Source organism: Pantoea sp. PSNIH1, from assembly GCF_007680655.1.
GTDB classification, from domain to species: domain Bacteria; phylum Pseudomonadota; class Gammaproteobacteria; order Enterobacterales; family Enterobacteriaceae; genus Pantoea; species Pantoea eucrina.
The window spans coordinates 56,821-114,491 of the sequence record NZ_VEIP01000003.1 but is presented as its reverse complement, the minus strand read 5'-3'; the positions used below and the strand labels follow the sequence as shown (position 1 = coordinate 114,491).

Annotated in this window: 51 protein-coding genes and 1 other RNA gene (2 of these 52 only partly in view); 19 read left to right on the top strand and 33 right to left on the bottom strand. The window is 54.7% G+C overall.

Translation table 11 applies throughout. The annotated features are described in order from the left end of the window. From tssF to FS690_RS10050, 24 genes are all read right to left on the bottom strand, one after another. Positions 1-721, bottom strand: partial view of a type VI secretion system baseplate subunit TssF gene (gene tssF / locus FS690_RS10165; RefSeq protein WP_145339566.1) — the start only. It extends 1,028 nt beyond the left edge of the window; only the first 721 of its 1,749 coding nucleotides appear in the window; it begins with the start codon at positions 719-721; its stop codon lies off the left edge, out of view. A gap of 17 nt (positions 722-738) precedes the next feature. Continuing rightward, positions 739-1,056 carry a hypothetical protein gene (locus FS690_RS10160; protein WP_145339564.1) on the bottom strand — a complete coding sequence of 106 codons (318 nt, stop codon included), beginning with the start codon at positions 1,054-1,056 and terminating at the stop codon, positions 739-741. Positions 1,057-1,103: 47 nt separating this feature from the next. Further along, complete coding sequence (tssA, locus tag FS690_RS10155) at positions 1,104-2,687, bottom strand: type VI secretion system protein TssA (protein WP_186368986.1); 1,584 nt, start codon at positions 2,685-2,687, stop codon at positions 1,104-1,106. Next, positions 2,684-6,091 carry an ImcF-related family protein gene (locus FS690_RS10150; RefSeq protein WP_370512305.1) on the bottom strand — a complete coding sequence of 1,136 codons (3,408 nt, stop codon included), beginning with the start codon at positions 6,089-6,091 and terminating at the stop codon, positions 2,684-2,686. Before FS690_RS10150 ends, tssA begins: the two co-directional genes overlap by 4 nt. Continuing rightward, positions 6,069-7,208, bottom strand: a complete 1,140-nt coding sequence (locus FS690_RS10145) for a hypothetical protein (RefSeq protein WP_145339560.1) — start codon at positions 7,206-7,208, stop codon at positions 6,069-6,071. Before FS690_RS10145 ends, FS690_RS10150 begins: the two co-directional genes overlap by 23 nt. A 5-nt stretch (positions 7,209-7,213) precedes the next feature. Beyond that, entirely contained in the window at positions 7,214-7,468 is a 255-nt protein-coding gene (locus tag FS690_RS10140) for a PAAR domain-containing protein (RefSeq protein WP_094111000.1), read from the bottom strand. A gap of 419 nt (positions 7,469-7,887) precedes the next feature. Beyond that, positions 7,888-8,985, bottom strand: coding sequence for a T6SS immunity protein Tli4 family protein (locus tag FS690_RS10135; RefSeq protein ID WP_145339558.1), 1,098 nt, complete (start codon positions 8,983-8,985; stop codon positions 7,888-7,890). Beyond that, positions 8,982-9,785 (bottom strand): hypothetical protein, encoded by an 804-nt coding sequence (locus FS690_RS10130; protein ID WP_145339556.1) that lies wholly within the window; start codon positions 9,783-9,785, stop codon positions 8,982-8,984. Before FS690_RS10130 ends, FS690_RS10135 begins: the two co-directional genes overlap by 4 nt. An 836-nt stretch (positions 9,786-10,621) precedes the next feature. Next, positions 10,622-11,647 (bottom strand): hypothetical protein, encoded by a 1,026-nt coding sequence (locus FS690_RS10125; RefSeq protein ID WP_255471484.1) that lies wholly within the window; start codon positions 11,645-11,647, stop codon positions 10,622-10,624. Positions 11,648-11,785: 138 nt separating this feature from the next. Beyond that, positions 11,786-12,052: a PAAR domain-containing protein gene (locus FS690_RS10120; protein ID WP_145339552.1), complete on the bottom strand. Its 267-nt coding sequence runs from the start codon at positions 12,050-12,052 to the stop codon at positions 11,786-11,788. A 25-nt stretch (positions 12,053-12,077) separates the two neighbouring features. Next, complete coding sequence (locus FS690_RS10115) at positions 12,078-12,848, bottom strand: hypothetical protein (RefSeq protein WP_145339550.1); 771 nt, start codon at positions 12,846-12,848, stop codon at positions 12,078-12,080. Next, the gene (locus FS690_RS10110; protein WP_145339548.1) at positions 12,841-14,862 is read right to left on the bottom strand and encodes a lipase family protein; all 2,022 of its coding nucleotides are present in this window, start codon (positions 14,860-14,862) and stop codon (positions 12,841-12,843) included. The genes FS690_RS10115 and FS690_RS10110 overlap by 8 nt, the downstream gene beginning before the upstream one ends. Positions 14,863-14,864: 2 nt before the next feature. Continuing rightward, positions 14,865-17,399 (bottom strand): type VI secretion system Vgr family protein, encoded by a 2,535-nt coding sequence (locus tag FS690_RS10105; RefSeq protein ID WP_145339546.1) that lies wholly within the window; start codon positions 17,397-17,399, stop codon positions 14,865-14,867. A 184-nt stretch (positions 17,400-17,583) separates the two neighbouring features. After that, a complete protein-coding gene (locus FS690_RS10100; protein ID WP_145339544.1) occupies positions 17,584-17,811 on the bottom strand; it encodes a hypothetical protein in 228 nt (75 codons plus the stop codon). Further along, positions 17,808-18,449 (bottom strand): hypothetical protein, encoded by a 642-nt coding sequence (locus FS690_RS10095; protein WP_145339542.1) that lies wholly within the window; start codon positions 18,447-18,449, stop codon positions 17,808-17,810. The genes FS690_RS10100 and FS690_RS10095 overlap by 4 nt, the downstream gene beginning before the upstream one ends. Before the next feature lie 5 nt (positions 18,450-18,454). Further along, complete coding sequence (gene tssH, locus FS690_RS10090; RefSeq protein ID WP_145339540.1) at positions 18,455-21,058, bottom strand: type VI secretion system ATPase TssH; 2,604 nt, start codon at positions 21,056-21,058, stop codon at positions 18,455-18,457. 135 nt (positions 21,059-21,193) lie between these two features. Then, on the bottom strand, positions 21,194-21,502 hold the full coding sequence (locus tag FS690_RS10085; RefSeq protein ID WP_039380466.1) for a hypothetical protein: 309 nt from the start codon (positions 21,500-21,502) through the stop codon (positions 21,194-21,196). A gap of 54 nt (positions 21,503-21,556) precedes the next feature. Continuing rightward, a complete protein-coding gene (locus FS690_RS10080) occupies positions 21,557-22,048 on the bottom strand; it encodes an Hcp family type VI secretion system effector (RefSeq protein ID WP_039380468.1) in 492 nt (163 codons plus the stop codon). Positions 22,049-22,067: 19 nt separating this feature from the next. Further along, positions 22,068-23,714 carry an OmpA family protein gene (locus FS690_RS10075; RefSeq protein ID WP_186368985.1) on the bottom strand — a complete coding sequence of 549 codons (1,647 nt, stop codon included), beginning with the start codon at positions 23,712-23,714 and terminating at the stop codon, positions 22,068-22,070. After that, entirely contained in the window at positions 23,714-24,364 is a 651-nt protein-coding gene (tssL, locus tag FS690_RS10070; protein ID WP_071669200.1) for a type VI secretion system protein TssL, short form, read from the bottom strand. Before tssL ends, FS690_RS10075 begins: the two co-directional genes overlap by 1 nt. Next, the gene (gene tssK / locus FS690_RS10065; RefSeq protein WP_145339536.1) at positions 24,361-25,698 is read right to left on the bottom strand and encodes a type VI secretion system baseplate subunit TssK; all 1,338 of its coding nucleotides are present in this window, start codon (positions 25,696-25,698) and stop codon (positions 24,361-24,363) included. The genes tssL and tssK overlap by 4 nt, the downstream gene beginning before the upstream one ends. A 14-nt stretch (positions 25,699-25,712) precedes the next feature. Continuing rightward, positions 25,713-27,254 (bottom strand): type VI secretion system contractile sheath large subunit, encoded by a 1,542-nt coding sequence (gene tssC, locus FS690_RS10060; RefSeq protein WP_186368984.1) that lies wholly within the window; start codon positions 27,252-27,254, stop codon positions 25,713-25,715. Positions 27,255-27,292: 38 nt separating this feature from the next. Then, positions 27,293-27,790, bottom strand: coding sequence for a type VI secretion system contractile sheath small subunit (gene tssB / locus FS690_RS10055; RefSeq protein WP_104085399.1), 498 nt, complete (start codon positions 27,788-27,790; stop codon positions 27,293-27,295). A 332-nt stretch (positions 27,791-28,122) separates the two neighbouring features. Then, positions 28,123-28,827 (bottom strand): MgtC/SapB family protein, encoded by a 705-nt coding sequence (locus tag FS690_RS10050; RefSeq protein WP_108569935.1) that lies wholly within the window; start codon positions 28,825-28,827, stop codon positions 28,123-28,125. 413 nt (positions 28,828-29,240) lie between these two features. On the opposite strand from FS690_RS10050, the gene ddlA reads away from it, so the two are divergent. Further along, the gene (gene ddlA, locus FS690_RS10045) at positions 29,241-30,335 is read left to right on the top strand and encodes a D-alanine--D-alanine ligase (RefSeq protein WP_104085398.1); all 1,095 of its coding nucleotides are present in this window, start codon (positions 29,241-29,243) and stop codon (positions 30,333-30,335) included. A gap of 7 nt (positions 30,336-30,342) precedes the next feature. On the opposite strand, the gene FS690_RS10040 is transcribed toward ddlA, so the two are convergent. Beyond that, a complete protein-coding gene (locus tag FS690_RS10040) occupies positions 30,343-31,761 on the bottom strand; it encodes a GGDEF domain-containing protein (RefSeq protein WP_094111012.1) in 1,419 nt (472 codons plus the stop codon). Between the two features lie 220 nt (positions 31,762-31,981). Beyond that, positions 31,982-33,457 carry a SulP family inorganic anion transporter gene (locus tag FS690_RS10035; protein ID WP_145339534.1) on the bottom strand — a complete coding sequence of 492 codons (1,476 nt, stop codon included), beginning with the start codon at positions 33,455-33,457 and terminating at the stop codon, positions 31,982-31,984. A gap of 931 nt (positions 33,458-34,388) precedes the next feature. On the opposite strand from FS690_RS10035, the gene FS690_RS10030 reads away from it, so the two are divergent. Next, complete coding sequence (locus FS690_RS10030; protein WP_039380486.1) at positions 34,389-35,102, top strand: polyphenol oxidase family protein; 714 nt, start codon at positions 34,389-34,391, stop codon at positions 35,100-35,102. 143 nt (positions 35,103-35,245) lie between these two features. On the opposite strand, the gene idnO is transcribed toward FS690_RS10030, so the two are convergent. The 3 genes from idnO to FS690_RS10015 all read right to left on the bottom strand — a co-directional run bounded on the left by idnO (position 35,246) and on the right by FS690_RS10015 (position 37,909). Further along, positions 35,246-36,010 (bottom strand): gluconate 5-dehydrogenase, encoded by a 765-nt coding sequence (gene idnO, locus FS690_RS10025; RefSeq protein WP_039380488.1) that lies wholly within the window; start codon positions 36,008-36,010, stop codon positions 35,246-35,248. Positions 36,011-36,019: 9 nt separating this feature from the next. Further along, entirely contained in the window at positions 36,020-37,051 is a 1,032-nt protein-coding gene (idnD, locus tag FS690_RS10020) for an L-idonate 5-dehydrogenase (RefSeq protein WP_113655524.1), read from the bottom strand. A gap of 159 nt (positions 37,052-37,210) precedes the next feature. Then, complete coding sequence (locus FS690_RS10015; RefSeq protein WP_039380492.1) at positions 37,211-37,909, bottom strand: response regulator transcription factor; 699 nt, start codon at positions 37,907-37,909, stop codon at positions 37,211-37,213. 696 nt (positions 37,910-38,605) lie between these two features. Here FS690_RS10015 and FS690_RS10010 point away from each other — a divergent pair. Beyond that, positions 38,606-40,603 (top strand): NADPH-dependent 2,4-dienoyl-CoA reductase, encoded by a 1,998-nt coding sequence (locus tag FS690_RS10010; RefSeq protein WP_145339532.1) that lies wholly within the window; start codon positions 38,606-38,608, stop codon positions 40,601-40,603. On the opposite strand, the gene rlmG is transcribed toward FS690_RS10010, so the two are convergent. Beyond that, positions 40,604-41,722, bottom strand: a complete 1,119-nt coding sequence (gene rlmG, locus FS690_RS10005; RefSeq protein ID WP_145339530.1) for a 23S rRNA (guanine(1835)-N(2))-methyltransferase RlmG — start codon at positions 41,720-41,722, stop codon at positions 40,604-40,606. It lies immediately after the preceding gene. An 82-nt stretch (positions 41,723-41,804) separates the two neighbouring features. On the opposite strand from rlmG, the gene FS690_RS10000 reads away from it, so the two are divergent. Next, positions 41,805-42,305, top strand: a complete 501-nt coding sequence (locus tag FS690_RS10000) for a M48 family metallopeptidase (protein ID WP_145339528.1) — start codon at positions 41,805-41,807, stop codon at positions 42,303-42,305. Here FS690_RS10000 and FS690_RS09995 read toward each other — a convergent pair. Next, positions 42,302-43,990 carry a chloride channel protein gene (locus tag FS690_RS09995; protein WP_145339525.1) on the bottom strand — a complete coding sequence of 563 codons (1,689 nt, stop codon included), beginning with the start codon at positions 43,988-43,990 and terminating at the stop codon, positions 42,302-42,304. The genes FS690_RS10000 and FS690_RS09995 overlap by 4 nt on opposite strands. A gap of 137 nt (positions 43,991-44,127) precedes the next feature. Here FS690_RS09995 and FS690_RS09990 point away from each other — a divergent pair, with 137 nt between their 5' ends. The 11 genes from FS690_RS09990 (at position 44,128) to FS690_RS09940 (ending at position 52,641) form a co-directional block, all read left to right on the top strand. Further along, positions 44,128-45,114, top strand: coding sequence for a Gfo/Idh/MocA family protein (locus tag FS690_RS09990; protein ID WP_039380502.1), 987 nt, complete (start codon positions 44,128-44,130; stop codon positions 45,112-45,114). A gap of 256 nt (positions 45,115-45,370) precedes the next feature. Continuing rightward, the gene (locus FS690_RS09985; RefSeq protein WP_039385651.1) at positions 45,371-46,339 is read left to right on the top strand and encodes a TerC family protein; all 969 of its coding nucleotides are present in this window, start codon (positions 45,371-45,373) and stop codon (positions 46,337-46,339) included. A gap of 229 nt (positions 46,340-46,568) precedes the next feature. After that, positions 46,569-47,804 (top strand): serine/threonine transporter SstT, encoded by a 1,236-nt coding sequence (gene sstT, locus FS690_RS09980; protein ID WP_039380504.1) that lies wholly within the window; start codon positions 46,569-46,571, stop codon positions 47,802-47,804. A 558-nt stretch (positions 47,805-48,362) separates the two neighbouring features. Next, positions 48,363-49,037 (top strand): DedA family protein, encoded by a 675-nt coding sequence (locus FS690_RS09975; RefSeq protein ID WP_039380506.1) that lies wholly within the window; start codon positions 48,363-48,365, stop codon positions 49,035-49,037. After that, on the top strand, positions 49,037-49,405 hold the full coding sequence (gene mzrA, locus FS690_RS09970; protein ID WP_094111020.1) for an EnvZ/OmpR regulon moderator MzrA: 369 nt from the start codon (positions 49,037-49,039) through the stop codon (positions 49,403-49,405). Before FS690_RS09975 ends, mzrA begins: the two co-directional genes overlap by 1 nt. Before the next feature lie 171 nt (positions 49,406-49,576). Beyond that, a complete protein-coding gene (locus FS690_RS09965; RefSeq protein WP_139239686.1) occupies positions 49,577-49,948 on the top strand; it encodes a DUF1090 domain-containing protein in 372 nt (123 codons plus the stop codon). A gap of 35 nt (positions 49,949-49,983) precedes the next feature. Further along, entirely contained in the window at positions 49,984-50,289 is a 306-nt protein-coding gene (locus FS690_RS09960) for a YqjD family protein (RefSeq protein WP_039380513.1), read from the top strand. Between the two features lies 1 nt (position 50,290). Then, on the top strand, positions 50,291-50,689 hold the full coding sequence (locus tag FS690_RS09955; RefSeq protein WP_039380515.1) for a phage holin family protein: 399 nt from the start codon (positions 50,291-50,293) through the stop codon (positions 50,687-50,689). Then, positions 50,686-50,973, top strand: coding sequence for a YqjK-like family protein (locus tag FS690_RS09950; protein ID WP_039380518.1), 288 nt, complete (start codon positions 50,686-50,688; stop codon positions 50,971-50,973). The genes FS690_RS09955 and FS690_RS09950 overlap by 4 nt, the downstream gene beginning before the upstream one ends. 203 nt (positions 50,974-51,176) lie before the next feature. Next, positions 51,177-51,587 (top strand): DoxX family protein, encoded by a 411-nt coding sequence (locus tag FS690_RS09945; protein WP_039380520.1) that lies wholly within the window; start codon positions 51,177-51,179, stop codon positions 51,585-51,587. A 79-nt stretch (positions 51,588-51,666) separates the two neighbouring features. After that, positions 51,667-52,641 carry a glutathione S-transferase family protein gene (locus FS690_RS09940; protein ID WP_104085393.1) on the top strand — a complete coding sequence of 325 codons (975 nt, stop codon included), beginning with the start codon at positions 51,667-51,669 and terminating at the stop codon, positions 52,639-52,641. A 271-nt stretch (positions 52,642-52,912) separates the two neighbouring features. On the opposite strand, the gene rnpB is transcribed toward FS690_RS09940, so the two are convergent. Both rnpB and rsmI read right to left on the bottom strand, forming a co-directional pair. Continuing rightward, positions 52,913-53,289, bottom strand: an RNA gene (gene rnpB, locus FS690_RS09935) — RNase P RNA component class A. 33 nt (positions 53,290-53,322) lie between these two features. Further along, positions 53,323-54,186, bottom strand: coding sequence for a 16S rRNA (cytidine(1402)-2'-O)-methyltransferase (gene rsmI, locus FS690_RS09930; protein ID WP_039380525.1), 864 nt, complete (start codon positions 54,184-54,186; stop codon positions 53,323-53,325). Positions 54,187-54,248: 62 nt separating this feature from the next. Here rsmI and FS690_RS09925 point away from each other — a divergent pair, with 62 nt between their 5' ends. The 4 genes in view from FS690_RS09925 to dolP are tightly spaced (at most 14 nt apart) and all read left to right on the top strand, a layout consistent with a single transcriptional unit that may run on beyond the window. Further along, entirely contained in the window at positions 54,249-56,279 is a 2,031-nt protein-coding gene (locus FS690_RS09925) for a penicillin-binding protein activator (protein ID WP_104085392.1), read from the top strand. Next, on the top strand, positions 56,237-56,632 hold the full coding sequence (locus FS690_RS09920) for a YraN family protein (RefSeq protein ID WP_071669191.1): 396 nt from the start codon (positions 56,237-56,239) through the stop codon (positions 56,630-56,632). Before FS690_RS09925 ends, FS690_RS09920 begins: the two co-directional genes overlap by 43 nt. A gap of 14 nt (positions 56,633-56,646) precedes the next feature. Beyond that, positions 56,647-57,234 (top strand): DnaA initiator-associating protein DiaA, encoded by a 588-nt coding sequence (gene diaA / locus FS690_RS09915; RefSeq protein WP_039380533.1) that lies wholly within the window; start codon positions 56,647-56,649, stop codon positions 57,232-57,234. Between the two features lie 14 nt (positions 57,235-57,248). Beyond that, on the top strand, positions 57,249-57,671 hold the 5' portion of the coding sequence (gene dolP / locus FS690_RS09910; RefSeq protein WP_039380536.1) for a division/outer membrane stress-associated lipid-binding lipoprotein. Its footprint extends 150 nt past the window's final position; only the first 423 of its 573 coding nucleotides appear in the window; its start codon is at positions 57,249-57,251; its stop codon lies off the right edge, out of view.

Here is a 57,671-nt window from a genome sequence, read left to right as displayed (position 1 = left end):
GATAGCCGCTGAAAGCGCTCTCCCCCTTTGGCCAGAGCCGGTCATCCTCGTCAAATCCGCCGGGGCTGAACCAGCCGTCAAAGGCGCTGCGCTCCGGCTGCCCCGCCACGCGAATGTACAGCGCCGCCTGGCAGCGGGTCAGCCTCTGATGCAGTGCCGTCGCCACGGGCAGATCTTCTCCCAGCCACAGGCTCAGCTGGCGCAGGTCACACTGGCTCCAGTCCGCCTGCCCGCTGCTGGTCAGGCGCAGGCGCAGCACAGAGCGCCCATCCGGCTCAGTGCCCATAGCAACCCTGGTGACCGCCAGCGGGTTAAGCGTGACCCGCTTCGTGGTGCGATAGCGACACACGGTATTTTTAGGCCCCACGGGACGGGAAAAGATCTCCAGTCCTGCAGGCGCCGTCTCTGCCATCTTCATTTTCGGCAGGTCCGGCGTCAGCGCCACTACTGCGAGCGATGGAATGGTGCGCAGATAGTGCGGCCAGAGCATGCTGACCAGGCCTTCGGTCAGCTCCGGCAGGTCATCATCGATCTTCTGACGCAACCGTCCTACCGAAAAGGCAAACCCCTCCAGCAGGCGCTCCACAAAGGGATCCGGCGTGCCGGCACGATCCAGGTTGAGCATGGCGGCGCGGTCAGGGTGAGTTTCGGCAAACTCTTTTGCGGCGTCGCGCAGATAGCGCATTTCAATATCGTAATAGCGCAGCGTTAAGTCTTTCATATCCTGACGAGCCTCTCTTATTTGAACGCACCCATACCAGTCATAAACCGGAGAAACGTCAGCGATATCGGGAAGGAAATAATGTCCGCTGCAGCCGCAACCGGGGTAAGAACCACATTAGTCAGAATATTACCGGCATGAATATTGATGACCTGTTTATCGGTCCACAATTCAATTTCGTACTGACTGGCAGTTTTACTCAGCTGAGCGCCTTTTAAATTGACGAGCTCTGCGTGATTGATGACGCCTTTTATTTCTTCCCTGCTGACAAACGTATTATCAAAATAATGAAAGCCTGTCGGCTGCATATTCTGTATTTCTGTTAATGTCATCATTCCTTTGAACCATTTATATTTAAATTAAAGAAAGAGGTCAGACCGCATTAAGAAAAGAGTACTGACGCTCGCGCCGCATCGATAGTCACCAGCCCGGCCAGCAGCTGTTCCATGTCAGACTGCAGGCGGGCTTTATCTTTTTCACTCCGGCCTGCGCGGGCACGCAGTAACTTCAGCCGGCGGGACTTGACTTCAAATAACAGCGCTGGCTCCCACTCCGCCAGCGTCATACTCTCTGCGCCAGCATCGAGCGCGCCCAGCAGCTGCAGTGCCAGTTCCTGCCGACCAGACTGCTCAGCAATCCGTGCCATCAGCAGGCGAAGGAGCCACTGCTGGCGCGGAGAGTGGATACCGGGCCGCTGCTGCAGCCAGGTCAGCGCAGCGGCAATGCCCTCTCTGTCTGCCAGCTCAGTCGCCTCGCTCTCCAGCAACAGCACCTCATCTTCCGGCATGCTCGCCGCAGCGGCGGGATCGGGTCCGAACGCACTCTCCGTTATCATGACCTGCTGCCGGATCCAGCCCAGCGTCACCTCATCCGCAAACGGCATGCCGTCGCTGAAGGCCAGCGTTTCCAGGCCGCGCAGGCGGGAGAGCAGCCCTTTCAGATCGTCCTGAACAATAGCGGCAAATTCCGCATGCCCCAGTCTCAGCTGCGCCTGGTGCTGATACCACTGCAGATCAAGCCAGAAGTGGTTTGTTCCCCGACTGAACAGACTGTCCGCCTGCTCAGCCAGCTCGGCCCAGCTCTGCTGGAGCCAGAGGCGTTTAAGCAGCGCGCGCTGGTCAGATTTTGGTGGCGTCACACAACTGTTGCCGTTACCTGACAGCAGCGGCAGCTGACTGAGCGTGTCATGGCGGAGGGTTTTCATCAGCCGGTGTGCGGCCAGCGCGCCATTTGGCTGCTCGCGCAGATAAGCTGCCAGCGTTCGCGCCTGTTCCATCAGCTCCCGCCCGGAGCTGATGGCAGCCAGCGCTGGCGCAGCTGAGGCTGAAGACGCGTCTGCTTGCAGGCTGTCTGCTGCCGTCAGCGGCACTATCGCATCAGGACCGCCGGCGTTAAGCAGCCGGGACTCCAGCGCGCTGTAAAGCGCTGCGCAATGAATGCCGCCCTGTGCCCGGCAGATGTCATCAATAGCCAGCAGCGCCGCCACGGTGCGCTGCGCCGTCGCGGTCGTCACCTCCGGATAGAGCGTCAGCGTATCCAGCACGCGCGCGCCGGATATAAAATTCAGCGCCGCCTCGCGACTGCGCGTCCGCTGCGGATGCAGGTTGTCACCAAAGCGCTGCAGCAGGCCCGCCAGTAAGGCAAGTCCCTCAGCAAACCCCGCTTCGCCATCCTGCTGCAGGCGGGCCACGCAGTACCAGACCGCTACGCGGATATCTTTCGCTTCCGAAGTCAGTATCTGCTCCGCCAGCGAACAGATCAGTGCCATATCCGTGCCGGACAGGCGGTTCATCTCCTCCTGCATCCGCTGAAACGTATCAGTATAGGTCGGGTCTTCACCGGCAGGATGGCTGGTGCTTACAGGCTGCAGCCAGTGCTCCCATAAGAGAATATGCTCAGCAGCCTGCGCGCGGAGCGGTTCCGCATCCATGCCGCAGGCGCTAATCAGAGATTGCAGGGGCATCACTCCTCCTCAATGAATTCAGCGTTACCAGGCGGGTTCTGGGTGCTGCCGGTGAGAAAAATATCGGACGGAAGCGTAAAGTTGCGCAGCTTCAGCAGCGCCAGCGGCCCCTCGCCGGCTTCGGTACGCAGGGTGTAGTTTAACGGCCGCCCGTCGGGGGCATGCCAGGTGAGCTGCCAGCTGCTGCCCGATCCTGGTCTGGCGCTGACGTGCGCCTTTTCCAGCAGGCGGATCAACCCCCAGCTGCCCGGCATCTCACCGTACAGACGAGTGCCTGCTTTGGTGCTGATCCAGCTCAGCGACGCGCCTGGCGCGTCGGTGTCAGCAGGCCAGATAAAGCGCCGCCAGACCGGCTGCTGATTCATGTAGGTCAGCTTCTGGCTGTCGATTATCAGGTCAGTCTGCATTACGTCTGCTGCCGTTCCCGGACGCAGCTCAAAATGCAGGCCGGCATGACCGCTGGCAAATACCACGTCAGCAATCTGACTGAGCTGATTCAGCGCCTGCAGAAAAGCGGGATTAAACGTCAGACCGCGGGCGTTAATGCGGTCCGGTACCCAGCGGGTCCCTTCGCGATGGAGTACGCCACTCAGGCGAGCGTGCAGAAAGCGGGTAAGGCGCCCGGTGTCCGCATTGAGATATTTCGCCAGCAGCGGCAGTGATACCTCGCTGCTGACATTTCTGAACGGGTAGCGGCCACCGAATGCGCGGTTCCATTCATTCACTACGGCCTGCTGCCACTGTGCGTTGAAGCTGCCTGCAGCCGGCATCAGCACCTGCTGCCACGCCTGTTCTATCGGGCGCACAAACACCGTCTGCCCGAAACCGCTCCACTCCTGCCCCAGTCCGGCGGCGACCAGGCTGCCGTAGTCGCGTGTCTCAGTCAGATCAACGCTCTTTCCCTGAAATACCGTCCGGGCCAGCGCCTGCGTCATCGCCTGTGGATCTGCCGCGCTGGTGACCTGCTGCAGGCGCAGGCGCACCTGCGTTACGCGCGTCAGGAAAGTGCGCAGATTCATCGTGCTGCTGCTCTGATTGTCGGTCAGCGCCAGCAGCGGCCCGAACGTGGCATCAAGCGGCCCCTGCGGGCCGCTGCGCTGATCAATCACCGGGCGCTTCTCCCGGCTAAAGAGGTTTTGTGCAGATTTCACCAGCGAGTCGCTCATCGCGCCGCCGCTCTGTGCGGTACGCCCCTGCACATTGAGCGTGTTCATTAACGCCACCAGCGGCGACTGCCTGACGTCCGCTATCAGCGTGAGCTGGTCAATCGCATCGGAGAGCGTCGGCGCGGGCTGCAGGCGCAGACTATTAAGGAAGTGCAGCCAGGCTGCACTGTAATCGGCAAAGTAGCGGCTGGCGAGCCTCGCTTCCAGCGCCTCAGGCGAAGCCGCCTCATCTGCAGGCGGCGGTGCATCACTCAGTACCCAGTCCATCTCTTCACGCCGCTCACGCGCCACTTTTTCAATGGCAGGTTTAACGCCCTCTTCCCACGCCTGACGGGTGAACATACCGGGCACAATTTCATCAGTGATAAAGAGACGACCGGCATCCGTATCGCCGGTCATATCGGCCAGCCGCATATCGGCGTACTGGTGTTTTACTTTGGAGATCACCCGCTGATACTGCCGCGATTCACTGTTGGTTACCCCCATCTGACGCACCAGCAGGGTGCGTACCTGCCCGACCAGATCCGGGTCTGCTTTCAGCGCCCATTCGGGGTGAGTGATCAGATGCTCTGCATAGAAGGCCAGCAGCGTCTCCCCGGCTCCCTGCCAGTAAGCCTCATCCAGCCCCTGCCGCTGTGTCCGGTTCTGCATCAGCGTCTGACTGAACCAGCTGGCGTCCATACGTTCAGGACGCGTCAGCATCAGATAGAGTCTGAGATGCACATAGGCCTGCTTTGACTGCGTTTCACGCAGCGGGCTGTCAGGCGGGAGTGCGGCATACGTCTGCAGTGCACCGGTGAGCCAGGCTGCGGCAGCGTCGCGCAGGAGGGGCTGAGCTGCCGTGCGATAGTGGGGCCATAAGGCGTAAAGCAATACCCTGTTCTGATTCAGCCCGAGACGGCTATACCAGGGTGCACCATGTTCGTCCCGATACTGCAGCTGTCCAATCATATTCTGCAGTGTGCCCAAAGCTGCCAGGCGCTGATCCAGAGATTGATTGCTGTCAGCAGCATGTTCTGTTACCCGAACCGCCCCCACGATGCTGCTGCGGTTACTGGCAAATGACACCAGCATTCCTGCTCCCCATAGCAGTACCAGCGCACAGGTAGCGGAGGTAAGAAAGCCGCGCCATGGCGCGCCATAACGCAAAGGGCGCAGATGCGCGGGAAGCGAGGAAAAAGAAGGCGGCAGCGCATCCCAGCGGTTGTCGCGTATCCAGTAGTTCGGTATATCGCTCTCAGCTTTTGCAGAAGGAGCACTAAATACCAGACCTGCCAGCGGAAGCGAGCGGCGCGGACTGAGGAGAGCAGACACTTGCGCAATGACAAATGCATGATTTCGGCTAAGTCGATCGGCCAGGCTCAGAAGAAAGTGATGCTTCGGGCGACTTGCCACCTGCTGAATACCCTGCAGGATAAGCTGCCCGGTAAGTTCCGCCAGTGCCAGATGAATGGTGCTGGCTGCCGGCAACTGACAGCCAACAGCCTGTGTAATACGCCCTGGCTGATTGTCTGCCCCGGAATGCAGGGCCCAGATGAAAAGCGGCAGTCGCCAGCCCAGCGTTTTATACACTGACACCAGCGATTGCGCGGTAACGTCCGGGTGTTTATCGGATAATTGAATTTCTGATAACAGAGCGTCGTTATCACGCATGTCGTCAGCCGTGGAGGTCACCAGAATCAATGCATCTGCAGGTTTACCTCTTAGCTGGCAGATAGCCTCAAGCCAGTCCTGCTGCAGGGCTGATAACGGATCGCCTCCCCACAGTAACAGTGTTCCGCTGTTTTCCTGCCACAATTGCGACGAGAGGCCAGGCGCAAGGTTTTCCACATTCCTGATGTTTCCGGCGATAATCAGAATAGTGAGTCTTTTTTTCCAGAAGCGGCCATAGCGATGGCGAAGAACATGCCGAATATGATGAAGGGCATCACTATACTTTCGCACTGTTTTTTTTTGTTCCTGCAACAAGCTTTTGTTATTCACTACCTGCTGAGGTGCATACTTCTGCTGTACTTTTTTAGCATTTTTCCTTTGTAGAAAATCAGATAAATATACTATAAGCGCCAGGAAAGAAACGCATATTATCCAGATAGCCCAGATATACTTGCTATTTGCCTCCGAAGTTTCAATGTTGTTTTTATAATAGTAGATAAACAATGCACTCAAACATGCAAAGGCTATAACGACTATTGCATATCCAGGCATGATAAAACGGCGATTAACTGGCTGCTCTTCTGCCATCATAGAATAACCTCCCTGTAACCAGACACAGTGAATACGTTCCCTCTTTACTCCCTGAGATCAATAACTGCATCTCTCCCGTCTGGATGGCAGCATCAGTAAGTAATGAAATCGCAACCGGAAAAGCCAGCGGGCCTGAGGGGCCAAATGAATGATTGATACTTAAAAATGGGTGGTAAGGAGGTATTTTCCACTGGTGCTTATCAGCATACTTCACGAGTTCAATCATATCTTTCTCTTCAACCGCTGATAACCACACATACCTGATGTCGCAGGATTTAAGCTTGTTATACTCTGTCAGTACATCAAGTGATTTCATCAGGTTATCTGAATGCAGAATCCTTCCTACACCTGCTTTTGGATACGGCGAATAGTTATCAACGTTTTCTGCGTCACAAATAAGCTTTGCGTTAATAAATTCACTGTATTGACCTTCAGCCGCGCCAGGCCAATCCTGTAAAGTGACCAGTAACGTCATTCCTTTAATAGCGCAGGATTCCGACCCGGAAAAGTATTTGTCGGCACTACTCTGAATAACTGGCATCATATCCCATTGTCTGAATATGGCCTGCGTAACAATAGATGCATCATGGCTATCGGTCTGAAGCACGATGATCTCATAAAGGTTATTCCTGTATCCCGGTAGCTGCTGCTCCAGATTTATATCCAGGAAGCTGAGTTTTGAGTACAGATCTGGCAAATTATGGTGCAGACGCCGGCATTTAAGAGGGTATGCAGGAATATCAATAACATGACCTGTTAGCATCTTTACTCCATCCTCCTCCGGGCACAGGGTTATGCTTGCAATAATCGGCCTTTGCCACATAGCCCAGTGCTGCCAGCGAAGTTTATTTTTTTGCGTCTCAATATCCCATAAAATTACAGCATGAGATGAGTGCTCATATCGCAACCATACTATTCCCAAAAAAAACAGCCCTACAACCACTGCAGGTAGCAATCCATTGAAAAATATATCTTTGTAATTAACAGCATTCAGTAGAAAAATAGCAATTAGCGCCCCAGATGAAGAAAGGATCAAAAGAATGCTGCCCCATAATTTACCTGAGGGTAACTTTGGCATCTCTTTTTTTTTAAAATCCGGAATAGGCCAGTTCATCTTATCTATGCTACCCCCTCATTGCGGAAACTAATAACGTTGCAACCGCATTCACAGACGCAGCCGTGAACAACTACCTGAATGCCGTTATCGAATATCTTCGGGCTACCTTGCTGAATACGGTTAGTCCCATGCAGTGGGCATGATACCGTATCGCCTACTAACGCAACGCGCACGCCATTTATATACATCATCGAGGAAGCTGATATGACGCTACCACCATGCGTTGTAGCATCCCCCAGACAAGTCAAAGCTGGCATATATTAATCCTTTAATTTTATATAATATTCATTCTTAAAAAGAAAAGCCTAAAATATTCTGCTCTTGATTATCAAGAGTAGCAAGACATATACCTCCCGGGTGAAATTCACGATATTTAATTTATAAATTGCTCAGCGGATTAGATGGTTTGGTATACTGATACTCAGCACTGACCAGGGTTAAATACCTTCTGCTTTTTTGCAAAGAAATTTTTCTACTGCACTGACTATTAAAAATATCATTTTGACTGTTAATGTGCAAAAAACAATGCAAATGTATATTGCAGAATTATTATCAGAGTTATATTTAGAGCATGACATAAAAATCAATGACGGGAATTTTATATATTGATTTATTTATGAAGTTGGTTTTATGTCTTTAAGCGTATAAATAATATATTGCTACTCAGTTAGAAACGTTATTTTCTAATTGCATTGGGACGAACGCGGATAGTATCAGTGATCTGCTGCCAGAGAGTAACCGCCTCAGCCTGCGTAAGCCGGCCTTCACCCTCCGTTCCTTCTTGCAGAAAATTAACAGACAGCACAGGGTGCAGAGGGGATGCCGTTTTCTCATTAATACGAAGCAGGAAACGCAGCGCTTTCTGACCGCGGGTATCGCTGAGCATCCCTTCAGCCAGCCACTGCTCAGCATATAATCCACTAATATGGCGTCGCCCGCTGTGAATAGTAGAACCCTGGGCTTGTTTAATGTATGGCTCCATTATGGAGCGTCTTTCTAACAGAGAATCATCAGAAGCAGTATAATTATCACTGTCAAAATAAAACTTCATATGGGGGTACTCTGAAGAGAGATAATGAACATTAACATCTTCATTTACTGGCTTCGTGCCATCTTTAATGAACAATTCAGGCAGGCAAAACCCGGGAACCACAGGTATTTCACTCTCCTGCCTGGCAGAGATCCGCTTCAGTAGATCTGTAAGTTCAGCAATTTTTTGTGGAACATTATTTCCATACATATTTGGAAATTCCTTGCGATCTTCATCATAGCGATGTGACAGTCCATTATCAGCTTCAAGAGATATTTCCACTGCAACACCATTTGTATAAAAATGTGCTTCAAGGATACGCGAAGCATCGACAACCTGAGTACTCTCATTTCGCTCAAATATCACCCCTTCCATACCGTCTGGCAGAGAATAAACACCCTTAAGATAAGGCATATCTGCAGGCCTTAATGTTTTCTCAGCGCGTAACTCAGCTTCTCTTAAGCGGATTTTTTGTTCAAACGCCGGTCGATAGATACGCTTGTACTCTATCGGTGATTTCTCAATAAACGCCATGACACTATTTTGGGTTGCAGTGAATGTGTCCGGCAGGTCAATCAGATAACGGCCGATGCAGCGGGTGGTCATTTTCTGTGTAAAGTGCTTCACGTTTTTATGCTCCTCTTCGGTCAGCTTTATTTCCGGCTGCAGCCAGCTAGAGCAATACCAGCTGGCAAAAATACCAGCCAGCAGTATCATTACTGCAATTGCTTTTTTTATACTCATTCATACCTCAGCGCGGTCTGCTGTATCTGCTGCACAATTTTTACCAGCGCCCGCAGGGTAAACTGCTGTGCAAGTCGGTGTTTAAACGCTGCCTCATGAGAAACCGAAACCTGAAAACTCGCCTGTAAATGATGCTCAGCAATCCTTCCCGAGCGTACCGGAACCGTGCCATCCCCTGACTCTTCAGCTGGCAAAATCTGGTAAGTCTGGTGAATACCCTTTGCCCAGCCGCTACCTGAAAGGGGAGAAGAAACGCTTCGCTTATCAAACATCTCGGTTTTATCTACCGCGCGTCCTGCAAGGCCGTCACGCTGGCGGTTACGGTTCAGCCATGCGTCAGCGCGACGTGTGTTAGCCCGCCAGCAAACATCGCCGTAAGAACGATACGTTATTTCGGCGCTGTAGAATGCCCAGCTATGAGGATGATATTTTCCTGAAATACCCTCAATAAAAGGCTGAACTTTCCGTTTAAGAATTTTTGAAAAAATTTGCCAGTCTCTGTCACGATCTGCCGCAGTATGACTTTTTCCCGGGTTGATAAAATGATCCTCACATAGCCCCCACCACTTATCCCGCTGCAGATAGATTTCTTTGTAAGGATCGGTTTCCGGAAAAGCATAGGTAGTTTGATCATCGATAATCTTCAGCCAGCGCTGCCCGTAAGCTTTGCCTGGCAATAGCTGCAGGGGGCCAGGAGATTGTGAGAGCACCACAGTCATAAATTTGGCATTTGCTCCTAAAGCATGTGCAGCCATTGCGCCGGTAAAATTATCGGTGCCGTTTTCATTTCCGGCTTTCATTCTGCGATAAGTGGCGGCAGCTCCCGCAGCCGGCATCACGCCATGTATTACGCCCAGTACTTTGTCCGCTCCACCGCAGTGTTGTGTATAGTGCCGGATTGAGTTAAAACGGAGAAGACCTAATGAAATTACTATAAGAGACTATTTATCTTCCAGGATAATATCAATTCCCACAGGGGGTGCCCGTGTGCTTTCATAGCCGGTGGAAAAATGCAGGTCAGCTAAAGTGTTTAAATAATTAAATGTCCGCATGAGAAAAATTTAATAATGAATATCAAATTCATTATGCATTTTTTCAAAGCTATACTTAATCAAACTATAACCTGCGTATACTAGCAAAAACAAAATAGAAATTATGACATAGCGATAATCGTTAGTTGAAAAGAAAACATACCAGATTGACATAACCAGGCCTGTCGCCATCAGCATTGAGCCTATTGCCCTGACAGCGAGTGATGCCAAAATTAAGCCTATGCGTTTTATCAAATAATTTTTCATGACTCCTCTTACCATACTCTCAGGCAGATAAAATTAATCTTTTAAACCATTAAAAAATGTCTACATAACTCGTCAAACTCTAGAGGATTTTCTTTATGTATATAGCAGGCTCTTTCAAAAGGAGCAACCGTATCTTTAATAATAAAGTACGAAACCTTCATCTGAACATAAATAACGTATAGAAAAGAATTAGCAAGACTATCCATACGGCAATGAATGCGAGCATCTGCTACAACCAGGTATTAAGGCCATATAAGGGGCCGAAATGAAGGATCAAGTCCACTGTAATTACTGAGATGCAGGCTATTATGGCGGCAAGTCCCTCTCTGCTCCATGCACTACCCGGCATCATTATTTTCACTCCCTGGGATAACAGTACTGACAAAACGATCTTTACCTGAAGTAAACATCCCTAAAACCGGTTCGTTGCTGACAGATACAATATCGGCCAGTAATATGGCTAACAGCCACGCGCTCCCGGTTCCTGGAATGCCGTTATATTTTTCTAGTACATCAACTTCCTGCGGCACCCACGGTGTCAGATGTGATTGAGATGCTGTCATTAGATCAGCAAAACAATCATTCCAGTGCCCATAATCGCAAAACACTTTCGATGTCTGACAGGCGATCGTTTGTGTTTCAAGGAATAAACCTATATCAGCCTTGAAATTTGGCATGCATAGCGGCATCGGTCTCAATATGCGGGAAGAATGGTAAAGGTTGTGTTTTTCAACAACATCGTCACTGGTCACTATTATGGTCGCGAGTGCATCGGAATAATGTTCACTTCCCTGATGCTGTAATATCAGAATCAAATCGATATCGAAAACAGGATTTTTCAGGCGCTCTTCAACCCAGGCAAAAGAAAGGGTTTCACAATATGAAACCGAGCCTGTTATCGCATACTCGGGGTAGGTTTTTTTCCATGATTCGCGGAAATGAGTCTCGAAGTCAGACGAAATCATGTCGCTCACAATGGTAACGTTGAACCGCTCTGTCGCAGGCAATATCGCGATTGCATTTTGTACACCGGCCAGAGCCAGTTCGAGCAAAAAGGTGGAAGTCGCCGATTGCGAATCAAAATGGCTGGTGAGTGAAAGAAATTGCGGTGCATCCGCAGCATCTGATTTAGCAATGGCTTCAGAGGTCACTCCAGAAGGCAGCAGTATGCTGCTTCCAAGCACAGCCAGATAACGTTCTGCCCAGGCTTCCCACTGATGCTGTACGTATTCAGCTTCTTGCTGCAAAAAATGATGTTCATTGACTGCTCTACCCCATAGCCATCCTCGAAAACAAAAAAGTAAAAACCAGCCAATAACCGGGCTGGATGCCATCCACCAGATATTGAATACAGCCTGTGCCATAATTATTCCTGACGCATGTAGAATAAATAGCAAAATACCCATAACCGTGGCAACACTACCCGCCATCAGCCACCTAAAATAAGACGGCTGAGGTGGCAACTCAGTTATTGTGGGTTTGGATCTTTCCCAGCCCATTTATCATCCTACGGTGCTGTTCATCGTACTTGAAATTACCGTACAGCCACACTGGCACTTGCACCCATCGACAACAACAGCACGACCATTGAAAGTGCGATTCGGCAAACCCTCTAAAATTGGATTTGCTCCATGACCCTGAACCGGGCAACTCACCATGTCACCGACCAATGCGGCTTTTTTTCCATTGACTGTAATAGCGGAAGAAGCGGTAATTACTTTCCCGCCATGGGACGTTTTGTCGCCAAGTAAAATCAGACCTCTGGCCATATCTCATTCTCAATAGAAAAAATAATCATTTTATTTTCATTTTGTCGATTTGATCAAAGTCAGGGAAGAGAGTTCTTGCAGGAGCAACACTTCCGTCCGGATAAATTATTTGAGGATAAACACCTTTTATTTTTTCTTTTGGTTCAACATATCTAATCACTTTACTTTCATCTAATAATGGCTCAAATAGAACATTATCACCATCAGTAATCCTGTATTTTAAAAAAGTTCTCTTTCCATATAAAGAAAGATCTTTCATTTTTTTATTTATATTCCACTCTGTTATATAAGGGTAATATTTTTGCGATATTTTCAAATCCCCTTTAATGAATCTATATTGTCCATTTCGGGAGGCATCGTTATCAAAAGCAAGCGATACTCCTACAGCAGCACCGGGTACCAAGTCTTCGCCAAGGTGCATTACATCAATATATTCAATACCAAATGTTACGGCACTCAGCATCCATTTACACGAGCCACCACCAGTCATAGCAACTTTTGCTTTCCAGATATCCTCGCCCTCTTGCTGCATGGGGATCCCAATAACGTTATAGCTGGGTTCCGTGATAACTGAGCCATCAAAGCCACTGATTCTCCTTTTCATGCATTCATACGAGATGTATCTGACCTCCAGCGGGAACGGTTTCGTATACTGAGACGGGTTTTTTACTTCAATATTGACCCAATTTGTATCCGCCGGTGGAGATAACGTTTTGTTAGCAGCTCTATTTATGCTGCACCCTGATAATGAAAAAAACACCAATGAAAGCAGAATAATTTTTGATTTATTATACATTTTCCATCACCTCTTCTCCGTATTGAGCAAACCGCAAAAGCGTATCGTTACCAAATGGCATAGACAACGTAGGGGAAAGCGATACATCCAGAAGCCCTTCGATATCCAGAAATACTTCATTCCTTTTTAACTCTTTCTCCGGTATGCCATCTTTATTTTCTGCCATCTGCTCCCTGAATGAATCAACGTTATACTGGTGCTCAGTAAAGGTGCGTTTTTCCACTATGCCAGCATTATCAATCAGCTCTAGCACCTTGTTGTACATATAGGGCATATAGGAGGACATAAAGTGATTAAAGAGATTTAAATTAATTCCTCTGTCCGGGTTACTGCCTTTAGGGAAAAAGTTAGTGAGATCCGCTGATGTTAATGATGCTTTAAACTCTTTCTGCTGCTGACCGGCCTGCTGCATCTCCTGTTCCGCCAGCGCGGGTACCAGGAAAAGTTTGGCCTTAAAGGGTAGTAAATTTCTGATGGTGATACATCCTGCCGGCGTTGGCAGGTCTCTCTTACACTCTTTCCACTCCCTGCTCTGGGTGGCAGTGAGAAAGGCCACCGTATTACCGTGGTGCCAGAAGCAATCTCCCCAGGCAACCATCTGGTAAGCGAGAAGTTCACCTACTGACCAGAAAAAACCGAGCGTTCCCCCCAGCCATCCCCAGAGTTTATATAGTTCATTATCCAGATTAGCTTCTGCTGGAACCGCAGGAATTGGGTCGTTATCATTAACATGGCGGAAATGGGTAATCTCCGACAACTGCATTACGGCATCACGGGTAAAGGTTCGCGGCATTCCATAAGTATATAAGAGAGGATTGCTGTTTTTTAATGAAGTAGCGTGAATTAATGCAAGCGCTCCACCCAAACTATGACCGCAAATATATAAATCATGAGAATCAGATAATCGTTCTAAGTTAACAAATTCTGCAGCGAATTTCATATTAACTCTATTATATCCACTCCAGAATCCGGTATGTACTTTTCCAGCAGGCAGCAAGCTAGTACATCGCGCCTTACCTTTATCGCATAAATTTGTATTTACCGGTCTGAACGCAAGATCAGTCCCCACATCAAACAAACTGGCCGTTCCGCGCCAGGCAACGATCACCTTATTCGCGTTATAGACATAATAAAGCTGTGTATCACCATCTGCCTTTGTTGCAGCAGTATCGACCCCTGTATGTGCTGTTGCCTGTGAATTATTCCTGGCCACCTCAGGCGAAGTATCCCGTGAGGTATCCATAAATACCGGGGGATAATACCGTTCACTAAAGGGAACATCCTGTACCAGCGTACTCCATGCAGAGCCTTCTTTATAGAGCTGAGGTAAGCGGGATAGATCCTGACACTGATTAATAAAAAAGCGCGTAATTGACACCGTATCCAGAGCATTGTCATCTGCATAGGCAAGTGTTGCTGCTGCCCCAAGATTAATTCCATTCGCAATGGAATACCCCTTTTGATGATGCAGAACAAGCTCCCAGGCTCTGAAGGGGCATATTTCAATAACATGTCGCTTTTCAAGATGATTAGTTTTTATTACCACCCCTTTCATAATTTTATTCTGAGGGAAATGAAATGGCGGCCAGACTTCCCCATCTCTTAACTCAACAGAAGGAAGCATCCGGCAAAGCTGACCAATAACAGCATAATGCCAGATATACCCTTTCTCTTCAGCTTCAGGACGCACAACAGAATCATTTTCCGTATCACGACTAACGCGTAAGGCGCGTTTTTCCATTTCCGATGCCAGTTGATTACCATCTAACGTCAGCCTCAACTCAAGTCCATGCGGCATATCAATGCGAATAAGCCCATCTGAGTCACTTTGACCTGTATACATAAAGTTATTAACTGGTCCGGACACAGGATGAGTACTTTCCACAGTCCATGGTATATTCACTACAGGATCGCCCTGCTCATCAACCAGTTGAAATTCGACCCAATAAGGCATTTGCTCTTTACAGGGAGCAGATGGATTTTTGCGACAAAGTGAGGAAACTGTGGTAGTCATTTTTATTCTTCCTCCTGGCTATCGGCAATATTTCGTGGATATTCGATTTTTAACTGCGAGGGCATGGACGTAAATATGGGAGATGTTTTTCCATCAGCACCAGAAATTCCTGCATAGATATCGCCTTCAGCCGTTGTAATTTTATATGTGGTGAAAGGCTTGACTGCTCCGCTGGCTGATGACGTTGTGGTAAACCCTTCGCTATACCCTTTCGGGAAAGTCACAGGTGGTGTATCCAAACTGGCAGGTCCGGTCTGATTAACATTGGCAGCTTTCAACAAAATATTCCCCGGGCATCCCAGCTCAATATTTCCGCCACTAAGCTTTATATAAGCACCTCCGCAACTTAAAACCACTTCCTGGCGGGCATTAACCATTACACATCCCTGACCACTAGTGATGTTGATGTCCTGTAGTGCAGAGACCCCCATGGCGTCTCCTTGCGCCTGGATATCAACTTTACCCTTACCGGCGAACAACTGCATGCCAGAGGACTGTGCAAACAAACTCACTGACTCACTGGCAGCGACTGTGAAAGAGTGGCCGGCACTAATATCCGTGTTTTTCCCGGACATCAGGCCAATGCTCGCCCCACCCGAAGCAACGCGAACAGTTTCAGGACTAAGAATACCAATTCCGGCCGGGGCACTAACCAGTGCCCCAGGCATTTTCAGGTATTTTAATGAACTATTAAGTGCTTTCTGGCTGTCAATATCCGATAAGGTTGCTTTCGCTCTTCTCACTACAGCCTGCAGGCTTCTTGCCAGGGTAAGAGCCTGTTCGAGTTGTTGAACAGCGCTGTCCATTTCAAGCATTTTACCGCCGACATCAGGTTGCGCATCTGCAGTAATTAATACGCCCTTCCCACCGCGCACACTTACCCAGTCATTCGTCCGCAGTTCAGCCCCTTCACCACGAAGAACCCTGCTCGCGTTGACGTTATGTCCCAGATTCAGCTGCGTCTTCCCGCCATACTCCGTGCTGAGCTTGATGTGCTCCTCACCGCGCTTATCTTCCATGCGCAGCTTGTTAAGGCCTGCCGTACGGATGACGTTGCGCGTGCTGTTCTCTTCAGTGACGTGATCGACATGCCTTGAATCGTGTAACGCGTGTGCGATATAAGGCTGGTCCGGATCGCCTTCGCGGAACGCTATCGCTACCTCGGTGCCCTGTATCAGTGGGAAGTGGAAGCCGTACATATCGCCACCGTAGGGTTTCGCCAGGCGCACCGGCATGCTCTCCAGACCGCGCTCCCGGCTCTCCTCGTCGGCGTCAAATACCACGCGGTATAATCCCGCGGCATCCTGCCAGGCGTAGATATCGTTATCTTTCGCGCTGGTCACGCGCGCCGTCATGGTGCCGCTGACTTTTGGGCGTTCAAGTAAATCAGGACGCCAGCAGAGGGTTTCACTGTAAGGTACCGCGTCCAGCATGGCCTGAAAGGCTGAACGCCGGCTCCCGCTGACGCTGATGCGGGTTATCAATGCAGGACTCTGCAGCTGTGCAGGCAGAGTGGCTATGCCTGACCCGGTAACCAACAAAACCTGTCCCGGGCTGACAAAAGCGTCATTGCATACCCCGGTTATCAGCGTCTGTTGGGCAAGAAAACGCTCGTGGTCGAGGCGGGCATAGAAGTTGGCGGTCTCAGGCTCCGGATAAAATTTATCGCCGCTCTGCGGGTGGCGCGGGCAATAGTGATAAACCTGACCATAAGAGATGTTTTCGCCATCCCCTCGCGTCACGTCTGCCTGCACCGACCGCAGCACGCGGTGTGCTTCGCGATGGTTATAATCTTTTGCGGTAACGCCCGCTTCAGCGACGTTATATGAGATATTCAGGTTCCAGATGGACCCCTGAGCATTGTCGTTCAGACCCGATGGATTGCTCAGCGGCAGTAACCTCTGGCCGTCATAGGCGCTCTGCGCGTCGCCAAATCGGATGACCTCAGTTTTTGTGTCCGGCTGCAGTGTGAAGAAGTAAAAAATGCCAGTTTCCGACAACAGACGCCGTATAAACTGCAGGTCACTCTCCTGATACTGGTTAATCTGCTCTCTTTTGGGGTAATCCTGCTTCAGGCTGAATTCATATTCCCACCCCTGAAAACCATGTTCATCCAGTATCTGGCTGACCACTTCCGGCACGGATTTATTCACAAAAAATCGGTGTGAGCGATATTGTTTATCCAGAAGCGAGAATCGGGGTTCTATGACGATAAGATAGCTGACCTGATCTGCGGAACCCGTCAGACGGCGGAAATCGGTGATATAACCGTGAACAACCTTGTGTGATTCAGATTCAGGCAGTAAACCGGTTCGCATGGTTAGCGTGACCGTTTTGCGCAGCATCTGCTCCGGCTGGATGTCTTTATCCGGGCTGGTGAACATCACGCTGTAAAGGTAATTAACGCTCATGCCCTCTGTACCGGTCAGGTTTTCCACATCAACCGGAGAGGCACAGGATGGAATTAATATAGAATAACGATTAAGCGTAGAGGAGACTGCCGATGCAGCACGTTGTAGTAAATCAGTCGGGATCATTGTCATTCGCTCCGTGATGACGAATTGCTATCTCCCTCACTGAGTGCAGAAGGAGTAACTCCGAATTATTAATAATTATTTTTTACTGACCTGAAAATAGTAATGCTTACTAAAAACGTTAACCACTTAGCGTAGACCATAGCATACTTAGCTGACTATAATCATGGACTCTGCGTTTATTTCTCTAATGCCAGTTGGTTGTATCATCAAATATTCGCTTAATAGCAAAGCTGTAAAGCATGTAGCCGGCAACCATTTCAAGCAGCGACAATACGCCCCATCCTATTCTCCATTGGCTCATGGAAAAAAAGAAAAACCATATTGAAAACCCGGAGCCAGAAATAAAAAGACCCGTTCCCAGCCCCTGAATGAGCCGGGAAATAAATGTTAATATTACCTGTCTTGCTTTCATAAACCCTCAAAGAAATATTTGCATATTTTCTTAAACTCTTCCGGATTAGATTCAGCGATATCGCATGCTTTCTCATAAGGCCTAACAACATCTTCTATAATAAAATAGAGTAAATCCAGATTTCCTCTGCTTTTAAGCTTATACCAGCGTTCAAAATTTCTTTGCCTTAATGCAAGTGAGGTATAAATTGCCCGGGATTGTTCGGCCCCGATTGCCAGAATTCCTGATATTGCAAAACCAGACATAATGGATCCGAGCATACTGCTCAGCAGTACCCTTCCCAGATTGACACCTGTCAGTGATGTAAAAGTTGCCCCACCTGTCACCGTAGCGGATACGTTACCCATGGCCTTCAGGACATCATATCTGTCGACTCTGTCGATAAATTCATTTATGAACACTTCAATCGCACGAGGCAGAACGTCCTGTTCTGCTACGCCGTTTTTTATTAACTCAGCAAACCGAATTTTATCGTCAAAACGGCTACTGTGGCTGTCAGTATCAAGGAAGTCATATCCCAGATAAGCCAGTGATACGGGCAAACGAATAAGACCTTTTGTAAACGCTACCATCATTCCATCGCGATCGGCGTTTATTACAGCCAGCATTTTTCGGGCAATTTCCTTTGCGCTGTCCATTCGTTTCAGCCTTTGAATTCAATCAGTACACTGCCCTCTTCATTCCAGTCAAGACTGATGCTCTCTGGCAATTTCCCCCTGGCCTGATACTGCAGTAACTGCTGACTCACAATCGGCAAAATCTGCTGACTGAGCAGACTGTCAACGTTGCGCGCGCCGGTATCCGGCAGCAGGCAGGCGGAGGTGAGGGCATCACAGAGCGCGTCTGTGATATCCGTATGCAGGCCGTAGTGACGCTGCAGGCGATCTCTGACCTTCTCAAGCTTCGTTTCAACGATGATACGCATCGTGTCACGGCTCAGCGGGCGGTAAATTACCGTCTGGAAGCGCGCCAGCAGTGCCGGCTGGAAATGGTCGCGGATAATCGGACGCAGCAGTTGCTGCAGATCCGCCTCGCTGGCGTCCGGCTGTTCACTGAGCAACCGCATTAGCGCGTCGCTGCCGAGATTGGAGGTCATCAGGATAACCGTATTGCGGAAATCAATTTCCCGTCCCTCGCCGTCGCGCATAAAGCCCCGGTCAAATACCTGATAAAACAGGTTAACCACGTCGCGGTGCGCTTTCTCCACCTCATCAAGCAGGATCACACTATACGGGCGCTGGCGCACTGCTTCGGTCAGTACGCCGCCCTGACCATAGCCCACGTAGCCCGGCGGCGAGCCCTTGAGCTGGCTCACCGTATGCGCCTCCTGGTACTCGGAGAGATTAATGGTGATCAGCGACTTTTCGCCGCCGTACAGCGTGTCAGCCAGCGCCAGCGCCGTCTCTGTCTTACCAGTTCCGCTGGTGCCCACCAGCAGAAACACGCCCAGCGGGCCGTTCTCAGCGGTCAGGCCGGTTTTCGACACCCGCAGTCGCTGTGCGATGGCATTCAGCGCTGCCGGCTGGCCTGCCACGCGGGTTTCCAGCGTCTTTTCCAGTGTCAGCAGCGCCGTCTGCTCATTCTTCATTAAGGAAGAGATCGGTACGCCGGTCCAGTCGGCAATGACGCCCGCTACCGTACGCGCGTCTACGTCCAGCGTGATCAGCGGCTCACCCTGCTGCAGCGTCTGCAGGGCAGAGTGTAACGTGCCACGCCTGACGTTCTGCGTCGCGTCCTGACGACAGGCCAGCAGCGTCTCCATCATTTCGCGCTCGGCCTGGTAACGCAGCTCCAGCTGTTCAAGGCGTTCCTCAGCGCGGGCCAGCTCGCTCAGAATGTCATGCATGCGCCCTGCCTGGACGGGACCGCCCAGCGCTTCATCATCCAGAATGGCGCGTTTTTCAACGTTCAGCGCGTCCGTGCGGGCACGTAACCGCGTGATGGCTTCCGGCACCGTATCCTGACTCATACGTACGCGGGCGCTCGCGGTATCCAGCAGGTCTACTGCCTTATCAGGCAGCTGTCGTCCGGTCAGGTAACGCCGGGAAAGCGTAACGGCCGCGCGGACGGCGGCATCGCTAATATGTACGTCATGATGCTTTGCGTAACGCGATTTCAGGCCTCTGAGCATCAGGCAGGCGGTTTCATCATCCGGTTCATCAACTTTTACCCTCTGAAAGCGACGCTCCAGCGCGGCGTCCTTTTCGAAGTACTGCTTGTACTCGCTCCAGGTGGTAGCCGCGATGGTACGTAGCTCGCCACGCGCCAGCGCGGGTTTGAGCAGGTTAGCCGCATCTGCGCCACCGGCCTGATTACCGGCACCGATGAGGGTGTGCGCTTCGTCAATGAATAGCAGCACCGGCTGCTCCGCCTGCTGTATCTCAGTAATGATGGTTTTGAGGCGCTGCTCAAACTCGCCCTTTACGCCCGCCCCCGCCTGCAGCATACCGAGGTCAAGCGTGCGCACGCTGACCGTGCTAAGACTCTCCGGCACGTTGCCTTCGGCAATGTGCAGCGCCAGCCCTTCCACCAGCGCAGTTTTACCCACGCCCGGCTCGCCCACCAGAATCGGGTTGTTCTTGCGGCGGCGGGAGAGAATATCCACCATCTGGCGGATTTCATTATCGCGCCCGTATACCGGGTCGATCTTTCCGTCGCGCGCATCAGCAGTCATGTCGCGGGTAAAGCGGCATAGCGCCTCTGAGGCAGCGGATTTTTTTTCTCCGGGAAGATCGGACGGCTGAACGGTGATATCCGGTATACACTGCGGCTCCGCCTGGCTTTCATCCGATTGCGCATCCAGCAGCGGGCGCAGCGCCGTTATCCGGGGCCGAGCCAGGGTAAGAACCGGCCAGAGTGCAGCACAGCACATCAGCCCGTGATGATCGGCCATGGCGAGCAGCAGGTGCAGGCTGCGGATACGCTCCTCCCCGGCCATCGAGGCAGCCAGCCAGGCCTCCTTTAGCAGATGGTGCAGACGGGCCGACAGCGCTGGCCGGCCACACACCTGACGTGGCCGATCGTTGAGAAAGCTCAGCAGATCCTGCCAGACGTCATCCATGTCCCACTCGTAGCGACGCGCGATGACCGTGATGTCCCCTTCTCCCTGCTCCAGCAGTTTAAGCAGCCAGTGCTCAGGTAAGATTTCTGCATGTGCGCGGATCTGGCACAGTGAGGCAGCGGCCTCCAGCGCACGCGCGCAGAAAGGGTTAAGCCGGCGCAGCAGCGCTGCAGACGCATGTTCCATATATTTTCTCTCCGTTTCAGGCACGCTACCGCCCCTGGCCGTTCACCGAGGCCCATAAGGCTTAAAAACAGGATTGGCTGAGCGCTGGTGTAAAAACGCTCACTGAACGTGGCGACAGGTGTCGCCACAGAGGGGTTAAAAACTGTGGCCGAGGTGCTCTCTTTTATTGATATCAATTGGCCGGGTGACGCTGTTATCCAGAATGACGTGCCAGCAGGAGCTGCCCGTATCCGGTTGCAGTGTCATATGCCAGCGGGCATCACCGCCGCCATTTGGCCCCGCTTTCCGGTGTGGTCCGGCAATCACCTTGAGCGTACCGCTGCAATAAGCATCATTAAGCTGAGAATCGATGGCACACGCTTTTTCAATCAGGCGTTCCGTATAGTTCTTGCTGAAACGCGGATCCTTTTGCCAGTTGGTTGCCCAGTTAGCGAGATGCGACATAACGCCTCCATTTGCAGGTGCTCAGAGCACAACGCCCTGAGCAGGATGAATCAGTTACGCGGTAGCGCGTTCGCTCCAGGAATCGGAGTGGATGATGTTGCCTTCTTTATAGGTCCAGGTGATCTTTTCGTAGCGCAGCTCAACGTGCTCCAGATGGTTGTGCTTCTCCTTTGCCGGATCTTTGGTGTCGTGCATCACCGGATTCACCTTCACCACCTTCACGTTCTCAAGCTTTGTGTTGAAGTACTCAACTTCCTGACCCGCGTCGTTGATGCGATACCATTTGAACTCCGCCGATTTCAGAGTCTGTCCGGTGGTTACCGCTTTGTAGAGATACGGGCTTGACGCGTCGATTTCTTTAGTGAGCAGAAAGGGCGTATGAATACGGGTGCCGGTCAGCTTGCCGGTATTGTTGTCGGTAGGGATGTACAGGTTATGCTCCTGTGCCACCACCTCAATGCTGCCCTCGCGACTCTTCACATCTACAGACCCTTTGATGTCCGCTCCGCCATCATTCTTCAGCCACAGATAAACCGGAATTGCCATGGTATTGCTCCTTTTCAGATTAAGAATGGCCATCATCCTGTGATGACCGGGTGAGTCCGTCCGCTACGTGACAGGCGTCAGCCTGCGGTACCAGACTGATTTCGACGCGACGGTTACGCGCGCGACCCGCCGCGGTGTCGTTGGCGGCAAGCGGGCGGTCATGACCGTAACCCTGCACCGCAAAACAGCTCTCCGGCACGTCGCCGGTGTCGCGCATCCAGTTGCGCACGGCTTCCGCGCGTCTCAGTGAAAGCAGCTGATTACCCTGTGCACTGCCGGTACTGTCGGTGTGGCCGGCTATCACAATCAGCCAGCCGGGCCGGGCTTTGATATTCACCAGCGCGTGGAGCAGCACCTTGCCGGAATCGGTTTTTAGCGTTGCCCTGCCCGATTCAAATAGCGACAGGCTGTCAAGGCGCACCGTTTCTGGCCCCTGTACGACCTGCCGGATAACCGGGGCCGGCGGCGGGGGCGGTGCCCAGCGGTGTATGGCCGCATTCACCGGTGCGGTCAGCCGCATGCCCTGATAGAGCCCCATACCAAACCGCATCGGCTCACCGCTGCGCTGCCACTCATCCAGCAGCGCGCGATCGCGGATAAGCGCATTGCGCGCAAGGGTTTTCGCCGCAATGGCGTCATCAGGCAGGCTGCGCCACAGGTCAAGGTGATCGGTCACGCTCTGTATGAGGCGCTGGTTGTGAATGAAAGAAAAAAGCATGGCGAGTGCCAGAAACAAACCCAGCATCAGGCCAGCTATGCGCAATTTGCGTAGCCAGCGGCTGATCCCCGGCCGCCGCGCCAGGCCGGACAGAAGGCGATCCGGCAGCGGTAGTGAAAGCGGGGATTCGTTGTTTTCAGATGAAAGCGTGGTCAGCCCGGCAACATGCTGCTGCCACAGGTTGTCCGCCAGCGCCGGCGACGGCGTCAGGCAGAGACCGATCTGGCAGGGGCGCGCTGAGTGCGAAGCGGCAAACTGCCCCGCATACCACTGCATCACGCTTTGCAGCCTGAGCGCGTGGTGAACAGAGTGCGCATCCTGTGCTGCCCATTCACTCAGTGAAAGGCGGGCACGTTTGTCCGGATGAAACTGCAGCTCTGGATGGTCGGCCGTCAGGCTGAACCAGTATGTGCCGCTATCCCCGGACGAATTCCATATCACCGTCCGGAGCGGCGGCAGTCCGTTCAGCACGCGGCGGCACTGCAGAAATGCCCGCAGCCATACGCACTGCTGCTGTGTAAATATCTCTGCGGAGGTGTGCAGTCCGGGGACGATTGCCAGCATTACTGACAGCTGCGGCATCAGTGACGGAGAGTGAAGAGCCAGCCGTTCCGCCAGCGCGGATAACTCACCGGGCTGGCGAACGTTCAGATACCATCCCTGCCCGCTCTCATGGTGGTCCCGCTCGCCAAACAGCAGCGCGGTGTCTCCTGTCACGAGGATCACCGGCCGGCGCCAGGTTTCAGGTGGCAGGCTGGCATCTGCAGCAGAGTGACTGTCAGAGGTGGACCGCTGCAACCGCCACAGAATAAACGCAGATACCAGCAGTATCAGTCCGCAGAACATCGCCCTGTTCAGCGGCTTCAGACCCCAGTACTCCACTACCAGCAGCAGGGCAAGTCCGCTCCCCAGCAGCACCAGGCCCTGACGTGAATCGGGTCGGAACATTACTGCGCCCCCGCAATGTGCGACACCATATCTGCCAGCGCTGACTCCAGCACGAACCAGAGTCCGGCGAGCAGCATCACGGCCACTCCCCAGCTCAGCCAGTAAACGCGGCGTCCGGTGCGCAGACCTGCGGGCCGGATAACCAGCGGTGCATCTTCCGGCAGCGTAAACGGCGGCACCCGCGCAGCCAGCGCATTCACCACATCCTCACGGCGTTCATCATCCTGAGCGCGATAGTGCCCGACGAAACCCAGCTGCAGCGTGCGGTAAAAGCAGGTCAGGACAGCGATCTCCGGCGCTGGCTCATGCAGCACGGTACGGATGCGATCCCATAACGCTTCCCCGCCGTTCAGGGAGCCAAAAAAACGCACCTGCAGCGGATCACGGCTCCAGCGAGCCCAGCCATCATCCTGAACTCCCCGGTTCAGTACCGCCTCATCCAGCAACACGCAGAAGGCATATAACATATGGTCGCAGCTGGCCTCGCTGACTCCGGCTTCTGACAGCGCTTCACGGGCTGACTTGACCCAGTTAACCGCCTCACGATAGAGCGCGTCTCCGTTTTCAATTTGCTGCCCGCCTCGCAGCTGGCTTACCATCAGCCAGCCCTGAAAAAAGAGTCGTTCCGTCAGTTTGTTAAGATTATTCATGAGCGCAGCACCGCGTAGAGTTCCAGCTTCAGCTCACCCAGCGATTCCGGGGTATAAAAAGTACAGCCGCCGGAGGCAAGCATCGCCTTCGCCGCATCCGTTGAAAGATCCAGCGCAAAGTACTGGTTCTCAAGGCGCAGCGGAATAGCCGCAGGCACATGGGCTAGCGGGCGGATGGTCATACCGCTCAGGGCAATATTCACCACTTCAGAAACGTCAGCGTGGCTGCCAGCCTTGCACAGCAGCGGAAAACGCGCCTGAAGTTCGTGATTTGGCAGAGACGATCGAACAGAGAGATAAAAATCTGCCCCTTCGCGCAAACGGGCATCGTGCAGCTTTCCCTTCCACAGTACGCCCTGATTCTCCAGCTCAATGGCGATAACACGGGAAGGCAGACTCGCCTCCAGCAGCGTGTCCAGTAGCATAAAGAGCGGCGGGAAAACCTGCTCCGGCAGCTCATGCCGGTAGCGTGGGATCTCATCCGGCGTATTGCTGAGGGAAAACGTCAGCAGGCTGCCTGCCAGCCGCACCAGCTCGCGATAAAGCAGTTCAGGATGACGTGACGGCGCGTGGTGCAGCTCTGTCAGTACCGGATCGGCGCTGTTCAGCGCATTCAGCAGCCAGAACAGAGAAACGTCGGATACGGCAAAGTCCGCCATACGCTCATTGCTTTCGCGGCGCAGCTGCATCAGATGCTGACGCCGCGCCTGCAGGCGGTGCAGCAGGTCACCCAGCCCCGTAACCAGCGCCGGACAGGCAGTCAGTGCCAGCATGGGCGGGATAAATGCCGCGTCGCGTACCCACTCTCCCTGCGCATTGCGCTTAAGACGGGCTACCGGACAGGTCAGATACGCGGCGTTTTCCTGATGCGTCAGCCGCAGCCGCAGGGCATAACGCTGCACCGCCATCTCCGTGATCTCATGACCGGCCAGTTCCTGCACGCGCTCCCGGGCGGCGACCCAGCGGCGCGGACGCTCGCTTTCGGCATCGTTGACCAGATTACCGCCGCTTGCGTTGATGAGCGGTAATGCCAGCACCACCTCCACACAATCCCGATCTGTGACGTTCGTTAAGTCACAAACTGGCGGAAGCGCATCAGCCAGGCGGGTATCAACCAGCGTGCCATCGGTAAAGCGGACGGCAATGCGCGTCGCATTCAGTTTTGAGAGTGCCAGCGCGCCGTCATCGAACTCTGCACACAGCACTCCCCATGGATGAGCCAGCGTCATACCTGCGACGGTACCGGCCACATGCGCGTCCCACATCGCCTGCTGCTGGAACTGCTGCGGCGTCAGAAACGCGCCCTCTTCCCATAACGGACGGTAAATTTTCATTCCGGATGGCCGCCTTACGCTTTCGCTTTTGGCATCCGGGATACCAGTGACAGGTTGACGTCCATGCCTTCCACCTGAAAGTGCGGCACCGCAAACAGCTTCACGCGGAAGAAGCCTGGATTGTCCTCAATGTCTTCCACCACCACTTTTGCTTCACGCAGCGGGTGCGAAGCCTGCAGCGCATCGCCCGGATTTGTCATCTCCGTCACCAGCGTTTTTATCCAGTTATTGAGCTCCAGCTCCAGCAGGCGACGATCTTTGGTGGTTCCGATGTTCTCGCGCTGAATCAGCTTCAGGTAGTGCGCAATACGCGACAGCAGGAAGATATAGGGCAGGCGGGCATTGATACGGCTGTTTGCCGTAGCGTCAGCCGTGTCATACAGCGCCGGTTTCTGCGTGGAGTTTGCCGAGAAGAAGCAGGCGTAGTCGCGATTCTTATAGTACGAGAGCGGAATAAAGCCGAGGTTCGCAAACTCAAACTCGCGGGTTTCCGGGATCATCACCTCTGACGGGATTTTCACCTGGTTGCCGGTGCCGAGATCGTAAAGATGAATAGGCAGGTCATCTACTGCGCCGCCCGCCTGCGGACCGCGAATTTGTACGCACCAGCCGTTGCTGATGAAACTTCTCACCATATTTGCGGCAAAAGCGAACGCGGCGTTTACCCACAGATATTTCTCGTGGTCCGGGCCTTTCACCTCCTCCGCGTAGTTAAAACTGCGTACCGGCATGGTGTCGGGGCCCCAGGGCAGACGACCCAGCACGCGCGGCATGGTCAGGCCGATATAGCGGGCATCATCGGTTTCGCGGAAAGATTTCCACCTGATGTACTCAGCGCGATCAAAGTAGTTGCCGATATCCTTAATGGCCGCGACCTCTTCCATGGAGTCTTTCAGGAAGAACGCCGGACCTGCTGAACCGATAAACGGCATATGCGCAGAGGCTGCCACTTTAGAGATGTTGCGCAGCAGCGCGATATCCTGTGCGGATGCATCAAACTCATAGGCTGAAATGACTGCCCCAATCGGCTCACCGCCTGGCATATCGTATTCGGCAACGTAGGTCTGCAAATAGAGACCGCTCTGGACTATTTCCGGCGCATCTTCAAAATCCTGGCGCAGGTCATCTTTCGATATGTCCAGCACGTCGAGCTTCACGTTCTGACGAAAGTCGGTTTTATCTACCAGGGATTTAAGGCCGCGCCACACCGACTCAACCTTCTGAAACGCCTCATGGTGCATCACTGCATCCAGCTGACGGCTAATCTGCGCATCAAGCTCAGCAATGTGGTGATCCAGCAGATGCTTGTCGAGTTTCTCAACCTGTGTGTTGCTGCTTTTCAGACGGGTAAGCAGCACCTGTATGGCCGCGGTAACGCGCTCATCGGCCGAGGCGTCTGACAGCGCCTGACTATCCTGCCAGACGTTCAGATCGCTGAGTTCAGAGACCGGATTGAGATTGATTTTATCAAACAGCGAGGCGTAAACGCCCTCCGCTGCCGGGCGCTGCGGCACGGCGGCACTGCCCGCAGACAGGGTTTCATTCTGAACTGACATCAGGATTGTCTCTCGTATTAGTCCGTTAAGGGGAGAATTCAGTCGTGGTTACTGGCGAGGGCAGAAAGCTCGCTGCGCAGTTCACGGCTCAGGGCCGGATCTCTGAGAATGGTTTCAAACTCTTTGCGAAAGGTCGCATTGTCGAGCAGGTTGGATTTCAGATCGCGCAGCAGGTTGCGCATGGCCAGCATCACATTGAGCTGCGGGATTTGACGGGCAACCTGTTCCGGCTCGAAGTCCTTCATGCTGCGAAATGTCAGGCTGACCTGTTGTTCGCTACCGTCAGCGGCGACGGCGTCTGGTACAGCGTAATTTACCGCAGGTGAAAACTCGCTCAGCACGCTGTCAAAGTTGTTTTTGTTGACGCTGATTTTTTCGCGTTCAGAAACTACACGCTTATCTCTGCCGTTGCTGAAATCGCCTGTCACCAGCAGTTTCAGCGGCAGCTCAGTTTTCTTCTGTGCCCCGCCGGTATGCAGGTCAAGGCGCAGATTAATACGTGCTTTAGGGATCTCGTTTTGATAAGAATTGCTCATATTTACTCCTGTAAAAATGGCGAAAAAAACAGATAACCCCTCTGCTTCCTTAGGGGTATGGCGTGAATATAAAATAGGCCGGATTAATAAATCAACCGCATGGGTTAAATTCTTATAATTGATTTATATAGAAAAAAAGCGGAAATTCGACTTAAGTCATTGAAATTGATTTTTAAAACATTGTTCAGATTTATCTGAAAATTAATCGATTGTATTTTTCATTCCGCCAGGTTATGAGACCTCTGCGCAGTTAACTTGATCATTATCTTTTAACTGTTTTTTTATGGAACAGTTCCTCGATGTAATTAACAAGCAGGTAAAACCAGACGCTTTTAATCGCGCTCCATACCGCACACCTGCCAGCGCACCGCACTGACGCCCTTCTCCAGGCTGATGCGGCTGACAAGATTTTCCAGCTGCTGGGTCAGATTGGGCTTACCCAGCACTTCGGCGCTGACCATCATGCGCTGCGAGCTGTCGATATCTTCACTCTGCAGCGACTGCAGGCGCAGATCGCTGTTGCCTAAACTGTGCAGCATCAGGCTGCGTACCTGCACCTCATCCTGCGCCAGGCAGGTGATCTGCACCGTATAGTGCTGCACCGCTTCGGCGGCCGGCACCAGCGTCTGACGGTTGATGCTCCGCGTCAGTTCGCGCAGCAGAATGTTAGCGCTCAGGATGATCAGGGTGCCGATAGCCGCCTCCAGCAGCAGCCCCATGCTGCACAGCACCCCTACTGCCGCCGTGCACCAGAGCGTGGCAGCGGTGTTGAGTCCGCGCACGTTCAGGCCATCACGCATAATCACGCCGCCACCGAGAAAGCCGATGCCGGAGACCACGTAGGCGGCGATGCGCGATGCGTCATGGGCAATACCAGGTACGCTCTGCGTCATCAGTACAAACAGGCAGGCACCGGTGCTGACCAGCGCGTTGGTGCGCAGGCCGGTCATGCGCTGCCGCAGCTGGCGTTCGCTGCCGATCAGCGCACCCAGAATCAGTGCTGCAGTCACCCGCAGCAGGAAAATTTTCCAGTCCATTTTATCCTCCGCATGTCAGCAGACGCTGACAACAGCTCAGAATGAAAGAATGGATCGCAGCGGGCGACGTGCTGCACGTGAGGCAGCAGATGAACAGAGGCCATTCGGGAGGGAATATGCCATCTCAACGCGCGGTTAAGACAGCGGGAACACTATCTTAGCGCGGACGCCTTTTGCGATCGTTTGGGACAGTTGTCCAAGAGAGTGCTCCTGTTAAGTAAACCGCCGCGATTTTAAGCACAGAAAGTCGCGTAATCAAACTGATTTCCCGTCTGTTTAGGGATGATTGACCGTTTTTTGCAACAGCGGGAGCACGGCAGCAGGCGCGCCGTTCTGATGCGATTTGCGCTCCCCTGACCCGGAATACGCGTGCTATCTTAGCTGCTCGCTTAACTGCAATCGGATAAGAAACAATGGCAAAACAGCGCGTAGGGATTGTCTTCGGCGGCAAATCTGCTGAGCATGAAGTCTCATTACAATCAGCAAAAAATATTCTGGATGCGCTGGACCCGCAGAAGTATGACGCGGTGCTGCTGGGCATTGATAAACAGGGCCGCTGGCGGCGCTATGACGCCGGCCGCTTTCTGCTCAACGCTACGGATCCGGCGCGCATTGCGCTGCACCCGGAGGGAGAAGCCGTGGCGCTGATACCCGGAGGCGAGCGGGCGCAGTTTATCGGCTGTGAGCAGGCGGAGCCGCTGCCGCATCTGGATGTCATTTTTCCGATTGTGCACGGTACGCAGGGGGAAGATGGCTCACTGCAGGGGCTGCTGCGCATGGCGGATGTCCCGTTTGTCGGCTCGGATGTACTGGGGTCCGCTGTGAGCATGGATAAAGATTTTACCAAGCGTCTGCTGCGTGATGCCGGTCTTCGCGTTGCGCCGTGGATCAGCGTGACCCAGGCAGAGCGCGACACGCTGGACGCGGCAGCGGTCATTGCGCAGCTGGGCCTGCCGCTGTTTATCAAACCGGCTAATCAGGGATCGTCGGTGGGCGTCAGCAAAGTTACCGATGCCGCTGAGTTTAACGCTGCTGCCGATTTAGCGTTTCGTTTTGACCGCAAAATCCTGATTGAAACAGGGATTAACGGGCGTGAGATTGAGTGCGCGGTGCTGGGTAACGACGCGCCGGAAGCGAGCCCGTGCGGAGAAGTAGTGGTGCAGGATGCGTTCTACGCCTATGACACCAAATATATCAACGCCAGCGGTGCGCAGGTGGTAGTGCCGGCAAACATCAGCCGGGAAAACAGCGCGGCTATTCAGGCAACCGCGCTGGCCGCCTTCAAAGCGCTTGAATGTTTTGGCATGGCGCGTGTCGATGTGTTTCTGACGGATCGCGACGAGATCGTGGTGAACGAAGTGAATACCCTGCCCGGCTTTACCAATATCAGCATGTATCCCAAGCTGTGGCAGGCGGTGGATCTGAGCTATCGCGATCTGATCAGCCGCCTGATTGAGCTGGCGCAGGCGCGACATCAGCAGCGTCAGCGCTTAGCCAGCACGATGTAAGCGGCGCTCAGGCCACATGACTGGCGCTCAGCGCGGCGGCGGGCGCCACCTGGTTACGTCCGTTGCGCTTGGCGCTATAGAGATGTTTATCTGCTGCGGAAATCAGCCGGTTAATCACCTCCGGCCACTCCCGCTCGTGCCGCGCGCAATCCCACGCCAGGCCCATGCTGGCCGTCACCGTCACGCTGTTTCCTTTGATCCAGAACTTTTCGCGCGCCAGCGCCTGGCGCACGGACTCCGCCAGCCGGTAGAGCTGTTCCGGCACGGCATCAAACACCACAATCACAAACTCTTCGCCGCCAAAGCGGCAGATCATGCCCTGCTGCTGCGCCACCTGTTGGATACGTCGCCCAATCTCTTCCAGCACGCTGTCACCGGCGTCGTGTCCGAAGTTGTCGTTAATGGTTTTGAAGTAATCGACATCCAGCATGATCACGCCGGTATGGCGCTGCAGAGAAAACGGCATCTGTTTCAGCTGTTCATACAGGCCGGAGCGCGACAGCTGCTGCGTCAGCACATCGACGTTTGCCCGCAGCGCCAGACGCTGATTAAGCTGACGGATAGCGTCCATACTGACCGCCACCAGCAGCGGGCTCAGCGCAACGGTCGCCACCCCGAGGCGTGCCGACGTAAGGTGGCCAATCGGCAACAGCGCGTCGTTACCCTGAATATTCATCACGCCGTGAGAAACCAGCACAATCTCTGTAATACCGGTCAGCAGGATCACCACGCTGGTGACCGGCATAGGCAGCACAATCGCACACCAGATCAGCGCCGGCACCGGAAAGGTCAGACTGCCGGCGCCGCCAATCAGCGCGCCCGCTGTCAGCGACAGCACCACGGCGAGCAGCGGCAGCAGCGTCGCCGGCGTCAGCAGCTGACGCAGAGAGACGCTGCGCAGCGGGCGGGCCAGCATAACAGGCAGCAGCATCAGCGAGGTCGAGATCTGTTCGCTGAACCAGTCAGCCCATGCGACCACAAAGCGCGCATTGAAATCGATGCCCTGCGCCCAGGCGCCCCAGGTCGCACAGGCAGCGGCCCCGAGTAAACAGGCGGGAAAAATGCGCATCGCATTGACGACCTGACTGCTGGCAGCCGGTGTCTGCAGCGGTCTGATCAGCATACAGACCGCGACAAGCGTAAACAGAATATTGGCGATATTGATTGTGACAGCAGCAAAGGCCCAGCCTGAAAATACCGTGTCGTTAAAAATCATCGCGGCCAGAGCAACAAGATAGCTGGAGGGCGTATGCAGAAAAGGCTGACGGACAATCAGCCCGGCAATCAGCGCATTAACAGGCCAGAACAGTGAAAACTCTTCAGGGACCCGCAGGTGGCTGCCAAGAAAACAGAAAAAGAGCGTAATCAAGAAAAGCGTGAGAGCATTTTTCTTATCGTTATGTTCATCAAACAGCGAAACGCGCATTCATCCGCATCCTGTAACCTGAAATCGTTGCCGCGTTGCAGTGGCACCCCCTTTTATTGAACATCAGATCGTGCGGTGCCAATTCAGCGAACAGGTTCGGGTTTACTCTCCTGTTCGGCTGGCTAAGGCATCCGGCCTGCAGACGTTCTGCCGCCGATTATGCCGCGCCCGAACAAAAACCGTCTACCCGTGATATCCGATTTTTGCCGGGTATAATCACCTACTTAACGGCTACCGGCCACTGGCTCAGCCGTATGCCCCGCTCCGGCGCATTTTCGCCAAAGTCGCGCAGAACCGCTTTCACATCCGGATCGAGATATTCCGCGTTACCCTGCTCCACAATCACCAGGCTGTTTTCCGGAATTTCTGCCAGCACGCCCTGCAGCTTAGGGTTATGCATAAACGTCAGGTTCTGGTGAAAACGCAGGACATAGTGATCGTCATGGCGGGTGAGCTGCAGCGCATTGCGGTGACTCTGATAAATGCTGCAGAGGATCTGCACGGCAATCCCGAGGAAAATACCGGCCAGCATACCCAGCAGGATGATGCCGCCAATCGTGGCCAGAAAAGGCACCGACTGCGCCCACCCCATCCGGATCTGCTCAGCAAACAGGCGCGGCGTCGCCAGCTTGTAGCCGGTGTAAAGCAGTACAGCGGCCAGGCTGGCCAGCGGGATCGCGTTGAGCAGCGAACTGAACCACAGGCCGCAGACCAGCAGCAGGACGCCATGGATCAGAATTGAGAGCTTACTCTGTGCACCGACGCTGACGTTAACCGAACTGCGGACAATGACGGCGGTAATCGGCATTGCGCCCAGTAATCCTGCCGTTAAGTTACCTATTCCCTGCGCCACCATCTCTTTATCAGGCGAAGGAGCCGGATACTGCGGGCGCAGTTTTTTCAGCGCCTCCTGGCTGAGCAGCGTCTCCAGGCTGGCGACCAGCGCCAGCGTGATCGCGACCACCCAGACGGCGGGATTCTGCCACGCCAGCCAGTCCGGCGTTTCCAGCTCAGCGGCCAGCGCGCTAAGGCTGTCAAACGCAGGCAGTACGATACGCGGTAACCCGTCACCCAGCGCTGGTAAGAGCCGGTCTCCGGCGAAGGTTGCCATACAGCCAATCAGCACCGCCACCAGCGGACCGGGGATCCAGCTGAGCACCCTGACTGACTTAACCAGCGGCGTGGTCCAGAGCCAGAGCGTCAGCAGGCCCGCTGCGGCCACGCCTGCCGCGCTTGCTGAAAACGCAGTATTGGCTGACAGAAGCGCCCCCAGCCCGCCCTCTCCGGCTGCGCCCAGCGCCACCGGAATCTGCTGCATAATCAGCAAAATGCCGATTGCGGCCAGCATGCCTTTAATCACGCTGCCGGGCACCAGCGCGATAAACCGCCCGGCGCGCAGCAGGCCCAGCAGGCACTGCAGGACACCCGCCAGAATCAGCGCGGTCAGAAAAGCAGAAAAACTGCCCAGCGTCTGGATGGACGCCACCACAATCGTTACCAGCCCTGCTGCCGGGCCGCTGACCGCAAAGCGCGACGGACTCAGCGCGGTTACCAGCAGCCCGCCAATTACACCGGTAAGCAGACCGGCGAAAGGCGGCAGACCGCTGGCCTGAGCAATGCCCAGGCAAAGCGGCAGCGCCACCAGAAATACCACCAGCCCGGCCGGAATATCCTGCCGCAGTGTTTTAACGTTCATGGCACATGCTCCTTAGCTGATTGCGGTACAGATGACGCAGAGGGTATTTAACATAGCCTGAGCGGTGCTCATGACAGGGTAAAACGGCGCCGCGATATTTCACTGATAACGGTTTTTGTATCATCACAATTATCTTCTCTTTATGCCTGCGTATCTGATTTGCAGATAATAAATGCCCTCTGAGCAGGAGGCCGTAAACCTCCGCAGCGGAGACAAAGCAGCTTCACCTCACAAAAATTGGTTATAGCCGCTTAAGATTTAAGTTGCATCTTTATTATTTAACGCCGCGGGACGGCAGCCGTTTTGTAAAATAAAAGTCAGGAAAGGTAATTAATAAGTCAGTTTAAGCAAGCATATTTAAAAGAGGATAATTAGTTAAAGCGATTATATTTCAATGGATAAAAATCTATAAAAAATAACGCAAGAAGCTGGCTGACAAAAATATACATATTATCTGGCAGCAGCGTGCACCGCGCTGGCTAATAATCGCACTATAACCAGGATAGTTCTTAGTTATTAAAATTAATGCTTAGCGCAATAATCTGTATTACCCGGAAAACATCAAAATTATCCACTCATCGCTGGCGTAAAATCAGGTTATATATCATGAAATGCCGCCAGCGCCTGGCAGCTAACGCAAAATGTAAATATGCGTGGCTCTGACGGTAAAACGTAATCCCCTGCGCCGCCGGGTGTTTTTTCAGTGGTCAAATTATTTACCGTTCCACTCTTTTATGCAGTTACTCCGGCTCTGCCCGGCAATCTCAGCGCAGGCCATCGTGAAACACAGCGCTGTGATACGGGCAGCTATAAGCTGAACGCATGACGTTAGCCGTGATGAGAAAGATATCTGCCGGAGCGCTGTAAAAACGTACCGGTTAACGTAAGCTGTGCGCAGTCGCCGGTTACGTTCAGGTCACAGGAGAGAAGTATGGAGAGTAAAATCTGCGGTCCGCGTTCAGCGCTGCTGGATAGCCTGACATGGCTGGAGTATGCCTTTCAGCCTGCGGGTCTGCCTGCACCTGAGGCTGCCGCTTACGGACATCAGCGTCACAGCGCCCGCGTGGTGTTATCGGGACAAAACCGGCCGCCAAAAAGCTGTGAATCTGACGGTGTGATTGCTGAAGATAACCGTCCGGTAGCGGTTTATACTGCCGACTGCCTGCCGGTGCTGTTTGCCGATCCCGTGCAGCAGCAGGTGGCGGCGATCCATGCCGGGCTGAACGGCACGCTTAGCGGAATTCTGCAAAGCGCGCTGGATGCCCTGCTGGCACGCGGCGCGAGTATCGATACGCTTTGCGTCGCTATCGGTCCGGCCATTGGCCCCTGCTGTTATGAGCTGGGCGAGGATCGTATCCGCCAGATGCAGCAGCGCAGCGATCTGCCGCCGCTGCAGTGGACGCATCAGCAACCCGTGAATCCGCAGGCGGTACGTGCGCAGGCGCAGGCGCAGCAGCAGGGGGCGTGGTTCAGCCTGCCCGGGCTGGCGCGCAGCATCCTGCTAGAGCGCGGACTCGGGCCGGCACAGATTGATGCGGTCAACGTATGTACCTACTGTATGGCCGAGGCGGGATCCAGCTACCGGCGCAATACCCACTTCAGTAGTGGATACCAGTCGCGCTTTTCGTGGATCCGCCGTCGTTAATCGCTTTGCTGCCCTGTGAGCAGCCGGCCCGTGGATAAGCGCGCTAAGCGTCAGCAGAGCCGCGGCTCCAGGCGGCGAGATTGGCGCTTCCTTCTGAATCTCCACTGTTTAAAATGTTGCCAGGCAGGCTCTCGGGCCACGCACTACACGGCTACGCGCATACCGCCATCGACAAACAGCAGATGTCCGTTAACGAAATCTGAGGCGGCAGAGGCCAGAAAGATGGCGGCACCAATCAGCTCTTCCGGCTTACCCCAGCGCGCAGCAGGCGTACGCTTAGTCAGCCAGCCGGTAAACGCGGGATCGTCAGCCAGCGGCTGCGTCATCTCGGTGACAAAGTAGCCCGGCGCAATCGCATTAACCTGAATGTTGTAGCGCGCCAGCTCGACGCACATTCCCCGCGTCAGCATGGTGACCGCCCCTTTAGAGGCCGCATAAGGCGTGATGGTGTCGCGGCCCAGCTCACTCTGCATTGAACCGATATTGATAATTTTGCCGCGCTGGCGCGTTACCATCTGCTGCGCCACTTTTTGCGAGACAAAAAACACGGCGGTCTGGTTTACCGCAATTACGTCGTGCCAGTCCTGTTCAGGAAACTCCAGAAAAGGCCGCCGACGCTGGATGCCGGCGTTATTTACCAGAATATCGATGGCGCCCCACTGTGCTTCAATTTCATCGATCGCCTGATGCACCGCGCCGGAATCGGTTACGTCAAACGCTTTGGCCCGGGCGACGATCCCCTGCTCGCGCAGGGCGGCGGCGGCGCGCTCTGCCCCTTCAGCTGTGGTCGCGTTAATAATCACTTCGGCGCCGGCTTCACCCAAGCCCTGCGCCAGCAGAAACCCGATACCGCGTGCTGAACCGGTCAGCAGTACACGCTTGCCGGCCAGAGAAAAGAGTGCGTTCATAGTATCTCCCTAAAAAGTCAGCTGAACTTTTGCCGCGCGGGTTTTATCGCTGGCAAACTGCAGCGCCGCATCGATATCCTGAAGCGGGTATTCCCCGCTGTAGAGCGGCAGCGGGTTGATAACGCCCTGCGCCAGCCACTCAACTGCCGTATTGAATTCATGCGTAAAACGGAACGATCCCGTCAGATTTATCTCTTTGGCAATCAGCGTCATCAGGGGGAAATCAGGAAATGCGCCGCCCATTCCTACCTGCACCACCGTGCCTCTGGCACACACAACTTCCAGGCAGCGCTGCAGTGACGCCGGATGGCCGGACGCTTCAAACGCAACATCGAAGTAGCCCTTATCCGCCATCCAGCCGGTGAAATCGCCGCTTGCCGCGTTAACTATTTGCGTGGCACCCATTTGCTGCGCCATCTCCAGCGAACGTTCACTGATATCGCTGCAGACAACCTCTGCAGCACCACGCGCCTGCGCGGCAGCGGCAATCAGACAGCCAATTGGCCCGGTGCCGGAGATAAAGATACGCTTACCGGTAAGATCGCCAGCCTGATGCGTGGCGTGAATGCAGACCGCGAGCGGCTCAGCAAACACCATCACCTTTTCATCGGCATCCTGTGGAAAAGGCACGCACTGGCTGCTCGCCACCACTTTGTGCCGGGTAAATCCGCCATCGACGTGCGGGACATACATTGCACTGCCAAAAAAGCGCATGGCGGTACACTGGTTCTCCTGCTGGCGCTGACAATATTTGCATTCACCGCAGGGTTTAGCCGGATTGACAGCCACTTTTTGCTGCGGCTGCAGGCGGGGATCGTCGCTTTCAATGACGTAACCAATCACTTCATGCCCGAGTATCATGGGCATTTGCAGCGCAAAGCTGCCCACTTTTCCCTCCTGGTAGTAGTGCAGATCGGAGCCGCAGATTCCGCCGCGCGTAATGCGCACCAGCGTGCCGGAGCCATCCCATTGCACCTGCTGCTGTGCGACACTGACCTGCTTTTTGCCGGTAATAACGCAGGATTGCGTTTCAATATTCATGTTTATCCTGTGAGTCTGATGATGTGACGACTATAAAAACGGGTTAAACAGGATAAAACTGTGATGAACATCACTCAGAACGATGTTACAGAAAAGATGTTACCGGGAACGTGAACTGGCTATCAGGTTGCTGCGCTCGGGCGCGGCTGCCCTGCGCGATTACCGGGCTGACAGCAGCTCCCGGCTATATTTAAATAGTTCCGAATCTGAACGGACGCCGAGCTTTTTCAGCGCCGACTGCTTCTGTCCGCTTACCGTCTTCCGGCTTCGTCTGAACTTGGCCGCAATCTGTGAAACGCTCATGCCATCAAGAAAGCAGCGGATCACTTCTGCTTCACGCGGGCTTAATAATCTTATTTTTTCGTGAAGAACCGGCTTACAGCTGATACAGAAATCATCGTCCGCCTTTTTTCCGGAAATGGCATACAGCGTCTGGATCTCTTCAGCAAGGTGCGTGGCTAAAAACAGGTTATTCTCAGCAACGGATCTGACCGCCGCCAGTACCTCTTCAAAGGGATGGCTTTTACCGATAAACCCGTTTACGCCGGCCCGGAGTACCATTCTTGCTACCGCCGGGCTTTCGGCAGAGGTTAAAACCAGCATTTTCTGCATCGGATAGTGATTACGTATTTGCTTTATTAGCGTCAGGCCATCAATTTCACGCTCGCCCAGCAGGAAATCCAGAATCAGAACATCAACACTGTGCGTACTTAACGCGCTGAAAAGCTCGCTGCCGGAAGACCAGGCAGCAACAAGGTGAATATCGGGATGATTTTTCAGACATAGCTCAAAAACCAGACGAATCATAGGATGACCGTCAAGAACAGCAATACGGACTGGCTGAGTGTTTAAATCCAATCTGCCTCTCCTCTAAAAGTATATGACAGGTAAAAGGGCTATATCGTTTAACCTTTTCAGTTAACTCAGTGGTAATAGCAGGAAAATCACCTTCACAATGTGATTATTCAGGTAATTATATAAAACCGATAAATAAAAAATTGTTAAGATATGGAATTAACTGCTTCACAAATAAAATAAAGGATAATCCACCCAGAAAAAGAGGCACCCCGGCTGCTGGCTGCCGCTAACTGTGCGGGCTGGCGCGCAATAAATATATCACTCATCCGATCGCACCATTCAGCTGCGCGCTATGATTAACAAGCATCATTAATAACATTAAAATAGCGGTTAAAATGATAAATTCTCTGTCTGACTCTATCTGAAGACTTATTTCCAGATTACTTTCCCGCTATAATATTTAAAACTCAGGCGAGTTGCGATGAACACAGGTTGCCGCGGTCTGATAATTACCCGGCGTTTCCGGAAAAAGGAATCCATGATGATATATAAAAAGTGCTAAGTCATTAGCCCTGTACTCTGGCCCTTTCAGGGCGCGCCGGTCCTTCCCGTGCGTAACGAAGACAAGCTGATACTTCGTACGTAACCTGCCGCCCTGCTTTTTTTGACGTCTCTCACAAGCTCAGCGTCCCCCTCTTCCATCATGCGCGATTACCGTTAGAGTTAACTCATCCGACCACTTTCGAGTACCCGATCATGATCGAGCACTACCCCTGCTTATTTACGCCTCTCGATCTGGGATTTACCCGGTTAAAAAATCGTTTTCTGATGGGCTCAATGCATACCGGACTGGAGGAGCACCCTGACGGGGCGGAGCGACTGGCCGCTTTTTATGCTGAGCGCGCACGCGAGGGCGTGGCGCTAATTGTAACCGGCGGCGTCGCGCCGAATGCGCAGGGTGTGGTGGCACAGGGTGGTGCGATGCTGACCGATGAAAGTCAGTGCGGCTGGCATCGTCAGATCACGACGGCGGTCCATGCGCAGGGCGGAAAAATCGCGCTGCAGATACTGCATGCCGGACGCTACAGCTATCAGCGTGCGCTGGTAGGCCCTTCCGCACTCCAGGCGCCTATTAATCCTTTTACTCCGCATGCGCTGAGCGAAGCAGAAATTGAACAGACGATTGCCGATTTTGCCCGCTGCGCCCGTCTGGCACAGCAGGCGGGCTATGATGGCGTAGAGATCATGGGCTCCGAGGGGTATCTGATTAATCAGTTTCTGACGGCGCAGACTAACCAGCGCACTGACGCCTGGGGAGGCGATGTGCAGCGGCGGCAGCGCTTCGCCCGTGAAGTGACGCAGGCGGTACGCCACGCCACAGGCGAAGACTTTATTGTTATTTTCCGGCTGTCGCTGCTCGACCTGGTGCAGCACGGCAGCACGCTGGATGAAACGCTGATGCTGGCTGAAGCGCTGGAAGCGTGTGGCGTGACGCTGTTCAACAGCGGTATTGGCTGGCATGAAGCGCGCATCCCGACGATAGCCACCTGTGTCCCGCGAGCCGGCTTTGCCTGGGTAACCCGCCACCTGCGCGAACGCGTATCCGTACCGGTGATTGCCACCAACCGGATCAACCACCCTGACGTGGCTGAAGCCCTGCTGCGCGACGGGACTGCTGATATGGTTTCAATGGCACGGCCATTTCTGGCGGATGCCGCGTTTGTCTCCAAAACGGCGCAGGGTCAGCCTGAAGCTATCAATACCTGTATTGCGTGTAATCAGGCGTGCCTCGATCAGATTTTTGCAGGCAACGTGACATCCTGCCTGGTCAATCCGCGCGCCTGCCACGAAACCCTGATGCCGGTTGTGCCGGCCACGCAGCCGAAGCAGCTGGCTGTGGTTGGCGCCGGTCCGGCAGGCATGGCTTTTGCCCTGCAGGCGGCTCAGCGCGGGCATAAGGTAACGCTCTATGAAGCGGAGGCGGAGATTGGCGGGCAGTTTGGTATCGCCCGACAGATCCCGGGTAAAGAGGAGTTTAGCGAAACCCTGCGCTACTTCCGCCATCAGCTTGCGGCAGCGAAGGTGACGCTGCGGCTTAACCACCGGGTCTGTGCCGAAGAGCTGACAGACGCGGATGAAATTATCATTGCTACCGGCGTAACGCCGCGTCAGCTCTCTATTCCTGGCATCGATCATGCCAGCGTGATCGGCTATCTGGATCTTCTGCGCCATAAAAAACCGGTGGGTCAGCGCATCGCCATTATCGGCGCAGGCGGCATCGGTTTTGATACGGCCGCCTATTTACTCCATTCATCAGAGGATTTTTACCAGCGCTGGGGAATCGATCGCACGCTGCAGGCGCGCGGCGGCATTGTTCCTGCCCGGCCACCCTCTCCCGGCCGGCAAATCTGGCTGCTGCAGCGTAAAGGCGGGAAGCCCGGAGCGGGCCTGGCGAAAACCACCGGCTGGATCCACCGCGCCAGCCTGCAGGCGCACGGCGTAGAGATGTGGGGGGATGTGGAATATCTGCGCATTGACGATGCAGGGCTGCATCTGCGTCACCAGGGTAAACCGGTCACGCTGGCCGTGGATAATATTGTGGTTTGCGCCGGTCAGGAGCCGCTGCGCCTGCTGGCTGACGAGCTGACCGCACGCGGCAAACCGGTGCGGGTGATCGGCGGCGCAGATGTGGCGCAGGAGCTGGACGCGCGGCGGGCTATTGCACAGGCTACCGCGCTGGCGCTGAGTCTGTGATCAGCGCAGTTTGACCGCGCGCAGCACCACAAACTTGGCGCTGGACGCCACCAGTTCGCAGTTACCAAACAGCTTCTTCATCTTCTGGTGATAGCCGAGGTGCCGGTTGCCCACGATGCGCAGCTCACCGCCATACTGCAGGCAACGCTTTGCGTCGCGCAGCATCTGCCACGCCAGGTGATCGGTAACCGCATGCTGCTGGTGGAACGGCGGATTGCACAACACCGCATGCAGCCGGTCGGAGGGAAAGCCGCTCAGCACATTATTAACGCGGAACTGACTGCGCGACAGATCCTGCGGGCGGTTAACCCTGACGTTCAGCTCGCTGGAGGCGACCGCCATATAAGATTCATCATAAAACAGTACCTCAGCCTGCGGATTCTGCTTCAGTGCCATTAAGCCAATCACGCCGTTGCCGCAGCCGAGATCCATGATTTCGCCTTCAATATTGTGTGGCAAATGCTGCATAAACAGCCGCGCGCCAATATCCAGCGAAGTGCGTGAAAAGACGTTGGCGTGGTTATGGATCTGGTAAGGCGTCTCATCGAGTGGCCAGACGGTAGTGTCCGCCGCCTCAGCCAGCGCCGGGGCGCTGTAACGGCTGTAGATCAGACGCGCTTTTTTCCAGGCCAGCGACGTTTTACTCTCACCCAGAATTCGCTCAAACAGCTGCAGGGTGGAGTTATGAATATCTTTTGCTTTGGTTGCCGCCAGAATCAGCGTCTCTGGCGTGGCCACGCTGCGCAGCGCACGCAGCTGATGCTCCAGCAGCGCCAGCGCTTTGGGAATTTTGATTAAGACAGCAGCAGGCGCCGCAGGCAGCGCGCTCAGGCTGTCAATAAAGTGAATGCGATCGTCAGACAAACCATTTAAGCGCAGATTCTGTCTGGCTGCCTGCTGGCTCAGCCAGGAGTCGCTGACGTGCCAGATCTCCCGATCCTGCAGGCCACAGGTTAATGCCCCAAAGCTGTCATTGAACACCAGCACCGGACCTTCCGGCAGCGTCTGCTGCAGCAGATATTCATCGGCAGCATCCCACGCCTGTAACGGGCTCTCTTCGCGCATCGGCGGAAAGCGCTCCAGCGTAAGGGTGCTATGGGTCAGTTCAAGTTGGCTCATGGGATCTCCGGCGTGGTACACTTTGCGCAATTTTCGCCCTGAAAAGGGGGGCGCAGTATACTGTCTTTCGTCAGGAATCCCAATGTCATTAATTTATCTGCAGGGTTACCCTGAAAATATCCTCGAACAGGTGCAAATGCTGATTGATCATCAGCGATTAGGCGCGTTCCTGCAGCAGCGCTATCCCGGGACGCATGATGTGGTCAGCGATCGCGCGCTGTATGACTACACGCAGGCGATAAAAAATCGCTATATGCGCAGCGCACCTCCGGTAAGCAAAATCCTCTGGGATAATAAAATCAAAGTGATGAAGCATGCGCTGGGGCTGCACACGGCCATTTCCCGCGTACAGGGCGGCAACCTGAAAGCTAAAGCGGAGATCCGCATCTCCACCTTTTTCCGCCTTGCTCCTGAGCCTTTCCTGCGCATGATTGTGGTGCACGAACTCGCCCACCTCAAAGAGAAAGATCACAGCAAAGCGTTCTATCAGCTCTGCTGCCATATGGAGCCTGACTATCATCAGCTGGAATTTGACGCGCGCCTGTGGATGACCGATCAGGCGATGCGCGGCAACGCAGCTTAAAGAAACTCCTGTGCTTTCTGAATCAGACTGGTTTTGGTCAGGGCGCCCATAAAACAACGCTCCTGCGGATTATTCAGTACCGGCAGCCGCTCGAGCGTCACGCGTGAAAATGCCTCCCACCCTTCGCGCATGCTCTGTCCCTGAAAAATGCAGGGAAAGTTGCTATCCATGACGGTGCTGACCGGCGAGTCCAGAGTGATCTCCTGCGCCAGTACCTTGCGCGAGATCTCGTGAATGGAGACCACGCCCAGAAACTGCCCCGCCTGATTCAGTACGTAAACATAGCGTTCACGCTTCAGCGAGCTGACCGCCAGCGCCTGTCCGACCGACTCTTCCGGCTGCAGCGCTGCACCGGGAATAATCAGCTGGTCGACACGCATATGGTCAAAATCATACCAGGCTTCAGAACGGCTCAGGTGATGGCTGACCACCGGATAGGTGCTGGCGGACTGCAGGCGGTAGACCACCATTGAAGCCAGGACTGAGGCGATCATCAGCGGAAACAGCAGGCTGCTGTTAAGCGTCATCTCCAGTACCATCAGCATCGCCATCAGCGGAGCCTGACTGACAGCGGCCAGCACGGCGGCCATGCCTATTGCTGCATAGAGCAGCGTATCGCCCACCGGCAGCTGCAGCGCGGCTGCGCTCTGCGCCAGAATCACCCCGAGCAGGGCGCCAATCAGCAGCGAGGGCGTAAACAGTCCGCCGACGGCATTTGAGCCTACGGAGAGGGTTGTCGCCAGGGTTTTGAGCAGCAGCAGCAGCAGCAGTCCGGTGATGACATAGTGCCCCTCAATGATCTTCACAATCACTTCATAGCCGTTGCCGAGAATATCCGTGGAGAGCAGCGCCAGCAGGCCGACAGCGACGCCTCCTGCGCCAAGCCGCAGCGGCAGCGATCGCACGCGGCTGAATAGCCGCCGGCTGCGGCCAATCAGCGCGATCAGCAGCCAGCCGGCAACGCCTGCTACCAGACCAATCAGCACTGTCATCAGCAGGCTCACTCCATCCATCTGAAACAGCGTATCGGCAAGCGGATAAAGCGCATTGCGAAAACCCAGCGCCCACATGGTCATCACCGCCACCGCAGAGGCGACAATCAGCGGGATCAGTCGCTGCAGGGCTGAAATACCAAAAGCAATTTCAGCAACAAAGATCGCCGAGGCAAGTGGCGCGTGGTAAACCGAGGAGAGGCCCGCTGCTGCCGCCATGGCGACAATGTCGCTGTTGCGCAGATTGAGCGATGCCGGCAGCCAGCGTCCCAGCAGACTGCCGCTGAGCGCTGAGAGCTGTACCATCGGCCCCTCTTTACCGATTGAAGCGCCGCTGCCAATGCTGGCGATTGAAGAGAGCGCGCGAAACAGTGAGGTGCGCGTCGGCACGGCATCCAGCCTGGCGTTAATCACTTCCAGGTAGTCTGTTTTTACCGTTTGCTGCTGCTCAATTGCGACGGCATAGCGCAGGAACCAGCCCGCCAGTACGCCGCCGCCGCCCACCAGCAGCGGCCAGAAGATCCACGGCCAGACGTGCATCGCCACGGTGATCTCATGGTCACTGTTAAACAGCAGCTGGTTAATCACATCGATAATGCCACGAAACGCCAGCGTTACCAGCGAGGCCATCAGCCCCACCGGAATGGCGATCAGCAGCGTGGTCCAGTTTAATGCATGTTTGCTTCCGCTCACCCGGCTCTCCCGTTCGCAGGCTTTCAGACACAGGGGCTCACTATATTGGAATGCGGATCGCAGGATCAAATAGTGCCGGCAGGTTTCCTGCCGCCGCGTGCTACCCTGCGGCTTTATTTTGTCAGGAGAGCAGACCTGTGATTCGCTTTGCCATTGTCGGCACCAACTGGATTACCCGTCAGTTTATTGACGCAGCACATGAGAGCGGCAGGTTTACGCTCAGCGCAGTCTATTCACGCAGCCAGCAGCAGGCTGACGCCTTTGCCGCAGATTACGCCTGTCCGCTCACGTTCACCTCACTGGAGGCTCTGGCGGCATGCCAGGATATCGACGCGGTCTATATCGCCAGCCCGAATGCACTGCACTGCGAACAGGCGCTGCTGTTTATGTCTCACGGTAAGCATGTGATCTGCGAGAAACCGCTGGCCTCCACGCTGCGTGAAGCCGAAGCGATGATCGCCTGCGCTCAACAGCATCAGGTTGTGCTGTTTGAAGCCTTTAAAACCGCCAGCCTGCCTAATTTTCTGCAGCTGCAGCGCACCCTGCCGCAGCTGGGCACGCTGCGTAAGGCGCTGTTCAGCTACTGTCAGTACTCTTCCCGTTACCCGCGCTATCTTGCCGGTGAAAACCCGAATACGTTTGACCCGCGCTGGTCCAATGGCTCCATCATGGATATCGGCTATTACTGCCTCGCTGCTGCCGTCACGCTGTGGGGTGCGCCACAGCGCGTCACGGCTGAAGCCACGCTGCTGGCGAGCGGCACAGATGCGCACGGCACCGTGATACTTCACTATGGCGAGTTCGACGTCACTCTGCTGCACTCCAAAGTCAGCAACTCCGCTATTCCGAGCGAAATTCAGGGAGAGGAGGGTTCGCTGCTTATTGAGAAACTGGCAGAGTGCCAGCAGCTGCGGCTACTGCCACGCAGCGGTGTTGAGCAGAATCTGACGCAGCCGCAGCACAGCAATACGATGCGCTATGAAGCAGAGGTGTTTGCCAGTCTGGTGGAAACGCAGCAGACCGCACACCCTGGCCTCGAAATTTCGCGGCTGACAGCAGCGCTGCTGACCACCATCCGCCAGCAGACCGGCGTGATATTTCCCGCCGATCGCCAGGAAGTGTAAATATTGCTAAATATGACTGGTCCTGCATTGCATCGGAGTGCGGCTGCGCTATTTTTTTCTAAGCAAAGGGGAGTAACTTGTCAGCTGATTGATCGTCATTACGATGTGTAGCGCATCCGGTCGTCAGGCAACCCGGAAGTGATTCTGTGTTGTAAGTGAGACCTTGCCGGAAGGCGAGGAGCGCTTGCAGCGTAATGAAAGCGGCTTACGTCTTCTGACGGAGCCGTTTTTTTTAACTTTCGCACAGGACACCATTATGCAATCGATAGGCACACCGTTACTCTGGGGCAGCTTTACCGTTGTTGTGCTGATTATGCTGGCGATCGATCTGCTGCTGCAGGGCCGGCGCGGCGCACAAACTATGTCGTTCAGACAGGCGGCTATCTGGTCGCTGATCTGGGTTTCCGTTTCACTGCTGTTTGCTGCCGCTTTCTGGTGGTATCTCGATACGCACGCCGGGCGCGAGGTTGCCACTACGCAGACGCTCGCTTTCCTGACCGGATACGTGCTGGAAAAAGCGCTGGCGGTGGATAACGTCTTTGTCTGGCTGATGCTGTTCAGCTACTTTGCTATTCCGCCCCAGCTGCAGCGGCGCGTCCTGATTTACGGCGTGCTGGGTGCCATTGTCTTGCGTACCATCATGATCTTTGCCGGCAGCTGGCTGGTCATGCAGTTCAGCTGGATCCTCTATATTTTCGGCGCGTTTCTGCTGTTTACCGGCATTAAGATGGCGCTGGCGCGCGAGGATGACACGGCCGTGGGTGATAAGCCGGTGGTGCGCTGGCTGCGTCAGCATCTGCGCATGACCGATTCGCTGGAGGGTGAGAAATTTTTTATTCGCCGTAACGGCGTACTGTTTGCCACCCCGCTGCTGCTGGTTCTGATTATGGTCGAGCTCAGCGATGTGATTTTTGCTGTCGACAGTATTCCGGCTATTTTTGCGGTAACCACCGATCCCTTTATTGTGCTGACCTCTAACCTGTTTGCCATACTCGGCCTGCGCGCCATGTATTTCCTGCTGTCGAATGTGGCTGAGCGCTTCTCTATGCTGAAATATGGGCTGGCTATCGTGCTGGTGTTTATCGGCATCAAAATGCTCATCGTCGAGTTTTACCACATTCCGGTCGCTGTCTCACTCAGCGTGGTGGGCATTATTCTGGGTGGAACGCTGCTGATCAACGCCTGGGTTAACCGGCGAAATGACCGCCGGCGCATCTCGCCATAATCTTCTGCAGGGGCGTAAATCGCCCCTGCTTTATTTCGTCTCAATGAAACTTTCCCTTTTTTATCTCTGTCACACTTCCTCTGTTTAGCAGATTGAAAAATCGATCCCGCACGCAAAGCCGGAATTATCGCTTTTCTCACCAGCACTTTTCCTTATACTCCGCCGGGCAAACCCTCTGGCGCGGAATAAACGCGCACCACACTCATGACCGATAGTAAAAGATCACGATATGCAAAATAACCTTTCCAGAGTGGCAGGCGTGCTGTTTAAAGGCAGCCTGGTCAAACAAATCATGGTAGGCCTGGTCGCTGGCGTAGCGCTGGCGTGGCTGTCGCGCGATGCCGCATTAGCCGCCGGCCTGCTGGGTGAACTCTTTGTCCGGGCACTGAAAGCCGTCGCGCCGCTGCTGGTTCTGGTGCTGGTCATCGCGTCCATTGCTAACCATCAGCAGGGACAGAAAACCAATATCCGTCCCATCATTATGCTTTATCTGCTCAGCACCCTGTTTGCCGCGATGATCGCGGTGATTTTCAGCCACCTCTTTCCGCAGACGCTGTCACTCGCCGCCGGTAACACGACAATTACGCCGCCTTCCGGGATCACCGAGGTGCTGCATGGCCTGCTGATGAGCATGGTGGCTAATCCGTTCGAAGCGCTGATGAACGCGAACTACATCGGCATTCTGGTCTGGGCGCTGGGCCTTGGCCTTGCATTTCGTCATGCCAGTCCCGGCACCAAAGATTTTTTAAATGACGCCTCACACGCGGCAACCTGGGTCGTACGCTGTGTGATCCGCTGCGCGCCACTGGGCATCTTTGGCCTGGTCGCCTCCATTCTGGCCTCTACCGGCTTTGGGGCGCTGTGGGAATATGGCAGCCTGCTGGTCCTGCTGATTGGCTGCATGCTGTTCATGGCACTGATTGTGAACCCGCTGCTGGTGTATCAGAAAATCCGGCGTAATCCCTATCCACTGGTATTTACCTGCATTCGTGAAAGCGGCGTGACGGCTTTCTTTACCCGCAGCTCGGCCGCCAATATCCCGGTGAACATGGCGCTGGCAAAACGACTCAACCTTGATGAAGACACCTACTCCGTATCAATTCCGCTGGGTGCGACCATCAGCATGGCGGGCGCATCTATTACGATTACCGTACTGACGCTGGCTGCGGTGCATACGCTGGGCATCAATGTCGATGTACCGACAGCGATTCTGCTAAGCCTGGTTGCCACGCTGTGCGCCTGTGGTGCCTCCGGCGTAGCGGGTGGCTCATTGCTGTTAATCCCGGTGGCCTGCAATATGTTCGGCATTCCTAACGACCTGGCCATGCAGGTGGTGGCCGTTGGGTTTATTATCGGTGTGCTGCAGGATTCAGCAGAAACGGCCCTGAACTCCTCAACCGACATTCTGTTTACTGCGGCTGTCTGCCAGGCAGAAGCGGAACGCCAGCCCGGCGCCGCGACCTGACCTCTCCTCTGCGGCGCACACTGTGCGCCGCGCGCTTTCATAGCCGCTGTGCTGCCATCCTTCCCTTCTGCCTCATGTAACAAACTGCTGCCATAAACTGGCAATGTTGCCATATCTGGAAAATACTAAGCGGTGGCGGCGCAACGTTACGCTACATCACACGGCTTCTGCCCGTAACTGCAACTTGTTTGCCGCAGGCCGCCTGATTAAGCCGAACAGCGTAAAAACGGCCACGTTTGTACATTCTGAACCTGCAGACGGGGTCAGATAATCTGCAATAGTGTCAGCTCGTGTAAAGCTCCTTTTACTCCTGGCAGCAAAGGGTAAAACTCCACTACAACGGACATAATGCACTGTCTGAATTGGGAAGTATTTGTTACAGTTATCGCCCTTTTTTTACCATTTGCGACAAGGGCGTCAGAAAGTCGCTGATTTAACACGCATAGCCGCATGGATACGGACCCCTGCTCAGGTGGCATACCCAAAATGTATAACTCACCTCTGCCTGCGCTTTAGCCCCTGATGGGCTCGTTTAACAATGATGTTCGGGAAAGATTGATGGATATTTTGAAAGCACTGCTGCATGCCCTGTGGCAGCAGGATTATGAGATGCTCTCTGACCCCACGCTGGTGTGGGCGATCTACGGCTTACTGTTCATGATCCTGTTTCTTGAAAATGGCCTGCTTCCTGCCGCCTTCCTGCCCGGTGACAGCCTGCTGATCCTTGTCGGCGTGCTGATTGCCAAAGGCACAATGAGTTTTCCCCTGACGCTGCTGGTTCTCACCACAGGTGCCAGCCTCGGCTGCTGGGTAAGTTATATCCAGGGGCGATGGCTGGGTAATACCCCTACCGTACAGAAATGGCTTTCGCACCTGCCGGCACAATACCACCAGCGCGCCCACAGCCTGTTCCATCGTCACGGTCTCTCTGCCCTGTTGATTGGGCGCTTTATTGCGTTTGTACGCACGCTGCTGCCCACCATTGCAGGGTTATCTGGTTTGAGTAATGCGCGCTTTCAGTTCTTTAACTGGATGAGTGGCTTCCTGTGGGTATTGATCCTGACCGTACTTGGCTTTGCACTGGGCAAAACACCGCTGTTTCGCCGTTATGAAGATGAGCTGATGTTTTTTCTGATGATGCTGCCGCTGGCGCTGCTGGTCATCGGCCTGATCGGCTCGCTGGTCGTACTGTGGCGTAAGCGTCAGGCAGGACAAAACGGGAAAGCGCAGTAATGAAAACAGGACGTCTCTTTACCCGACCGCTGCTGCCGTGGCTGTGCGGCGGCCTGCTGCTGCTGCTCGCGGCCGGGGCTGCTCCACTGCTGTGGCAACATGAAACCGTGGTACAAATTCGCGTGGCGCATAGCGGCACCAATCTGCCGGATGGCTTTTATCTTTATCAGCAGCTCTCTGCCCAGGGCGTGCGCATTAAAAGTATTACGCCAGCAGGCGATGCGCTGGTGATCCACTTTGAAGATGAAGAACAGAGCCTGGCGGCGCAGAAGGTATTACGCCGCTTATTACCACAGGGTTTTGTTGTGGCCGCAGGCCCGCAGGCCTCACAGCAACCGCGCGACGCCAATCCCCCGACCTACAGCTAATCCGATCGTCTGACCTGCGGTCAGACGATACTTTTTCTCCGCTATCTCTTCGTCTTTTTTGAATTTTTGCCCCGGCTGACTATGCTTAACGTTAGCACACGCCGACGCGACGCCGGGATACGCTCCTGTCTGGCAGACGGCAGTTCATCAACAATGGAAGGTGTGAACGTGATGAAACAACTTCTTCTGGGTGCCATGCTTATCTCCTGCTCTGGCTCTCTGCTGGCGGCAGAGTCGCTGTGTCAGCAAAAAGAGCGCGATATCCGGCACGAGATTGCAATGGCAAAACAGCATGATAATCAGCGCCGGGTAAACGGACTGGAACGGGCGCTAACAGAAGTTCGCGCCAGCTGCAGCGATCGGCAGCTGAAATCAGCGCACTCAGAGCGTCTGAAGTCGCAGCAGAACAAGGTGGCCGAGCGCGAGCAGGAGCTGCAGAAAGCGCGCGACGACAGGGATGACAAAGACAAAATTGAAAAACGTGAACGCAAGCTGGATGAGGCACGACAGGAGCTGAAAAAGCTTGCTGCAGAGCCTTACTAATCGGACATAAATAATTGAAGTAATGGAGAACTCTCATGGCTAAAGACACCACATCTGAACATCTGCGCGCCGAACTGAAAAATCTGGCCGACACCCTGGAAGAAGTATTAAGCAGCTCTGCAGACAAATCCCGCAGCGAGCTGGATCGCCTGCGTCATAAAGCGCGCGGCGCACTGGAAAGTTCACGCGAGCGTCTGGGCGATTCCGGTGAGCGTATTGCCAAATCCACGCGCGAAGCCGCAGAGAAAGCGGAAGACTATGTGCGTGAGAATCCGTGGCACGGCGTTGGCGTTGGCGCAGCCGTGGGCGTGCTGATTGGCATTCTGATTTCGCGTCGTTGATATGAACGATTCTCAGCAAAGCCACGGCCCGGGCAAAGGGGTCTTTAACATCGGTCAGCGCGTGGTAACTACGCTGGTCAGTATGGTCGAGACGCGTGTCCGGCTGGCCGTTGTTGAGCTGGAAGAAGAGAAAGCCAATCTGATCCAGATGCTGATCATGATTGGCCTGACCATGCTGTTTACGGCATTTGGGCTGATGAGTCTGATGGTGTTGATCATCTGGGCGGTTGACGCGCAATACCGGCTGATGGCGATCGGAGTGACCACAGGCGTACTGTTTTTGCTTGCGCTGATTTTCGGTCTGTGGACGCTGCGTAAATCGCGTCAGTCGACGCTGCTGCGTCATACCCGTAAAGAGCTCGATTCCGATCGTAAACTACTGGAGGAGGACCGCTCATGAGCAGTCGCCATGAACGCGAAGCCCGCATTCATGAACTCCTTAATACGGTTCAGCAGCAGCGGCTCGATTTAAGCGCAGCAGGACGTGACTGGCTGGAAAATACAGCCCGCTATGACCGCGGCTGGCTGACGCTGGTAAGCTGTCGCCGCTATCTGGCGATAGGAAGCAGCGCGCTGGCTATCTGGTCAGTACGCAGCCCTAACCGGCTGTTGCGCCTCGTTAAACGCGGCTTCGGCCTGTGGAGCACCTGGCGTATGATTAAATCATCCATGCCGGGGCGCTAACCGCTCTATAAAAAACCGGACCAGCAGGTCCGGTTTTTTTTCGTCAGAATTCCTGAATAACTTCGACAGTTTATCTTGCTTACAACCCTTTCGCGCCGCGATTATTATCTCTCTCCATCAGCCCGGTGAACGTTTATCTGCGTTGCAGCGGGAAATTAACGGACAGGTTTTCAGCCTGCCACAAAATTACGCTGGAGTAGATGATGAAAAAATTCGAAGATGCAGGACTGTTAGCCGCGCGTGTACTGATGACTATTCTGTTTATTACGGCCGGCTGGGGCAAAATTACCGCTTATGCCGGCACTGAGCAGTATATGCAGGCCATGGGCGTGCCGGGCTTTATGCTGCCGCTGGTGATCCTGCTGGAACTGGGTGGCGGCCTGGCTATTCTGTTTGGTTTCCTGACGCGCTTTACCGCGCTGTTTACCGCAGGCTTTACTCTGCTGACCGCATTTCTGTTTCACAGCAACTTTGCAGAAGGCGTAAACCAGCTGATGTTTATGAAAAACCTCAGCATTGCTGGCGGTTTCCTGGTTCTGGGTCTGGTGGGACCAGGCGCCTGGAGTATTGATCGTCTGATCCGCCAGCGCATGGCGCCCGCCGCCGCCCGTTAAGCGCGCAGGTAGCTTACAGCAGATATACTGAATACAGGGGCAGAGGATCATCCTCGCCCCTTTTTTCTATGGAGGGCATATGGGACAGCTGATTGAGGGTGTCTGGCACGATACCTGGTACGATACAAAGTCAACCGGAGGGCGTTTCAAACGCTCAGAGTCAGCGTGGCGTAACTGGATCACGCCTGATGGCAGCGCCGGCCCTGACGGTAAGTCCGGCTTTGCAGCAGAGCGCGATCGCTACCATCTGTACGTTTCACTTGCCTGCCCGTGGGCGCATCGCACGCTGCTGATGCGCAAGCTTAAAGGGCTGGAAGAGATGATATCGGTTTCCGTGGTTCATCCGCTGATGCTGGAGAACGGCTGGACGTTTGATGACAGCTTTCCGGAGGCAACCGGCGACACGCTGTATCAGCATGAATTTCTCTACCAGCTCTATCTGCATGCCGATCCGCACTATAGCGGCCGCGTGACCGTACCGGTGCTGTGGGACAAGCAGCAGCACACCATTGTCAGCAATGAGTCGGCCGACATTATCCGCATGCTCAACAGCGCATTTGATGCACAGGGCGCACGAGCCGGCGACTACTATCCTGCCGATCTGCGCGATAAGATCGATGAACTTAACGGCTGGATTTACGATACGGTCAATAATGGCGTCTATAAGAGCGGTTTTGCTACCTCTCAGGCCGCTTACGATGAAGCCGTTACCGCCCTGTTTCATTCACTGGCGCGGCTGGAGCAGATCCTGGGACAGCATCGCTATCTCACCGGCGATCGCCTGACTGAAGCCGATCTGCGCCTGTGGACCACGCTGGTACGCTTTGACCCGGTGTATGTTACTCACTTCAAGTGCGACAGGCACCGCATTAGTGACTATCGCAATCTGAATGGCTTTCTGCGCGATATTTACCAGATGCCCGGTATTGCAGAGACGGTGAATCTGCCGCAGATCCGCCATCATTATTACTGCAGCCATAAAACCATCAACCCGAACGGCGTGATTTCACTCGGTCCGGCATTTGACTGGGATGAACCCCACGGCCGCGGTTAATCGGATGTAAAACGGGCGCCATTAATGGCGCCCCTGGCCGCAAACAACCGCGAACCGAATACCTGCATACGAAACGGGCGCCATTAATGGCACCCCTACGCATAACCGTAGGGGGCGCATTCTTGCGCCCCGGGGTGTTTAGATGTAGGGGACGCATTCATGCGTCCCTGGCTGAATCCATGCGCCCCTGGCCGCAGAGAGAAACGGAAATACCTGCACTCGCGGCTCATAAAACAAAAAGCCCCGCCGGGGCGGGGCTTTTCATTTGAAAAGTCGAAACTGACCGATAAGCCGGGTTCTGTCGTGGACAGTCATTCATCTAGGCCAGCAATCGCTCACTGGCTCAAGCAGCCTACCCGGGTTCAGTACGGGCCGTACCATGTGAACCCCTATTTGGCCTTGCTCCGGGTGGAGTTTACCGTGCCACGGACTGTTGCCAGCCGCGCGGTGCGCTCTTACCGCACCCTTTCACCCTTACCTGATCCCGTTTCCGGGCCATCGGCGGTTTGCTCTCTGTTGCACTGGTCGTAGGCTTGCGCCCCCCAGGCGTTACCTGGCACCCTGCCCTGTGGAGCCCGGACTTTCCTCCCCTCTGCCTGTCTCCCCCGAAAGGGACGACGACAAAGCGGCGACTGTCTGGTCAGCTTCGGCGCAGGATAATAGGCGATCTGACCACGTTTGTCACTCTTCTTGCTGCGCCAGCGCATATTTATACAGCGCATTTTTTTTCACGCCGTGGATCTCCGCGGTCAGCGCAGCGGCTTTTTTCAGCGGCAGCTCCGCCTGCAGCAGCGCCAGCGTACGCAACGCCTCGGCTGGCAGCGCCTCCTCATCTGCCTTATGTCCCTCAACAATCAGCACCATCTCGCCCTTGCGCCGGTTCTCATCTTCCCGCACCCAGGCAAGCAGCTCTCCCACCGGCGCGCCATAGATCGACTCCCAGGTTTTGGTCAGCTCGCGCGCCAGTACCACATAGCGCGCTGCGCCCCATACGGCTGCCATATCCTGCAGCGTATCCAGCAGTCGATGGGTCGACTCATAAAACACCAGCGTACGCGGCTCTTCGCTCAGCGCGCGCAGTGCATCGCAGCGCCCTTTGCTTTTCGCAGGGAGAAACCCTTCGTAACAGAATCGATCGGACGGTAATCCCGCCGCGCTTAATGCTGCAATGGCTGCACAGGCGCCAGGCAGCGGCACAACGCGCACGCCCGCCTCGCGGCAGCGACGCACCAGATGGTAGCCCGGATCGTTGATCAGCGGCGTGCCGGCATCGGAGACCAGGGCGATACTCTGCCCCTCCTGTAGCTTCGCCAGCAGCACATCCGCTTTCTGCTGTTCGTTATGATCGTGAAGTGCGAACAGTCGCGCATTGATGGCGAAATGTTGTAGCAACAGCCCGGTATGACGTGTATCTTCCGCTGCAACGAGATCGACGCTCGCCAGCACCGTCAGCGCACGCTGTGTGATATCACCCAGGTTACCGATCGGGGTAGGAACGATATAGAGCGTACTGGCAGAAATCTCTGCCCGATCGAGTTGTTTCATTGTCTCATCCGAATTGCCGATTTAATATTGAGCATCAAGAAAAAAACATCACTGGATACAGTATGCTTCCTTCAAAAGTCGTACGTCGTAAAGCAGGACGCTTTGTACCTGTTCTTCTCGCCGGGCTGATTCTGGCCGCCTGTAGCGGTCAGGGTCCGCAGCAAACCTCTAACGTCAATATTCAGGGGCCCGCAACCGGACGCTCTGACTATTATCTGCAGCAGGCACAGCAAAGCAGCGATGATAGCAAGACCGACTGGCAATTACTTGCCATCCGTGCCCTGTTGAAGGAAGGAAAGTATCCTCAGGCACAAACGCAGCTTGGCCAGCTGCCGCAGCAGCTCTCTGATGTACAGCAGCAGGAGCTGCAGCTGCTGCGCGCGCAGCTGCAGATTGCGCAGCAGAATTACAGCGGCGCTCAGCAGCAGCTCAGCCCGATTAAGGTAGCCGATCTCTCTTCCGATCAGCAGGTACGCTACTACGCACTGCAGATCGCCGCGGCGCAGAACCGGCCATCGCTGGCGCTGCTGCGCGCCTATATCGCGCAGGAACCGCTCTTAAAAGGTGACGAACATCAGAGTAACATCGACGCGACCTGGCAGGCGCTGACCCAGCTGACGCAGGACCAGCTTAACAGCGTTGTCATCAATGCCGATGAAAATACCCTGCAGGGCTGGCTCGATCTGCTCAATACCTGGCACGCTAACAGCCAGGATCCGCAGATGCTGAAGGCGGCCATTAGCGACTGGCAGACGCGCTACCCGCAAAACCCGGCGGCAAAAACGCTGCCAGCGCAGCTCAGCCAGGTCAAAAACTTCAGCCAGGCTTCCACCAGCACCATCGCCCTGCTGCTGCCGCTGAACGGTCAGGCGCAGGTGTTTGCGAATGCGATTCAGAAAGGCTTTAACGATGCAAAAAATGGCGTGCTGAGCGCGGCTGCCCCGGCACAGAGCAGCGCGCCGGAAAGCGCCACTGCCCAGCCTGCGCCGGACGCGACAGCGGATAGCGGAGCGGCCAACAGCGTGGTTAGCCCGGCGGCCGCCAGCATGCCTGCGCAGGAGAACACGCAGCAGCAGCCTGCTGCACCAGCCTCTCAGCCAGCCGCCAGCAGCGCACAGATTAAAGTGTACGATACCAGCAGCCAGCCGATCGCTCAGGTCATGCAGCAGGCGCAGCAGGATGGCGCCACGCTGGTCGTTGGCCCGCTGCTGAAAAATCATGTGGAAGAAGTAGCAAACAGCCAGACCCCGCTCAACGTACTGGCGCTAAACGAGCCGGAACAGATCCAGAACCATCCGAATATCTGCTATTTTGCGCTTTCTCCTGAAGACGAAGCGCGTGATGCAGCGCACCATATCTATGAGCAGGGCAAGCGCCAGCCGCTGCTGCTGCTGCCGCGCAGCAGTTATGGCGACCGGGTCGGAAAAGCGTTTGCAGAAGAGTGGCAGCAGCTGGGTGGTGCCACGGTGCTGCAGCAGCGCTTTGGTGGCGTGGCCGAGCTGAAACAGGGCATTAACAGCGGAGCCGGTATTGCGCTGAGCGGCACGCCGCTGACGGTACAAATGGAGCAGCCGCAAAGCGTGGCCATTGCAGGCCTGACGATCCCGGCGCCGCAGAGTAGCACCCCGGCACCGGCGGCTGACAGCAGTGGCGGTAGCGTGGACGCCGTTTACATCGTCGCCAGCCAGAATGAGCTGCAGCTGATCAAACCGATGATCGCCATGCGCACCAGCAGCCGCAACAGCACGGCGCTTTATGCCAGCTCGCGCAGCGCGCAGGCGGGCGCCGGTCCCGATTTCCGGCTGGAGATGGAAGGCCTGCAGTACAGCGATATTCCGCTGCTCTCCGGCGCTAACCCTGGCCTGATGCAGCAGGCAGCGAAGACGTTTAACAACGACTATTCGCTGGTGCGCCTCTACGCGATGGGCATCGATGCCTGGACGCTGGCAACGCAGTTTAACCAGATGCGGCAGGTAGCCGGCTTTGCCATTGATGGCAACACCGGTAAGCTGAGCGCCGACACGGATTGTGTCATCAACAGGAAGCTGGCATGGAACCAGTATCGCCAGGGACAGGTCGTTCCGGTACAGTAAACCGCCAGCGTATCGGCGCGGAGCATGAACAGCAGGCGCGTCACTATCTGGAGCGCGCCGGGCTGAAGTGGGTCGCCAGTAACGTCCGCTTTCGCGGAGGTGAACTTGACCTGATTATGCGCGACGCCGACTGCTGGGTATTTGTAGAAGTGCGCTACCGGCGCGATGCGCGCTACGGCGGAGCAGCCGCCAGCGTGACGCGTCAGAAACAGCAGAAGCTGCTGCGGGCAGCGGCGCTCTGGCTGCTGACGCGCGGCGGCAGTTTTGAGACGGTCAATTGCCGTTTTGACATCATTGCCATTACCGGGCGCGAACTGACGTGGCTGCCCGCTGCTTTTAATGCCGATGAATAGAACCAGGTGGTCTTGTGCAGGACAGAATTAAAGCGTGTTTTACTGAAAGTATTCAGACGCAGATTGCCGCAGCCGAAGCGCTGCCGGATGCGATCTCCCGCGCCGCGATGACGCTGGTGCAGTCGCTGCTGAATGGTCATAAAATTCTCAGCTGCGGTAACGGTGCCTCAGCGGCCAATGCGCAGCACTTTGCGGCCAGCATGATTAACCGGTTTGAAACCGAGCGTCCCAGCCTGCCGGCGCTGGCGCTGAGCGCAGATAACGTTATGCTCACCGCCATCGGCAACGATCGGCTGCATGATGAGATCTACGCCAAACAGGTACGGGCGCTGGGTCAGGCGGGTGATGTGCTGCTGGCGATCTCAACCCGGGGTAATACCCGTGACATCGTTAAAGCGGTTGAGGCGGCAGTGACGCGCGATATGACTATTGTCGCGCTGACCGGACACGACGGCGGCGAGCTGGCTGGCCTGCTCGGCCCTCACGACGTGGAAATCCGCATTCCCTCTCATCACAGTGCGCGCATTCAGGAGATGCATATGCTGACGCTGAACTGCCTGTGCGACTTGATCGATAACACCCTCTTTCCCCACCAGGAATGACTGAAGGAGCTTACATGAAAGCATTGAACGCTATCGCCCTGCTGTTAACGGCCATGCTGCTGCAGGGCTGCGTGGCAGTGGTTGCCGGCGGTGCCGCTGTTGCCACCAAAACCGCCACTGACCCCCGCACCGTGGGTACGCAGGTTGATGACGGTACGCTGGAGCTGCGCGTCTCTAACGCGCTGGCAAAAGATGAACAGATTAAGAAGCAGGCGCGGGTCATTGTTACCGCTTACCAGGGCAAAGTGCTGCTGACCGGTCAGGCACCGTCTGCCGATCTCGCCAGCCGTGCCAAACAGATCGCTATGGGCGTCGACGGCGCAACAGAGGTCTACAATGAGATCCGCACCGGAGAGAAGGTCAGCCTTGGCACCTCTTCTTCCGACACCTGGATCACGACCAAGATCCGCTCGCAGCTGCTGGGCAGCGATCAGGTC

Coding starts and splice junctions, on each gene's coding strand:
- FS690_RS10160 (WP_145339564.1), bottom strand. CDS start 1,056: ATGATGACATTAACAGAAATACAGAATATGCAGCCGACAGGCTTTCAT.
- FS690_RS10150 (WP_370512305.1), bottom strand. CDS start 6,091: ATGGCAGAAGAGCAGCCAGTTAATCGCCGTTTTATCATGCCTGGATAT.
- FS690_RS10145 (WP_145339560.1), bottom strand. CDS start 7,208: ATGAACTGGCCTATTCCGGATTTTAAAAAAAAAGAGATGCCAAAGTTA.
- FS690_RS10140 (WP_094111000.1), bottom strand. CDS start 7,468: ATGCCAGCTTTGACTTGTCTGGGGGATGCTACAACGCATGGTGGTAGC.
- FS690_RS10135 (WP_145339558.1), bottom strand. CDS start 8,985: ATGAGTATAAAAAAAGCAATTGCAGTAATGATACTGCTGGCTGGTATT.
- FS690_RS10130 (WP_145339556.1), bottom strand. CDS start 9,785: ATGAAAGCCGGAAATGAAAACGGCACCGATAATTTTACCGGCGCAATG.
- FS690_RS10125 (WP_255471484.1), bottom strand. CDS start 11,647: ATGGCACAGGCTGTATTCAATATCTGGTGGATGGCATCCAGCCCGGTT.
- FS690_RS10120 (WP_145339552.1), bottom strand. CDS start 12,052: ATGGCCAGAGGTCTGATTTTACTTGGCGACAAAACGTCCCATGGCGGG.
- FS690_RS10115 (WP_145339550.1), bottom strand. CDS start 12,848: ATGTATAATAAATCAAAAATTATTCTGCTTTCATTGGTGTTTTTTTCA.
- FS690_RS10110 (WP_145339548.1), bottom strand. CDS start 14,862: ATGACTACCACAGTTTCCTCACTTTGTCGCAAAAATCCATCTGCTCCC.
- FS690_RS10105 (WP_145339546.1), bottom strand. CDS start 17,399: ATGATCCCGACTGATTTACTACAACGTGCTGCATCGGCAGTCTCCTCT.
- FS690_RS10100 (WP_145339544.1), bottom strand. CDS start 17,811: ATGAAAGCAAGACAGGTAATATTAACATTTATTTCCCGGCTCATTCAG.
- FS690_RS10095 (WP_145339542.1), bottom strand. CDS start 18,449: ATGGACAGCGCAAAGGAAATTGCCCGAAAAATGCTGGCTGTAATAAAC.
- tssH (WP_145339540.1), bottom strand. CDS start 21,058: ATGGAACATGCGTCTGCAGCGCTGCTGCGCCGGCTTAACCCTTTCTGC.
- FS690_RS10085 (WP_039380466.1), bottom strand. CDS start 21,502: ATGTCGCATCTCGCTAACTGGGCAACCAACTGGCAAAAGGATCCGCGT.
- FS690_RS10080 (WP_039380468.1), bottom strand. CDS start 22,048: ATGGCAATTCCGGTTTATCTGTGGCTGAAGAATGATGGCGGAGCGGAC.
- FS690_RS10075 (WP_186368985.1), bottom strand. CDS start 23,714: ATGTTCCGACCCGATTCACGTCAGGGCCTGGTGCTGCTGGGGAGCGGA.
- tssL (WP_071669200.1), bottom strand. CDS start 24,364: ATGAATAATCTTAACAAACTGACGGAACGACTCTTTTTTCAGGGCTGG.
- tssK (WP_145339536.1), bottom strand. CDS start 25,698: ATGAAAATTTACCGTCCGTTATGGGAAGAGGGCGCGTTTCTGACGCCG.
- tssC (WP_186368984.1), bottom strand. CDS start 27,254: ATGTCAGTTCAGAATGAAACCCTGTCTGCGGGCAGTGCCGCCGTGCCG.
- tssB (WP_104085399.1), bottom strand. CDS start 27,790: ATGAGCAATTCTTATCAAAACGAGATCCCTAAAGCACGTATTAATCTG.
- FS690_RS10050 (WP_108569935.1), bottom strand. CDS start 28,827: ATGGACTGGAAAATTTTCCTGCTGCGGGTGACTGCAGCACTGATTCTG.
- ddlA (WP_104085398.1), top strand. CDS start 29,241: ATGGCAAAACAGCGCGTAGGGATTGTCTTCGGCGGCAAATCTGCTGAG.
- FS690_RS10040 (WP_094111012.1), bottom strand. CDS start 31,761: ATGCGCGTTTCGCTGTTTGATGAACATAACGATAAGAAAAATGCTCTC.
- FS690_RS10035 (WP_145339534.1), bottom strand. CDS start 33,457: ATGAACGTTAAAACACTGCGGCAGGATATTCCGGCCGGGCTGGTGGTA.
- FS690_RS10030 (WP_039380486.1), top strand. CDS start 34,389: ATGGAGAGTAAAATCTGCGGTCCGCGTTCAGCGCTGCTGGATAGCCTG.
- idnO (WP_039380488.1), bottom strand. CDS start 36,010: ATGAACGCACTCTTTTCTCTGGCCGGCAAGCGTGTACTGCTGACCGGT.
- idnD (WP_113655524.1), bottom strand. CDS start 37,051: ATGAATATTGAAACGCAATCCTGCGTTATTACCGGCAAAAAGCAGGTC.
- FS690_RS10010 (WP_145339532.1), top strand. CDS start 38,606: ATGATCGAGCACTACCCCTGCTTATTTACGCCTCTCGATCTGGGATTT.
- rlmG (WP_145339530.1), bottom strand. CDS start 41,722: ATGAGCCAACTTGAACTGACCCATAGCACCCTTACGCTGGAGCGCTTT.
- FS690_RS10000 (WP_145339528.1), top strand. CDS start 41,805: ATGTCATTAATTTATCTGCAGGGTTACCCTGAAAATATCCTCGAACAG.
- FS690_RS09985 (WP_039385651.1), top strand. CDS start 45,371: ATGCAATCGATAGGCACACCGTTACTCTGGGGCAGCTTTACCGTTGTT.
- sstT (WP_039380504.1), top strand. CDS start 46,569: ATGCAAAATAACCTTTCCAGAGTGGCAGGCGTGCTGTTTAAAGGCAGC.
- FS690_RS09975 (WP_039380506.1), top strand. CDS start 48,363: ATGGATATTTTGAAAGCACTGCTGCATGCCCTGTGGCAGCAGGATTAT.
- mzrA (WP_094111020.1), top strand. CDS start 49,037: ATGAAAACAGGACGTCTCTTTACCCGACCGCTGCTGCCGTGGCTGTGC.
- FS690_RS09965 (WP_139239686.1), top strand. CDS start 49,577: ATGAAACAACTTCTTCTGGGTGCCATGCTTATCTCCTGCTCTGGCTCT.
- FS690_RS09960 (WP_039380513.1), top strand. CDS start 49,984: ATGGCTAAAGACACCACATCTGAACATCTGCGCGCCGAACTGAAAAAT.
- FS690_RS09955 (WP_039380515.1), top strand. CDS start 50,291: ATGAACGATTCTCAGCAAAGCCACGGCCCGGGCAAAGGGGTCTTTAAC.
- FS690_RS09950 (WP_039380518.1), top strand. CDS start 50,686: ATGAGCAGTCGCCATGAACGCGAAGCCCGCATTCATGAACTCCTTAAT.
- FS690_RS09945 (WP_039380520.1), top strand. CDS start 51,177: ATGAAAAAATTCGAAGATGCAGGACTGTTAGCCGCGCGTGTACTGATG.
- FS690_RS09940 (WP_104085393.1), top strand. CDS start 51,667: ATGGGACAGCTGATTGAGGGTGTCTGGCACGATACCTGGTACGATACA.
- rsmI (WP_039380525.1), bottom strand. CDS start 54,186: ATGAAACAACTCGATCGGGCAGAGATTTCTGCCAGTACGCTCTATATC.
- FS690_RS09925 (WP_104085392.1), top strand. CDS start 54,249: ATGCTTCCTTCAAAAGTCGTACGTCGTAAAGCAGGACGCTTTGTACCT.
- FS690_RS09920 (WP_071669191.1), top strand. CDS start 56,237: ATGGAACCAGTATCGCCAGGGACAGGTCGTTCCGGTACAGTAAACCGC.